This window comes from Nonomuraea sp. NPDC059023, assembly GCF_042740095.1.
GTDB lineage: Bacteria > Actinomycetota > Actinomycetes > Streptosporangiales > Streptosporangiaceae > Nonomuraea.
The window spans coordinates 1-55773 of record NZ_JBHYIO010000032.1; the positions used below are offsets into that span (position 1 = coordinate 1).

General features: G+C 71.4%; 51 protein-coding genes and 1 pseudogene (1 of these 52 only partly in view). 23 read left to right on the plus strand and 29 right to left on the minus strand.

Going from position 1 to position 55773, the window contains the following annotated elements; genetic code table 11:
• Window positions 1-377 precede the first annotated feature (377 nt).
• On the plus strand, window positions 378-1694 hold the full coding sequence (locus ACFWYW_RS40935; protein WP_379610820.1) for a hypothetical protein: 1317 nt from the start codon (window positions 378-380) through the stop codon (window positions 1692-1694).
• A 20-nt stretch (window positions 1695-1714) separates the two neighbouring features.
• Here the strand turns inward: ACFWYW_RS40935 and ACFWYW_RS40940 are convergent, their stop codons facing one another.
• From ACFWYW_RS40940 to ACFWYW_RS40960, 5 genes are all read right to left on the minus strand, one after another.
• A complete protein-coding gene (locus ACFWYW_RS40940) occupies window positions 1715-4309 on the minus strand; it encodes a family 78 glycoside hydrolase catalytic domain (protein ID WP_379610821.1) in 2595 nt (864 codons plus the stop codon).
• Window positions 4306-5295 (minus strand): serine hydrolase domain-containing protein, encoded by a 990-nt coding sequence (locus ACFWYW_RS40945; protein WP_379610822.1) that lies wholly within the window; start codon window positions 5293-5295, stop codon window positions 4306-4308. The genes ACFWYW_RS40940 and ACFWYW_RS40945 overlap by 4 nt, the downstream gene beginning before the upstream one ends.
• A gap of 250 nt (window positions 5296-5545) precedes the next feature.
• Window positions 5546-6364 (minus strand): carbohydrate ABC transporter permease, encoded by an 819-nt coding sequence (locus ACFWYW_RS40950; RefSeq protein ID WP_379610823.1) that lies wholly within the window; start codon window positions 6362-6364, stop codon window positions 5546-5548.
• Window positions 6361-7227, minus strand: coding sequence for a carbohydrate ABC transporter permease (locus ACFWYW_RS40955; RefSeq protein ID WP_379610824.1), 867 nt, complete (start codon window positions 7225-7227; stop codon window positions 6361-6363). Before ACFWYW_RS40955 ends, ACFWYW_RS40950 begins: the two co-directional genes overlap by 4 nt.
• Window positions 7221-8510 (minus strand): ABC transporter substrate-binding protein, encoded by a 1290-nt coding sequence (locus ACFWYW_RS40960; RefSeq protein WP_379610825.1) that lies wholly within the window; start codon window positions 8508-8510, stop codon window positions 7221-7223. The genes ACFWYW_RS40955 and ACFWYW_RS40960 overlap by 7 nt, the downstream gene beginning before the upstream one ends.
• Before the next feature lie 158 nt (window positions 8511-8668).
• Here ACFWYW_RS40960 and ACFWYW_RS40965 point away from each other — a divergent pair, with 158 nt between their 5' ends.
• The 3 genes from ACFWYW_RS40965 (at window position 8669) to ACFWYW_RS40975 (ending at window position 13416) form a co-directional block, all read left to right on the plus strand.
• Window positions 8669-9700 carry a LacI family DNA-binding transcriptional regulator gene (locus ACFWYW_RS40965; protein ID WP_379610826.1) on the plus strand — a complete coding sequence of 344 codons (1032 nt, stop codon included), beginning with the start codon at window positions 8669-8671 and terminating at the stop codon, window positions 9698-9700.
• 249 nt (window positions 9701-9949) lie between these two features.
• Window positions 9950-11530: a hypothetical protein gene (locus ACFWYW_RS40970; RefSeq protein WP_379610827.1), complete on the plus strand. Its 1581-nt coding sequence runs from the start codon at window positions 9950-9952 to the stop codon at window positions 11528-11530.
• Window positions 11531-11550: 20 nt separating this feature from the next.
• The gene (locus tag ACFWYW_RS40975) at window positions 11551-13416 is read left to right on the plus strand and encodes a hypothetical protein (RefSeq protein ID WP_379610828.1); all 1866 of its coding nucleotides are present in this window, start codon (window positions 11551-11553) and stop codon (window positions 13414-13416) included.
• Here the strand turns inward: ACFWYW_RS40975 and ACFWYW_RS40980 are convergent.
• Complete coding sequence (locus tag ACFWYW_RS40980) at window positions 13386-14072, minus strand: TetR/AcrR family transcriptional regulator (RefSeq protein WP_379610830.1); 687 nt, start codon at window positions 14070-14072, stop codon at window positions 13386-13388. The two genes, ACFWYW_RS40975 and ACFWYW_RS40980, sit on opposite strands and share 31 nt — an antisense overlap.
• A gap of 66 nt (window positions 14073-14138) precedes the next feature.
• Here ACFWYW_RS40980 and ACFWYW_RS40985 point away from each other — a divergent pair, with 66 nt between their 5' ends.
• The 8 genes from ACFWYW_RS40985 to ACFWYW_RS41020 all read left to right on the plus strand — a co-directional run bounded on the left by ACFWYW_RS40985 (window position 14139) and on the right by ACFWYW_RS41020 (window position 22428).
• On the plus strand, window positions 14139-14999 hold the full coding sequence (locus ACFWYW_RS40985) for an alpha/beta hydrolase (RefSeq protein WP_379611132.1): 861 nt from the start codon (window positions 14139-14141) through the stop codon (window positions 14997-14999).
• Between the two features lie 10 nt (window positions 15000-15009).
• Window positions 15010-16242 (plus strand): extracellular solute-binding protein, encoded by a 1233-nt coding sequence (locus tag ACFWYW_RS40990; RefSeq protein ID WP_379610831.1) that lies wholly within the window; start codon window positions 15010-15012, stop codon window positions 16240-16242.
• Complete coding sequence (locus tag ACFWYW_RS40995) at window positions 16239-17102, plus strand: carbohydrate ABC transporter permease (RefSeq protein ID WP_379610832.1); 864 nt, start codon at window positions 16239-16241, stop codon at window positions 17100-17102. Before ACFWYW_RS40990 ends, ACFWYW_RS40995 begins: the two co-directional genes overlap by 4 nt.
• Window positions 17099-17899 (plus strand): carbohydrate ABC transporter permease, encoded by an 801-nt coding sequence (locus ACFWYW_RS41000; protein ID WP_379610833.1) that lies wholly within the window; start codon window positions 17099-17101, stop codon window positions 17897-17899. The genes ACFWYW_RS40995 and ACFWYW_RS41000 overlap by 4 nt, the downstream gene beginning before the upstream one ends.
• Complete coding sequence (locus ACFWYW_RS41005; RefSeq protein ID WP_379610834.1) at window positions 17896-19185, plus strand: M28 family metallopeptidase; 1290 nt, start codon at window positions 17896-17898, stop codon at window positions 19183-19185. Before ACFWYW_RS41000 ends, ACFWYW_RS41005 begins: the two co-directional genes overlap by 4 nt.
• Complete coding sequence (locus ACFWYW_RS41010) at window positions 19182-20510, plus strand: carboxylesterase/lipase family protein (RefSeq protein WP_379610835.1); 1329 nt, start codon at window positions 19182-19184, stop codon at window positions 20508-20510. The genes ACFWYW_RS41005 and ACFWYW_RS41010 overlap by 4 nt, the downstream gene beginning before the upstream one ends.
• 1 nt (window position 20511) lies before the next feature.
• Window positions 20512-22104 (plus strand): AMP-binding protein, encoded by a 1593-nt coding sequence (locus ACFWYW_RS41015; protein WP_379610836.1) that lies wholly within the window; start codon window positions 20512-20514, stop codon window positions 22102-22104.
• A gap of 66 nt (window positions 22105-22170) precedes the next feature.
• Window positions 22171-22428 carry a hypothetical protein gene (locus tag ACFWYW_RS41020; RefSeq protein ID WP_379610837.1) on the plus strand — a complete coding sequence of 86 codons (258 nt, stop codon included), beginning with the start codon at window positions 22171-22173 and terminating at the stop codon, window positions 22426-22428.
• Between the two features lie 64 nt (window positions 22429-22492).
• Here the strand turns inward: ACFWYW_RS41020 and ACFWYW_RS41025 are convergent, their stop codons facing one another.
• Complete coding sequence (locus ACFWYW_RS41025; RefSeq protein WP_379610838.1) at window positions 22493-23881, minus strand: PLP-dependent aminotransferase family protein; 1389 nt, start codon at window positions 23879-23881, stop codon at window positions 22493-22495.
• A 73-nt stretch (window positions 23882-23954) separates the two neighbouring features.
• Here ACFWYW_RS41025 and ACFWYW_RS41030 point away from each other — a divergent pair, with 73 nt between their 5' ends.
• The gene (locus tag ACFWYW_RS41030; protein WP_379610840.1) at window positions 23955-24170 is read left to right on the plus strand and encodes a hypothetical protein; all 216 of its coding nucleotides are present in this window, start codon (window positions 23955-23957) and stop codon (window positions 24168-24170) included.
• Window positions 24171-24317: 147 nt separating this feature from the next.
• On the opposite strand, the gene ACFWYW_RS41035 is transcribed toward ACFWYW_RS41030, so the two are convergent.
• A complete protein-coding gene (locus tag ACFWYW_RS41035) occupies window positions 24318-25301 on the minus strand; it encodes a helix-turn-helix domain-containing protein (protein ID WP_379610842.1) in 984 nt (327 codons plus the stop codon).
• Between the two features lie 42 nt (window positions 25302-25343).
• On the opposite strand from ACFWYW_RS41035, the gene ACFWYW_RS41040 reads away from it, so the two are divergent.
• Window positions 25344-26120: a TetR/AcrR family transcriptional regulator gene (locus tag ACFWYW_RS41040; protein ID WP_379610843.1), complete on the plus strand. Its 777-nt coding sequence runs from the start codon at window positions 25344-25346 to the stop codon at window positions 26118-26120.
• A 125-nt stretch (window positions 26121-26245) separates the two neighbouring features.
• On the opposite strand, the gene ACFWYW_RS41045 is transcribed toward ACFWYW_RS41040, so the two are convergent.
• Window positions 26246-27394 (minus strand): FAD-dependent oxidoreductase, encoded by a 1149-nt coding sequence (locus ACFWYW_RS41045; RefSeq protein ID WP_379610844.1) that lies wholly within the window; start codon window positions 27392-27394, stop codon window positions 26246-26248.
• 43 nt (window positions 27395-27437) lie between these two features.
• Entirely contained in the window at window positions 27438-28073 is a 636-nt protein-coding gene (locus ACFWYW_RS41050) for a TetR/AcrR family transcriptional regulator (protein WP_379610845.1), read from the minus strand.
• 61 nt (window positions 28074-28134) lie between these two features.
• On the opposite strand from ACFWYW_RS41050, the gene ACFWYW_RS41055 reads away from it, so the two are divergent.
• Both ACFWYW_RS41055 and ACFWYW_RS41060 read left to right on the plus strand, forming a co-directional pair.
• Window positions 28135-29304: an amidohydrolase family protein gene (locus ACFWYW_RS41055; RefSeq protein WP_379610846.1), complete on the plus strand. Its 1170-nt coding sequence runs from the start codon at window positions 28135-28137 to the stop codon at window positions 29302-29304.
• Window positions 29305-29441: 137 nt separating this feature from the next.
• Complete coding sequence (locus ACFWYW_RS41060) at window positions 29442-30425, plus strand: saccharopine dehydrogenase family protein (RefSeq protein ID WP_379610847.1); 984 nt, start codon at window positions 29442-29444, stop codon at window positions 30423-30425.
• 45 nt (window positions 30426-30470) lie between these two features.
• On the opposite strand, the gene ACFWYW_RS41065 is transcribed toward ACFWYW_RS41060, so the two are convergent.
• The 5 genes from ACFWYW_RS41065 to ACFWYW_RS41085 all read right to left on the minus strand — a co-directional run bounded on the left by ACFWYW_RS41065 (window position 30471) and on the right by ACFWYW_RS41085 (window position 35766).
• Window positions 30471-31412 (minus strand): DMT family transporter, encoded by a 942-nt coding sequence (locus tag ACFWYW_RS41065; RefSeq protein WP_379610848.1) that lies wholly within the window; start codon window positions 31410-31412, stop codon window positions 30471-30473.
• Entirely contained in the window at window positions 31409-32479 is a 1071-nt protein-coding gene (locus tag ACFWYW_RS41070; RefSeq protein ID WP_379610849.1) for a glycosyltransferase family 4 protein, read from the minus strand. Before ACFWYW_RS41070 ends, ACFWYW_RS41065 begins: the two co-directional genes overlap by 4 nt.
• Before the next feature lie 31 nt (window positions 32480-32510).
• Entirely contained in the window at window positions 32511-33323 is an 813-nt protein-coding gene (locus tag ACFWYW_RS41075) for an SDR family NAD(P)-dependent oxidoreductase (RefSeq protein ID WP_379610850.1), read from the minus strand.
• A complete protein-coding gene (locus ACFWYW_RS41080) occupies window positions 33320-34501 on the minus strand; it encodes a Gfo/Idh/MocA family protein (RefSeq protein ID WP_379610851.1) in 1182 nt (393 codons plus the stop codon). Before ACFWYW_RS41080 ends, ACFWYW_RS41075 begins: the two co-directional genes overlap by 4 nt.
• Before the next feature lie 134 nt (window positions 34502-34635).
• Window positions 34636-35766, minus strand: a complete 1131-nt coding sequence (locus tag ACFWYW_RS41085) for an ROK family protein (protein ID WP_379610852.1) — start codon at window positions 35764-35766, stop codon at window positions 34636-34638.
• A gap of 120 nt (window positions 35767-35886) precedes the next feature.
• On the opposite strand from ACFWYW_RS41085, the gene ACFWYW_RS41090 reads away from it, so the two are divergent.
• Window positions 35887-38148: a phosphatidylserine/phosphatidylglycerophosphate/cardiolipin synthase family protein gene (locus ACFWYW_RS41090; protein WP_379641246.1), complete on the plus strand. Its 2262-nt coding sequence runs from the start codon at window positions 35887-35889 to the stop codon at window positions 38146-38148.
• On the opposite strand, the gene ACFWYW_RS41095 is transcribed toward ACFWYW_RS41090, so the two are convergent.
• Window positions 38129-39370, minus strand: coding sequence for an MFS transporter (locus ACFWYW_RS41095; RefSeq protein WP_379610855.1), 1242 nt, complete (start codon window positions 39368-39370; stop codon window positions 38129-38131). The genes ACFWYW_RS41090 and ACFWYW_RS41095 overlap by 20 nt on opposite strands.
• An 82-nt stretch (window positions 39371-39452) precedes the next feature.
• Here ACFWYW_RS41095 and ACFWYW_RS41100 point away from each other — a divergent pair, with 82 nt between their 5' ends.
• Window positions 39453-39998 carry a CGNR zinc finger domain-containing protein gene (locus tag ACFWYW_RS41100; protein ID WP_379610856.1) on the plus strand — a complete coding sequence of 182 codons (546 nt, stop codon included), beginning with the start codon at window positions 39453-39455 and terminating at the stop codon, window positions 39996-39998.
• Between the two features lie 20 nt (window positions 39999-40018).
• Here ACFWYW_RS41100 and ACFWYW_RS41105 read toward each other — a convergent pair whose 3' ends face one another.
• The 3 genes from ACFWYW_RS41105 to ACFWYW_RS41115 all read right to left on the minus strand — a co-directional run bounded on the left by ACFWYW_RS41105 (window position 40019) and on the right by ACFWYW_RS41115 (window position 41945).
• Window positions 40019-40444 (minus strand): DUF6640 family protein, encoded by a 426-nt coding sequence (locus ACFWYW_RS41105; RefSeq protein WP_379610857.1) that lies wholly within the window; start codon window positions 40442-40444, stop codon window positions 40019-40021.
• Between the two features lie 95 nt (window positions 40445-40539).
• The gene (locus ACFWYW_RS41110) at window positions 40540-41355 is read right to left on the minus strand and encodes an MBL fold metallo-hydrolase (RefSeq protein ID WP_379610859.1); all 816 of its coding nucleotides are present in this window, start codon (window positions 41353-41355) and stop codon (window positions 40540-40542) included.
• Complete coding sequence (locus ACFWYW_RS41115) at window positions 41349-41945, minus strand: dihydrofolate reductase family protein (RefSeq protein ID WP_379610860.1); 597 nt, start codon at window positions 41943-41945, stop codon at window positions 41349-41351. The genes ACFWYW_RS41110 and ACFWYW_RS41115 overlap by 7 nt, the downstream gene beginning before the upstream one ends.
• 75 nt (window positions 41946-42020) lie before the next feature.
• On the opposite strand from ACFWYW_RS41115, the gene ACFWYW_RS41120 reads away from it, so the two are divergent.
• The gene (locus ACFWYW_RS41120) at window positions 42021-42509 is read left to right on the plus strand and encodes a winged helix-turn-helix transcriptional regulator (RefSeq protein ID WP_379610861.1); all 489 of its coding nucleotides are present in this window, start codon (window positions 42021-42023) and stop codon (window positions 42507-42509) included.
• A 71-nt stretch (window positions 42510-42580) separates the two neighbouring features.
• Here the strand turns inward: ACFWYW_RS41120 and ACFWYW_RS41125 are convergent, their stop codons facing one another.
• From ACFWYW_RS41125 to ACFWYW_RS41135, 3 genes and pseudogenes are all read right to left on the minus strand, one after another.
• Complete coding sequence (locus ACFWYW_RS41125) at window positions 42581-42745, minus strand: family 1 glycosylhydrolase (protein ID WP_379611133.1); 165 nt, start codon at window positions 42743-42745, stop codon at window positions 42581-42583.
• Window positions 42703-43017: pseudogene (locus ACFWYW_RS41130) on the minus strand (family 1 glycosylhydrolase); the annotation flags it as partial. The pseudogene ACFWYW_RS41130 and the gene ACFWYW_RS41125, both read right to left, overlap by 43 nt.
• 56 nt (window positions 43018-43073) lie before the next feature.
• Window positions 43074-43763: a TetR/AcrR family transcriptional regulator gene (locus tag ACFWYW_RS41135; RefSeq protein ID WP_379610862.1), complete on the minus strand. Its 690-nt coding sequence runs from the start codon at window positions 43761-43763 to the stop codon at window positions 43074-43076.
• Between the two features lie 54 nt (window positions 43764-43817).
• Here ACFWYW_RS41135 and ACFWYW_RS41140 point away from each other — a divergent pair, with 54 nt between their 5' ends.
• Complete coding sequence (locus ACFWYW_RS41140) at window positions 43818-44945, plus strand: FAD-dependent oxidoreductase (protein ID WP_379610863.1); 1128 nt, start codon at window positions 43818-43820, stop codon at window positions 44943-44945.
• On the opposite strand, the gene ACFWYW_RS41145 is transcribed toward ACFWYW_RS41140, so the two are convergent.
• The 3 genes from ACFWYW_RS41145 to ACFWYW_RS41155 are packed head-to-tail and all read right to left on the minus strand — an operon-like array spanning window position 44926 to window position 47592.
• Window positions 44926-45408, minus strand: a complete 483-nt coding sequence (locus tag ACFWYW_RS41145; protein ID WP_379610864.1) for a hypothetical protein — start codon at window positions 45406-45408, stop codon at window positions 44926-44928. The two genes, ACFWYW_RS41140 and ACFWYW_RS41145, sit on opposite strands and share 20 nt — an antisense overlap.
• Complete coding sequence (locus ACFWYW_RS41150) at window positions 45405-46910, minus strand: ATP-binding protein (protein WP_379610865.1); 1506 nt, start codon at window positions 46908-46910, stop codon at window positions 45405-45407. The genes ACFWYW_RS41145 and ACFWYW_RS41150 overlap by 4 nt, the downstream gene beginning before the upstream one ends.
• Before the next feature lie 7 nt (window positions 46911-46917).
• Window positions 46918-47592 (minus strand): response regulator, encoded by a 675-nt coding sequence (locus ACFWYW_RS41155; protein WP_379610866.1) that lies wholly within the window; start codon window positions 47590-47592, stop codon window positions 46918-46920.
• 191 nt (window positions 47593-47783) lie between these two features.
• Between ACFWYW_RS41155 and vanY-N the strand changes: the two genes are divergently transcribed.
• Complete coding sequence (gene vanY-N / locus ACFWYW_RS41160) at window positions 47784-48368, plus strand: D,D-peptidase/D,D-carboxypeptidase VanY-N (protein WP_379610867.1); 585 nt, start codon at window positions 47784-47786, stop codon at window positions 48366-48368.
• Window positions 48352-50217 carry an AAA family ATPase gene (locus ACFWYW_RS41165; protein WP_379610868.1) on the plus strand — a complete coding sequence of 622 codons (1866 nt, stop codon included), beginning with the start codon at window positions 48352-48354 and terminating at the stop codon, window positions 50215-50217. Before vanY-N ends, ACFWYW_RS41165 begins: the two co-directional genes overlap by 17 nt.
• Window positions 50218-50225: 8 nt before the next feature.
• On the opposite strand, the gene ACFWYW_RS41170 is transcribed toward ACFWYW_RS41165, so the two are convergent.
• The 3 genes from ACFWYW_RS41170 to ACFWYW_RS41180 are packed head-to-tail and all read right to left on the minus strand — an operon-like array spanning window position 50226 to window position 53262.
• A complete protein-coding gene (locus ACFWYW_RS41170; protein ID WP_379610869.1) occupies window positions 50226-50918 on the minus strand; it encodes an aspartate/glutamate racemase family protein in 693 nt (230 codons plus the stop codon).
• 11 nt (window positions 50919-50929) lie between these two features.
• A complete protein-coding gene (gene murF, locus ACFWYW_RS41175) occupies window positions 50930-52309 on the minus strand; it encodes a UDP-N-acetylmuramoyl-tripeptide--D-alanyl-D-alanine ligase (RefSeq protein ID WP_379610870.1) in 1380 nt (459 codons plus the stop codon).
• On the minus strand, window positions 52306-53262 hold the full coding sequence (locus ACFWYW_RS41180; protein WP_379610871.1) for a D-alanine--D-alanine ligase family protein: 957 nt from the start codon (window positions 53260-53262) through the stop codon (window positions 52306-52308). The genes murF and ACFWYW_RS41180 overlap by 4 nt, the downstream gene beginning before the upstream one ends.
• 331 nt (window positions 53263-53593) lie before the next feature.
• On the opposite strand from ACFWYW_RS41180, the gene ACFWYW_RS41185 reads away from it, so the two are divergent.
• Complete coding sequence (locus tag ACFWYW_RS41185; RefSeq protein WP_379610872.1) at window positions 53594-55036, plus strand: MFS transporter; 1443 nt, start codon at window positions 53594-53596, stop codon at window positions 55034-55036.
• Here ACFWYW_RS41185 and ACFWYW_RS41190 read toward each other — a convergent pair.
• Window positions 54978-55773: the end of an AAA family ATPase gene (locus ACFWYW_RS41190; RefSeq protein ID WP_379610873.1), read on the minus strand. The gene runs 1919 nt beyond the window's last position; only the last 796 of its 2715 coding nucleotides appear in the window; the start codon falls outside the window, past its right edge — the gene reads right to left on this strand; it ends in the stop codon at window positions 54978-54980. The two genes, ACFWYW_RS41185 and ACFWYW_RS41190, sit on opposite strands and share 59 nt — an antisense overlap.

Genomic DNA, 55773 nt, shown 5'->3' on the forward strand with positions numbered 1-55773 from the left:
ACGTCTTCCGCGGCCTCATGCGCTGGGGATTCAGCATGATCGCCATCGCGCCCCTGCTCACCTGGCTGATCTTCCTCGCACCCAGCTGGTCCTGAGTCCGCCGCCAATTCTGTATCGACCTTAAGGCCGATATCAGGCAGCCTTTTCGAAACTGTGTTCCCTTGAGGGTTGTGACTCCAGGTTCGGTTGAGGTAGAACTGACCTGGAGTTACGCAAGTCGCACCCGGCTGAAGACGGTGGCGAGCCGTACCGGAGGAGGGCCGATCGCGGCCGCCCGTGAACGCTCGCTCCGTCGCAGCCGCCATGCCGCCCTGGAGTCCGCCGGAAGGCTTACTCCGGCACCCCCGAGGAGCCTTGTGCCGAGCTTGCTGCTGCCCATGTCCAGACATATCCCGTTTCTGGCGGCGCTGGTGCCCGCCATCGCCTTACGGGGACTGGCGATCCACGGCTACCCGCCCGCCCTGTTCTTCTGGGCGGACTCCTTCACCTATCTCAGGTCCGCGGCCGAACCCGTCCCTGGAACGTTCCGGCCGCTCGGATACTCCTTATTCCTGGCCGTGCTCGGCCCGGGGCAGAGCCTGGCGCTGGTGACGACCGTCCAGCACCTGCTCGGCCTGGGCCTGGCAGTGGCGGCGTACGCGCTGCTGCGCCGGCACGGCCTGCCCGGATGGGGCGCGACGCTCGCGGTCACGCCCGTGCTGTACGACGAGTTCCTGATCCTGCTGGAGCACATGATCATGGCGGACGCCCTGTTCACCGTGCTGGCCACGGGCGGGATCGTGATCCTGTTGCGCCGGGTCACGCCCGTGTCGGGGGCCTGCGCCGGGCTGCTGCTCGCGCTGGCCACGCTCACCAGGACGATCGGCGCGGTCGTCCTGCTCCTCACCGCCGCCTACCTGCTGTGGCGCGGCCGGCACGCCCTCATTCCCCACCTGCTCGCCGCCGCCGCGCCGCTCATCGCCTACGCCTGCTGGATGGCGGCCACGAGCGGCACCTTCGGGCTCACCAAGTCCGAGGGCATCTTCCTGTGGTCGCGCACGATGAGCTTCGCCGACTGCTCGGTGATCAAGCCGGAGCCCCGGCTGGCGGTCCTGTGCCCCGACCAGCCCGTCGGCGAGCGACCGGCGGCGCCGTTCTGGCTGTGGCAGCCCGCGTCCCCGCTGTACAAGGTGCCGGGCGCGGACAGGAACGCCCTGGCCGGGCAGTTCGCCCGCACGGCCGTCGCCGCGCAGCCCGGCGACTACCTCGCCGCGGTCGGCAGGGACATGCGCTGGCTGCTGCGCTGGGAACGCACCACCGACAGAAGCGTCGCCGTCAGGAAGACCAACCCGTACTGGTTCCCCTTCGAGCCGAGGCCGCTCAAGGACGGCGCTGCCGCCGCCTATGAGGGCGAACCGGTCCAGCCGCGCATCGCCGAGCCGTACGCCGGCGTGCTCCGCGCCTACCAGCGGTTCGGTTACCTGCCGATCCCGCTGCTGCTCGTGCTGCTGGCCGGCGCCCTGGCCACGGCGCTGGTACGGCGCCGCCACGACGCCCTGCTCCCCGCCCTCGCGGCCACCGCGCTCATCCTGGCCCCACTCTTCACCGCCGGCTTCGACGTGCGTTACGTCGTCCCGGCCATCCCGCTGGTCTGCGTGGCGGCCGGGCTCGCGGTGGTGCGGGGCGGACAACCCCGGGACGTCGTCCGCCCGTGAGCGGGTTCCAGTGGCAGTGCTCACCGGCCCAGGTCGTCCCATTCCTGGAGCAGGTGGGCCGTGGCCGCCGCCGGGGCCGTGAACGACCAGCGGCCCGGTGGCAGGTTCAGGGCGCAGCCGCCGTCGGCCAGCCTGGTGGTCGGCAGTTGCTCGCTGAGTCCCATGAGGAAGGTGCCGTTGACGGTCATCCCGTCCCAGGCGCCGCGTACGGGCAGCACCGCGCGGGCGCTCACGCCCTCCGGGACGGCGAAGGTGAACTGGACGCCGTCGGGCCCGGCCCGCCAGCCCGACTCGACCGTTCCCGACGCGCTCTGGTAGCGGGCCTGCGCCTCGCGCAGCAGCGGGACGGGGCCGGGACGCAGCAGCAGTTCGCCGAAGCCGCCACTCGTCCCGCGCGGGTCGTCGCCCAGGCCCGCCACGTGCCGGAACAGCCAGTCGCCCACGCAGCCGTAGGCGTAGTGGTTGAAGGAGTTCATGGCCGGCGTCTGCAGGCCGTGCCGGTGGTGCCAGGCGTCCCAGCGCTCCCACATGGACGTCGCCCCCGCGCGGAGCTGGTAGCGCCAGGACGGATAGCCCTCCTGGTTGAAGATCCGGCAGGCCAGGTCGTGGTGGCCGGTCTCCGACAGGACGGGCAGCAGCAGGGGAGTGCCGACGAAGCCCGTCATGAGCCGGTTCCCGTCGGCACGGACCAGCTCGGCCAGCGCCTGCGCCGACGCGGCCCGGTCCTCGGGCGGGACCAGGTCCCAGGCGAGGGCGACGGCGTAGCCGGTCTGCGTCTCGGTGTGCAGCCTCGGCCCGCTGAGGAAGGCCTGCTGGAAGGCGCCCGACACGCGGGTGAACGCCTCGCCGTACTCCGGAGCGTGGGGCTCGCCGAGCACGTCGGCCACGTGCGCGAGCAGGCGGAGGCTGCGGGCGAGGGCGGCGGTGGCGATGAGGCTCTTGGGCGTCTCGACCGTGCCGGGTGCCAGCCAGTCGCCCAAGGCCCTGCCCGGCCTGATGCCCCCTTCGGCCTGGGCCAGGCAGTAGTCGGCCCACCGCCGCATCGGCTCGTACGCGCGGCGCAGCGTACGGTCGTCGCCGTAACGCCGCCACAGCAGCCACGGCACCTCGACCAGCGCGTCGGACCATACGGGGGAGTCGTATCCGTACTCGGGCAGGACCGGCGCGACGTGCGGGACCGCGCCGTCGGCCCGCTGCCCGTCGATCAGCGTCGTCACCCAGCCGGACAGGAACGCCTGCGTGTGCCGCAGAAAGCTGAGCGTCGAGCCGAACACCGAGATGTCGGCGGTCCAGCCGGCCCGCTCGTCACGCTGCGGGCAGTCGGTCGGCACGCTCACCAGGTTGCCGTCCGCCGACGCGCCGATGTTGGCGACCAACTGCCGTACGGCGGGGTCGCTCACGGTCAGCGAGCCGGTGACGGCCAGCGCCGAGGACAGCAGCACCGCCTCCAGGTCGTCCGGCGCCAGCGTGCCCGGCCAGCCGGTGACCTCCGCGTAGCGGAACCCGTGCAGGGTGAACGCGGGCTCCGCGACGTGCGAGCCGGGGCCGAGGACGAACTCGTCACGCTGGTCCGCGGTGCGCAGGTTGTCGGTGTAGAGCCGGCCGGTCGCGGTCAGTTCCTCCCCGTGCCGCACGACGATCCGTACCGGGCCGGGGGCGTCGACGCGCAGCCGTACGCGCCCGACGACGTTACGCCCGAAGTCGGCCACCTGGACGCCCGGCACGGGCTCGGTCACCGACACGGCGGGCACCGTGCCGATCACCCGCACCGGGGGAGCGGGGTCGGCCTCCACCACGATCTCCGGGGCGGGGATCTCCAAGGCGGGTCCCGCCTTCGCTGAAGGGGCCTGGACGGTCTCGCCCATCACCAGGTCGGCCCGTGGACGGCCGAGATCACGCACGGTCCAGGTGCTGTCCGTGGCGGCCACGCGGCGAACTCCGCCGGAGTCCCGCACGAGCACCTTTGCGCTGGCGGCGGGCCGGTCGCCGTAGCGTCGCGGGCCGCCGCCGGCGACGTGACCCGCGTACCAGCCGGGCGCGAGCCACAGCTCCAGCTCGTTCTCGCCGGGTGCGAGCAGTTCGGTGAGCTCCAGCAGCCGATAGCGGGTCCGGTGGCCGTAGTCGGTCCAGCCGGGGGCCAGTTCCTCCTCGCTCAGCCGTACCCCGTTGAGCAGCGCCCGGTAGAGACCCAGCGCGGTGGCGGCCAGCCACGCGCGCCCGGACGGCCTGATGAAGGATCCGCGCAGGCTCACCGCCGCCCGCGGGTCTCCCGCCAGCCACGGGGCGGTCCATTCTCCCCGCAGGCCCGTCGTGAACGTGCCGGTCGCGTGTCCTTCCACCTTCCACGTGTACGGCGTCAGCGGCGCCAGCCGTTCACCCGGCACGTCCACGACGTTCGACCCGGCGGGCACGGACGATCGCCACACCTCCCGCCCGTCCGCGGACACGGTGACGGTGGCGGCCGCGGGCAGCCGGGCGTCCCAGGACAGCCTGGGCTCGTCCACGCCCACCGGATCCGCCAGACCACATGTCAGGCCCGCCCGCGCTCCGGGCGGAGCCGGACGGATGTAGGGCGTCTGCGCGCCCGAGACCTGGACCCCCGAATCCCGGTTCACGCATCGAGCCCGGTGGTGAAGGCGTTGTGCAGGCCGTCGACGTCGACGCCGGACAGGCTCGGCGCCATCACGTTGATCAGCAGGACGAAGCAGGCGTCCTGCTCCGGGTACATCCACCACTGGCAGCCCGAGGCGCCGCCGTGCCCGTACAGGCGCCGCTCCAGCAGGCCGGGAGCCGCGTTGCGCAGGTTCCAGGTGAGGCCCCAGTCCTGGCCGGCGTTGACCGGATCGGGCTGCAGCTTGACCAGGCCGGTCGTCTGCGGGGTCGTCATGGCGGCCAGAGTGGTCGGGTGGATCAGCTCGCGGTCGCCGCGCAGCAGCGCCCCGCCCAGCGCCAGGAGGTCCTCGGCGCGGGAGAACAGCGCCCCCGCGGGGTGGCGGAGCCGTACGAACGCGTCGAAGTCGAAGCCGGGCCCGAGCAACTCGATGCCGTGGACCTCGGCCGGGTCGCACGCCGGGTCGAACGTGATCCGCCCGCCGCCCGGAACCAGCGTGTTCAGGTCGGAGTCGATCACGTCGGCCACGTCGCGGCCCGTGACGTCCCGGACCATCTCCGCGATCCCGGCGAAGGCCAGGTTGGAGTACTGGCTGAGCGTGCCCGCCTCGAACATCGACGGCGCGGTGAGGAGGTGCTCCAGCAGGCTGTCGGGCGTGAGCGTCTGCTCGGCGATGCCGCTGGTGTGGGTGAGCAGGTGCCAGAGCGTCACGTCGGGCCGCGCGAAGCCCGGCAGCACGTCGCGCAGCGGGCGGCGCAGCGACAGCAGCCCGCGCTCGACCTGGCGCAGGGCGACCAGCCCCATCAGCGGCTTGGTCACCGAGAACAACGCGAAGTGGTCATCGGTCCTGGTCTGGCGGCCGTCGTGCTCGCCGAACGCCTCCAGGACCTGGATCCCGCCGGAGGTGGCGGCGCCGAACACCGCGCACGGCAGCCGCCCCGCCTTGATCTCGCGCCTGACCCAGTCGAGCGCGAAGTCGTGAGTGGTCATGGATGACTCCGACCTTTCGTGTTCCGCATCTCTGCGGTCCCTCCATTGGTATCGTTTAGGTGTTCGAACGGCCGGGTGATAGCCAAGCCTGGCTTGCCGGACTTACCGCCGGGCTGGCGGGATGTGAAGCCTGTGGAGGCTATGTGAGACCGGTCGTCCATCTTCGGGTGGGCGTGGGCAGTCGCCGGTGAAGCAGGAAGATCCAACCCATGAGGGCTGGAATCCCTCGGATTCATCCGTGGGGAGGATGTCAACCCTTGAGTGCACCTTCCGTAAGACCGGCCAGGACGCGCTTCTGCGCGACGACGTACACCGCCACGAGCGGCAGCGTGGTGAGCAGGACGTGGGCGAAGACGAGGTTCCAGTTCAGGCTCTGCAAGGTGCCGGAGGCGAACTGGAACAGGCTCAGCGGCAGCGTGGCGTTCGCGCTGCCCTGGAGCAGGAAGAGGGCGAAGAAGAAGTCGTTCCAGACGTTGATGATCAGGATCACGCCGCCGACGAACAGGACAGGGCGCAGCAACGGCAGCAGGACGCGGACGAAGACCTGCGGGCGCGAGGCGCCGTCGATGGCGGCGGCGTCCTCCAGGTCGCGGGGGAACGCCCGCACGAACCCGGTCGCCAGGAAGATCACGATGCCCAGGCGGCAGCCGGTCATCGTCAGCACGTAGCCGAGCGAACCGCCGTCCAGCGACAGGGCCCGCAGCAGGTAGACGGTCGGGATGATCGACGGCGGCAGCAGGATCGACAACCCCATCACGAAGTACGCCGCCTGCAGCCACCGCGACCGGCTGCGCCCGAACGCCCACGCCGCCGCCGCGCCGAGGAGCACCACGGCCACCACGATCGGCACGGTCACCTTGAGGCTGTTGAGCAGCCCCATCAGGTAGCCGCCCCGGTCGAGCACGATGCCGTAGTTCTCGGCGATCGCCCACGTCCTGGGCAGGCCGAGGCCCAGCTCGGCGGCCTCGCCCGCGGGTTTGAACGAGTTGACGACCACGAGCCAGATGGGCACGACCACCCACGGGATCGCGAAGAGCGTCAGCGCCGCGTACTTCACGAAAGCCTTCATCCCGTCACCTCCCTGCGTCGCAGCCACCACACCAGGGGCACGGCGGTGGCGATCACCAGCAGCGTCACGGTGAACCCCAGCGCGCTGGCCGAGCCGAAGAAGCCCTGCCCCCACTGCTGGCGCATCACCACGTTCAGCGCCCGCGTGTGGTCGCCCGGCCCGCCGCCGGTGGTGGCGGCGATGACGTCGTACGCGCTGAGCGCGCCCACCAGCGTGACCGCCACGTTGAAGGTCAGCGCCGGGGCGAGCATCGGGAACACCACCCGGCGGAACCGGGTCCACGGCCCGGCCCCGTCGACGGTCGCCGACTCCAGCAGCGACTTCGGGATGGAGTTGAGTCCCGCGATGTAGACGAGGGTGATCAGCCCGCTCCACTTCCACGCGTCGATGAACGCGACCACCACCAGCGCGGTGGCCGGTTCGCCCAGCCACGCCCACTCCAGGCCGAGGAAGGAGTTGACCGCCCCGTCGGGGGCGAGCAGCCCGCGCCAGATGTATCCGGCGGCCAGCGGCGAGATGAGCGTCGGCAGGAAGAACGCCGAGCGGAAGACGGTGTTGATCCGGCTGGTCCGCTGCAGGGCCAGGGCCAGCGAGAGGCTGACCGTGTTCTGGATCGCCATGCACAGGATCGCGTACAGCACGGTCACGGTGACCGCGTTGGCCAGCAGGTCCTGGTCGATCAGCGTGCGGACGTTGTCCAGCCCGTTCCAGGTGATCTCGGCGCGGAAGCTCGTCCAGGAGGAGAACGCGAACCGGACGTTGAGCAGGAACGGGGCGACGAAGAAGACCGTGACCAGCACGATCGCGGGCAGTGCCCACAAAAGGGCCCACGGCAGCCAGGCCGCCCGGTTCCGCATCACCATCCGGGCAGCCCTGCCGCCTTGGCCGCCTGCTCGACCTGGCCCTGGAGCTGGGCCGCCGCCTTCTGCGGATCCTTCTGCCCGGCGATCAGCTCGGACATGAGCTGGGCCAGCCCGCCCATGCCGGGGATGTCGGAGTTGAAGGCGATGACCGCGCCGGTGTCGTACGCCTTCTTGACGTCCCGCAGCACGGACGAGACGCCCTGCGGGTCGGGCACGTCCTTGAACACGGGGAAGGTCTTGGACGCGGTGATGTACTCGGCGTAGGCCGGGCCGGTCATGAAGCGCACGAAGTCGAGCGAGGCCTTCTCCCGTGCCGCGTCACCGGTCTTGGGCAGGTAGAACGTTCCTATCGGGCCGGGCGCGTAGGTCACGAGCGGCTTGTCGCTCGACAGGCCGACGAAGCCGACAGACTCGTCGACGGTCTTCTGGTCGCCGCCCGCGGCCGCGAGGAGGGCCGGGAGCATGTCGGAGTGCTGGGCGACCATGGCGGCCTTGCCGCTCACGAGGGCTTTCATGGAGTCCTCGAACTTGGCGGTGACGATGTCCTTGTTGAAGCAGCCGTCGCTCTTCAGCTTGGCGTAGGCGGTCAGGCCGGAGACGAAGGGCGAGCCCGGGTCGGCCAGCGTGCTGCTGTGGCCGGCGATGGCCTTGCCGTACGCGTTGGACTGGTTGGCGCCCGCCAGGTAGAGGATGGGCAGGATCTGCACCGGCCAGATCGACCCGCCCGACTCGAAGACCGGCGTGACCCCGGCGGCCTTGAGCTTGGGGCAGGCGGCGGCGAGTTCGGCGAAGTTCGTGGGCGGGGTCAGCCCGGCCGTGGTGAAGACCTTCTTGTTGTAGTAGAGGCCGAAGACCTGGGGGAAGCCGGTGATGGCGGCGTAGACCTTGCCGTTGACGGATCCGGCGGCCTGGTAGAGGTCGCCGGACCTGGCGATGTACGGCTCGCCGGTCAGCTCGCGCAGGTTCTGGGCCGGGTTGAGCGCGAGCAGGCCGCTCACCGTGGCGTGGTACTCCAGGATGTCCGGGCGCTCGCCGGTGGCCCACTTGGTCTGGGTGGTGTCCTCGAAACCGTCGGACGGGATCGACACCAGCTCGATCTTGTGGCCGGACTGCTTCTCGAACTTCTTGTACATCTCCAGCAGCGGCGCCGGGTCCGCGCTGTTGTGCCACAGGGTCAGCTTCACCTGACCGGTCCCCTCCGGGGCGGACGATCCGCAGCCGGAGAGAGACAGGGCGAGGACGGCGCCGAGTGCCGCGCCGAGCAGACGGGATGGTGCTCTCACGCCCGCCCTCCTGTTCATGTTGGGTCAACTTCGTGTAGAACGTTCTCCATTGGTAGGGCATGAGAGAATCGCCCGTCAAGAGGTAGACCTGAGTAGCGGTGGAGAGCTAGCCTCCATTTTTAGAAATCGTTCTACGAAGACTCGACGAAGGACGGCGTGTGACGAGCGGACGGGTGACGATCGCCGATGTGGCCAGGCGGGCCGGGGTTTCCACGGCCGCCGTGTCCAAGGTGGTGCGCGGGGCCTACGGCGTGAGCGCGGAGATGCAGACCAAGGTAACGCAGGCCATCGACGAGCTGGGCTACCGTCCGCACGCCGCGGCCCGCGCCCTGCGCGGACGCACCTACACCCTCGGCGTCATGCTCTCCGACACCCGCAACCCGTTCTTCCCCGACATCATCGAGGGCGTCACCGACCGGCTGGGCGACACCGAGTACCAGGTGCTGCTCGGACCCGGCGGGATCGAGCCCAAGACGCAGGCCAGGATGACCGACGCCATGATCGACCGGAGCATGGACGGGCTCATCCTGATCTCACCGGTCATGACGGACGCCGAACTCACCGCCATCGCGACGGCCACCCCGGTCGTCGTGGTGGGCAGGCACGGCGGCGTCGCGGCCTACGACGCGGTCGTCGACGACGACGTGATGGGTGCCAGGCTCGTGGTCGACCACCTGGTCGGGCTCGGGCACACCCGGATCGCGCACATCACCCACCTGGAACGGGCCCGCGCCCAGGGACTGCCGCACACGGTGCGCGCCGAAGGCTACCGCCAGGCGATGCGCGCCCACGGACTCGCCGACGACGTGCTGGCCACCTCCTTCACCGAGGTGGGCGGCTTCGAGGGCGCGCGGGAACTGCTCGCGCGCGACGACCGGCCCACGGCGATCTTCGCCGGGGCCGACATCGCGGCGCTCGGCGTGCTGCGCGCCGCCGACGAGGCGGGCCTGTCGGTGCCGGAGGACCTCTCCGTCGCCGGATACGACAACATCGGCATCGCCTCGCTCAAGCGCATCTCGCTCACCAGCGTCGACCAGGACGGGCACGTGATCGGGGCGACCGCCGCGCGCCTGCTCGTCGAACGCATCGAGGGACGTACCCGTTCGGTGACCTCGTCGGTGTCGCCCACGCTCATCGTCCGCGGAACCACCGGACCCCCTCGCCCTGAGACCCGGACCGCCTCGCCCTGAGACCCGGACCGCCTCGCCCCTGAGACCCGGACCGCCTCGCCCCTGAGACCCGGACCGCCTCGCCCTGAGACCCGGACCGCCTCGCCCTGAGACCCGGACCACCTCGCCTCTGAGACCCGGACCGCCTCGCCCCCAGAGACCCGGACCCCCGCGCCCCTGAGACCCGGACCGCATGTCGCGGGCCACGCGTAAAACGTTCCGGCCGTCACCTGCCGTGCGTTAAAACGATTCAAAGGAAGGACCCCCCACGTGAGACGACTCGCTCTCCTCGCCCTTCTCCTCCCGCTGGTCGCGCCCGCGCAACCGGCCAACGCCCAGGCGGCGGCCCTGGCCTGCCCGGTCAGGGTCGACCCCGCCGCGTTCGCCTCCGAAGCCCGCCTGAACACCCTGGCCGAGCAGCAGGAGGCGTTCGGCCCCAGACCGACCGGCTCCACCGCGCACGCCGGCTACGTCGACTGGCTGGAGGACGAGATGGCGGCCATTCCCGGCCTCCAGTTCTCCTCCCTGCCCTACGCCATCGACCGCTGGGACAGCCTCGGCACCGGCCTGACCGTCGGCGGTACGGCCGTGCAGGTCGCGGCCCCCGTGCCGTTCTCCTCCTCCACCGGCGCCGGCGGCGTCACGGCGCCGCTCGTCCACCTGGCCGCGGGCACGAACATCACCGCCGCCAACGCCGCCGGGAAGATCGTCGTCAGGGACCTGCCCTGGACCAACGTGCCCAACCTGCTCTTCTATCCGCTCGGCCTCGGCTACTCCATGTACGACCCGGGCATGACGATCAACCTGCTCGGCTCGGAGTCGATGGAGGCCCCGGCCGCGGCCGACGCCGACCTCAAGGCGGCCGCCGCCGCGGGCGCCGTGGGCGTGATCGAGGTCAGCCAGCTCCCGCACGCCCAGATCCAGGGCATGTACGCGCCCTACGAAGGCCTGCCGTACGGCGTGCCGGGCGCGTACGTGGGCGCCGACCAGGGCAAGCAGATCAAGGACGCGCTGGCCGCCGGGCAGCCGGTCCAGGCCGAGCTGACCGTGAACGCCGCCTGGACGCCGACGACGACCCGCACCCTGCTCGCGACACTGCCCGGCGGCAGCGCCCAGAAGATCGTCGTGGAGAGCCACACCGACGGCATGAGCCCGGTGTGGGACAACGGCCCGCTCACCATGATCGAGATGGCCCGCTACCTGTCGTCGCTGCCGGTGGAGTGCCGGCCGCGCACCGTGCAGTTCGCGTTCGTGACCGGCCACCTCTACCAGCACCTGACCGGTCCCGACGTGCGCGAGGGCGGCGCCGGTCAGCTCGCCGCCCAGCTCGACGCCGAGTACGACCAGGGCGGGGTCTCTTCCGTCGTCGTGCTCGAACACCTCGGCGCCAAGCGCTACGACGCGGTCGCCAGGCCGAACGGCCTGCCGGGCAAGCAGCTCGTCGCCAGCCCCACCCTCACCGAACTGCTGATGGTCCCGGTCAGCGAGAGCACGCCGCTGCGCGAACTGGTCAAGGGCCACGTCCAGTACTGGGACGTGAAGCGCACCGCGGTGCTCAAGGGCCTGTCGGCGGCCGACCTCGGCACGGTGCCGCACCACTGCGGCTTCGGCGGCGAGGGCACGCCGTACAACCAGCACCTGCTGCCCGTCATCGCTCCCATCGCCGCGCCCAAGACGCTGTTCTCGCCGCAGTTCGGCGCCGAGGCGATCGACGTGCCGGCGATGCGCAAGGCGTCGCTCGCCTTCACCGACGTCGTGCTCGACCTCGGCCCGATGGCCCAGTCGGCCGTCGCGGGCGACGTCACGGCCATGCGCCAGCAGCGCGCCTCGGGTACGCCGGGGTGTGCGTGAGCATAGACAGGAGGACGCTCGTGCGCCGGCACACCATCGCCGACGCCGGGTGTCCGCTCACCGTGGGAAACGGGGAGTTCGGCTTCACCGCCGACGCCACCGGGCTGCAGACCTTCGAGCCGCTGGGCACGCAGGCGCAGTGGGGCTGGCACACGATGCCCAACCCCAAGGGCCACGTGCTGGAGGACGCGCTCACCGACTACGACGGCGTCGGCTATCCGGACCTGTATCCGGCCACCGAGGCGGGCGGCTGGCTGCACGTGAACCCGCACCGCCTGCATCTGGGCCGGATCGGCCTCGATGCCGGCCTCGAAGTGCTCGGCCGGTCGAAGCAGACCCTCGACCTGTGGACCGGCCTGCTGTCCAGCTCCTTCGAGCTGGGCGGCGTGCCGTACGAGGTGGAGACGGTCTGTCACCCCGAGCGGGACCTGCTGGCCATCCGCGTCGCGGGTGGCGCGGTGATCAGGATCGCCTTCCCCTACGCCAGCGACGGCTGGCACACCACCGCCGACTGGGACAAACCCAACAGGCACACCACCACGCACAAGCAGGACGGTTCGCGCTGCGACTTCGTGAGGATCCTGGACAAGGACCGATACCACGTCGCCGCCGAGTGGGCGGGGCCGGCGCGGCTAACGTCGCCCGGCCCTCACGTGTACCTGATCCGGTGCGAGGAACTCGTCGTCGAGTTCTCCCCACGTCCCGTCAAAGGCGCTCTCCCGTCCTTCTCCCAGGTCAGGGCGGCCGCCGAGGAACACTGGGAGAGGTTCTGGACCAGCGGGGGAGCGGTGAGCTTCGAGGGCAGCACCGACCCGCGGGCGCCCGAGCTCGAACGCCGGGTCGTGCTCTCGCAGTACCTCACCGCGGTCAACTGCGCCGGCTCCACCCCGCCGCAGGAGACCGGGCTGGCCGTCAACTCCTGGAGCGGCAAGTTCCACTTGGAGATGCACTGGTGGCACGCCGCCCACTTCGCCCTGTGGGGCAGGCCGGAGCTGCTGGAGCGCAGCCTGCCCTGGTACCGCGAGATCCTGCCGATGGCCAGGGCCACGGCCGCGCGGCAGGGATTTCGCGGCGCCCGCTGGCCCAAGCAGGTGGGGCCGGAGGGCAGGGAGAGCCCGAGCGAGATCGGCGCGTTCATCATCTGGCAGCAGCCGCACCTGATCTACTTCGCCGAACTGCTCCGCCGGGTCCGCCCGGGGGCGCTGGAGGACTACCGGGACCTGGTGTTCGAGACGGCCGAGTTCATGGCCTCCTTCGCGGGCGGCGGGCATCTGGGTCCGCCGCTGGTCCCGGCGCAGGAGTCCTATTACGAGTCCAGGCGGGTGGTGCGCGATCCCACCTTCGAGCTGGCCTACTGGTGGTGGGGGCTGGAGACGGCGCAGCGGTGGCGGGGCCTGCTCGGCCTCGATCCCGACCCGGAGTGGGCGCGGGTCCTGCGCGGCCTGGCCCGGCCGCTGGTGCGCGACGGTGTTTACGCGGCCGTCGGCGTGGAGCCGTACACGATCAGGACCGATCACCCCTCGATGACCGGCGCGCTCGGGTTCGTGCCGCCCACGCCGCTGATCGACCCCGAGATCATGCGGGCCACCCTGCACGACGTGCTCGCCGGCTGGGACCTGGAGAGCACCTGGGGCTGGGACTATCCGATGCTCGCCCTGTGCGCGGCCAGGCTGGGCGAGCCCGGCACCGCCGTGGACGCGCTGCTCATGGACGCCCGGAAGACCACCTACCTGGCCAGCGGCCACAACCACCAGTGGCCCGATCTGCTGCCCCTCTACCTGCCGGGCAACGGCGGCCTGCTGGCCGCCGTCGCGCACATGGCGGCTTCCCGGTGTTTCCCGGAAGGCTGGCGGGTTCAGGCGGAAGGGGTGGTCGCGATGCCGTGATCGGGGCCGGCGAGCAGGGCGACCGTGTAGTGGTAGAGGTCGCCGGCCGACGACGTCAGGGTGGCGGCGCGGCCCGCGCGTACCTCCGAGGCGATGAACTCGGTGGTCCCGTAGACGATCAGGCGGGGCACCGCGGCGCGCAGCGGCGGCAGCGAGGGATCCTCCAGCCTGGCCCGCGCGGCCAGCGCCCCGAACATGTCGAGGAAGGGCCGGTAGGCGGCCTCACGCTGCTCGACGGCCCGCTCACCCGCCCTCGGCAACTCCACGAAGTACGCCTGCGCGTACTCCGGGCGCTCCTGCCACCACCGCAGGTAGGCGTTCATCCCGAGCCGGAGCGCCTCGCTCCAGCGATCGCCGGCCTCCGACGCGGCCGTGTAGATCGAGTCGATCATCTCGGGCAGGTCGCGTTCGCATCCGGCGAGGAAGCACGCCTCCTTGTCGGCGAACTGGGCGTAGAAGGCGTTGCGCGAGACCCGCGCGGCGGCGATCACGTCCGGCACGCTCGTCGCGGCGTATCCACGTCTCGCGACGAGCTTCAGCATGGCCGCCACGAGGCGTTCGCGCTGGGAGTTGCGCACCGTGTCGGGGGAGAGCCCGTGCCGCCCTCTGGGGAGTGGCCGGGCCGCCGGAACTTCCTTCTGTTCATGTCTTGACATCGCTCACCGATCGTACTTCCCTCTGTTGGGAGACGTTCACGTCTCCAAATAATCTACGAGGTGACCATGGAGAACTTCACCCGTCGGCAGGCGTTACGGGCAGGGGCGCTCGGCCTCATGTCGGCCGGATTCCTGTCGTTGACGACCACCGAGGCCGGCGCCGCCTCCACCATCGAAACGATTTACAAGGCAGCGGGTCCGTGGCCGGTCGCCACCGGCACCTCGGGCGGGCACCGGCTCTACTACCCGTCGGCCCTGGGATCGGGCGGCGCCACCCACCCGATCGTCACCTGGGGCAACGGCTCGTGGGCCACCCCCGACAACTATCCGGGGCTGCTCAACCACCTCGCCTCGTGGGGCTTCGCGGTGGTCGCCTCCACCGACACGACCACGGGCACCGGCGCCGAGATCCTCGCCGCCGCCCAGCACCTCGTCGGCCTCAACACCGACCCGGCCAGCGTCTTCCACGGCAAGCTCGACACCGCCCAGGTCGCCGCCGTCGGCCACTCCCAGGGCGCGGGCGGATCCATCAACGCGGCCAACGACTCCGCCGGGCTGATCAAGACCGTCGTGCCGATCGCCGTGCCCGCGCCATGGATGGCCGGCCCGGGAGACGAGTTCTCGGTCGCCGACCTGACCTGCCCGGTGCTCTTCCTCAGCGGCGCGAACGACTGGCTGATCTCCTCGGCCGCGACCGTGCAGGGCCACTACGACCAGGCCACCGCCGGAGCGGGCAAGGCGCTGCTCAAGGGCGCGGGACACAACGACATCCAGAACACCGGCGGGGCCTTCCTCGGCTACGTGACCGCCTGGCTGAGGTACCGCCTGCAGGCCGATGCCCAGGCCCGCGCGGCGTTCGCCGGCGCCACCCCCGAGCTCCCCACCAACACCGCCTGGCAGAACCAGGCACTCAAGAACCTCACCTAGGAGAACCACCATGGCGGATCTGACGCGGCGTGGGCTACTCGCCGCCGGCGCGCTCACCCTGCTCGCCGGTTGCGGCGACGACCAGCCTCGGCAGCAGGCCGCGGACGGCAAGCCGCAGGGCACGGTCAACGTCTGGCTGCACGGCTCGCAGGACACCGGCCGGCAGTTCCAGGAGCTCGTGCACCGCTACATGGCCGACTTCCAGATCGACGTGAGGCTGCTCTACCTGCCCGTGGGCCAGCTCGACGCGAAACTGCTGACCGCCTTCAGCGGCGGCGCCCCGCCCGACGTCTTCAAGATCGGCCACTGGAGCTTCCCCGCGCACGCCAAGAAGAAGCGGCTCGCGCCCGTCGACGCCAAGGCTCTCTCGCTGCAGAACTACGAGCCGGGCACGACCACCCCGCTCACCTACCAGAACGTGCCCTACGGCGTGCCCATCGACTTCAACCCCTGCATGCTCTACTACCGCAAGGACCGGTTCAAGGAAGCCGGACTCGACCCCGACAAACCCCCGGCGACCTGGGAGGAGGTCGCCGAGTACAGCGCCAGGCTGACTTCCGAGGACCGCAGGCGGGTCGGCCTGCAGTGGCTCTACGGCGACCCGCAGTGGGCCCTCATGATGCTCACCGCCCTCATCCAGGGCAAGGGCGGTACATTCCCGGCGCTCGCCACCGAACACGGCATCAACGCCCTGACGTACATGTCGGGGATCGGCAACCCCAAGCTCTCCAACCCGCTGGGCGCGCTCGGCCTGTTCTACTCCGGCGAGGCCGCCATGGTCGTCAGCGGCGCCTTCCTCGGTCCCGCGCTGGAGAAACTGGGCAAGGACAAACTCACCTTCGGCAAGCAGTACGGCGTCGCGCCCATCCCCACCTGGGCCGGCGGCAAGTCCGTCGTCCCCGCCTACACCTGGGGCTGGGGCGTGGCCAAGGACTCGCCCAACCAGTTCACCGCCTGGCACCTCGTCAACTACCTGCAGGGCGCCCCGTCGGTGACCGCCAACCTCGACAACGGCATCATCATCCCGGCCAAGGGCTGGCGCGAGGCCGGGCCGCGCGGCAAGTCCGAGATCATGAAGATCGTCGCCGACAGCCTCCCGCACGTCGACTTCGGGCCGATCATCCCCGGCACCCTCGAACTGGCGAAGGCCGCGGCGAGCGCCATCGACGCGGTCGCCCACGGCAAGTCGGCCCCCGCCCAGGCCGCGGCGACCTTCGACTCCGCCGTGCGACTGATCCAATGAGAACCCGGCCCCAGGCCACGGCGGGAGTGGCGCTGACCCTCCCGGTGGCCGTGTTCTTCGTCGTGTTCTGGCTCGTCCCGTTCCTGTCCGCCATCTATCTCAGCTTCACCGACTACGAGATGGCGGGGACGCCCAACTGGATCGGCCTCGCCAACTACGAGCGCATGTTCGCCGACCCCGGCTTCCTCAACTCGGCGTGGATCACCGTCGTCTACACGGTCTGCACGGTCGTCCCGACGATCGTGCTGGCCCTGCTGGTGGCCGTGCCGCTGAGCAAGCCGGGACGGCTCAACCGCTGGCTCAGGGCGCTCGTCATGATCCCGGCCGTGATGCCGCTGGCGGCGACGTCCATGGTCTGGGTGATCATCTACTCCGACCGCGGCCTGGCCAACACCCTCATCGGCCTGGCCGGGATCGAGCCGCAGTCCTGGCTGACCAGCTCCGACCTGGCCATCTGGGCCCTGGTCGTGATGGTCGTCTGGAAGAGCATGGGGCTGTTCGTGATCATCCTGACCGCCGGCCTGCAGGCGCTGCCCGGCGAGGTGTACGAGGCCGCCGCCATCGACGGCTCGGGAGCGGTGACCACGTTCACCCGGATCACGCTGCCGCTGCTGCGCAGGACCCTGCTGTTCGTCCTGGTCATCTCGGTGGCCGGATCGATGCAGGCGTTCGTCCCCGCCTTCCTGCTCACCGGCGGCGGGCCCGCCGACGCCACCCAGGTCCTGCCGTACTACATCTGGGCCAACGCCTTCCCCTACGAGCACATGGGCTACGCCGCCGCGATGGGCATGGTGCTGCTCGTCGCCATGGTGATCGTCTCGGCGCTGCAGTTCGGGTTCCTGAAGGGCGGCGACGAATGAGGATTCTGCGCGCCGCCTGGCTGATCGCCGCGGTCGGGGCGATGTTGCTGCCGGTCTACGTCATGATCGTCGTCGCCTCGGCGCCCGACGACACCGACCTGCGCGGGCTGGTCTTCAACGGCTTCCACCTGCCCGAGAACATCAGCGTGCTGTTCGGCGCGGGCAACCTGCCCACCTACCTGCGCAACAGCCTCATCCTGTGCGTCGGCACCGGGCTCCTGGACGTGATCTTCTCGGCCGCCGCCGGATACGCGATGGCCCAGCTGTCCTTCCCCGGCCGCCGCGTCCTGTTCGCGCTGGTGGTCGGCACGCTCGCGCTCACCCCGATGGTCCTGGTCATCCCCGTCTTCCTCATCGTGAAGGAGCTCGGCTGGGTCAACACCTTCCAGGGCATGATGGTGCCCGGCATGATCAGCGCGTTCGGCGTCTTCCTGGTGCGGCAGTTCGCCCTCGGCATCCCGAAGGAACTGCTGCTGGCCGCGCGGGTCGACGGCGCGGGGGAGTTCCGCATCTTCGCGCGCATCGCCGTGCCGCTGCTCAAGCCCGCGCTCATCACCCTGTTCCTCGTGCACTTCCTGGCGCAGTGGGACAACCTGCTGTGGCCCCTCATCGTGGCCAACGAGCAGGAGCTGTGGCCGTTGCCGGTGGGGCTGGCCAACTTCCAGAGCGAGGTCGGCATCACCTATCACCTGACCACCACCGCGGCGCTGGTCACCGCCGTGCCACCGTTCATCCTGATGGTGGCGCTGCAGCGCTACTACGTGGCGGGGCTCACCTTCGGAGGGCTGAAACGATGATGGACTGGATTGAAACGATCGTTTCGCAGGGCATCAGGCGTCCCGGCTACCCGGCCGACGACTGGACCGCCGCGTGGGCCGCCGAGCGCTTCACGGAGTTCGGGCTTCACGATGTACGGCTGGAGCCGGTCGAGCTGCCCGTCTGGCGGCCGGTCCACGCCTCGTTGGAGGTGCGCCTCGACGCCGACCCGTCGAAGGTCGTGCGGGTGGCGGCGTCGGCCCTGCCGTACACCAGACCGAAGGCGACCGTGAGCGCGCCGGTCAGCCGCGAGGTCGTGCCGGGCGCGATCGTCGTGCCCGAGTACGCCTTCACCGAGCTGCCGCAGTCCTTCGTCAGGGATCTGGCGACGGCCGTGCACGACCCGGAGGGCGTCTTCGACGAGCTGGTCCAGACGCTGCCGTTCCAGCTCGACTACCTCGACGTCATCCAGGGCGTCATGGACGGCGGCGCCGCCGCCTTCGCGGGGGCGCTGACCGGCGTGCCGTGGGAGACACGCGACTACTACGTGCCCTACGACGCCGTGCACCGCGACCTCCCGGCCGTCTGGCTGTCGGGCGGCGACGCGCGGCGGGTGCTCGACCTGGTCGACGACGGTCCCTGCACGGGCACGCTCACCGTGGAGTCGGAGACGGGCCCGGCCGTCTCGCACAACGTGATCGGCACGCTCCCCGGCGGCTCCGACCAGTGGGTGATCATCGGTTCGCACCACGACGCGCCCTGGGCCTCCGCCGTCGAGGACGCCACCGGGATCGCGCTGGTGCTGGCCGCCGCGCGGTACTGGGCGGGCGTGCCCGAGCGGGACCGGCCGCACAACCTGATCTTCCTGCTCACCGCGGGGCACATGGCGCACGCCGCGGGCACCCGGGCCTTCATCGAGACCCACCGCGACCTGCTGGGCGACGTCGTCCTGCAGCTCCACCTGGAGCACGCCGCCCGGCGGTGCGTGGTCGTGGACGGCGAGCTGGTGCCCACCGGCGATCCCGAGCCCGGCTGGTGGTTCACCACCAGGAAGCCGGAGCTGGAGAGCCTGGTGGCGAGCGCCCTCGTCGCGGAGGACTTGAAACGTTCGTTCGTGCTGCCGCCGGACGTGTTCTCCCCGATGCCGCCGACCGACGGGGCCTTCTTCCACCCGGAAGGGGTGCCGCTCGTGCACTTCCTGTCGGCTCCCATGTACTTGTTCGACTCGGCCGACACCCTCGACAAGGTGCACGAGGCCAGCCTTGAGCCGCTCACCCGGGCGGCGATCAGAATCGTCGAAGGGACGGCCGGATGGCGCCGGGCATGATCGTGCGAACGACCGCCGGGCTGGTCGAGGGCAAGGCCGAGGAGGGCGTGCTCGCCTTCCTCGGCGTGCCGTACGCCGCCCCGCCCTTCGGCGAGCACCGCTTCGGCGCGCCCGCGCCCGCACCTGCCTGGCAGGGCGTACGGCCGGCCGGCACCCACGGCCCGGCCGCGCCGCAGGCGGCGGGGGAGGACATCGGCCTGTACGCGCCCGACGTCTTCGCGACCGGCGAGGACTGTCTCAACCTCGACATCCGCACCCCCTCGCTTGAGGGGACGGGGCTGCCCGTCCTGGTCTGGATCCACGGCGGCGCGTTCTCCATCGGCGGCAACGGGGCGGCCTGGCACCAGGGCCACCGCTTCGCCCGCGACGGCGTGGTCTGCGTGGCCATCAACTACCGGCTCGGCTTCGAGGGCTTCCTGGCCCTGGAGGACGCCCCGCTCAACCGGGGTGTGCTCGACTGGCTGGCCGCGCTGGAATGGGTACGCGACAACATCGCGGCCTTCGGCGGCGACCCCGGCAACGTGACGATCGCCGGCCAGTCGGCGGGCGCCGCCGCCGTCGCGACCCTGCTGACGATGCCCCGCGCGGAAGGGCTGTTCCGGCGCGCGATCGTGATGAGCGGCTCAGCCGGCCTGGTCGCCACCGAGCAGGAGGCGCGCGACTACGCCAAGACGGTCGCCACCCGGCTAGGGATTGCCCCGACGAGGTCCGCCTTCGCCCGGCTGTCCCCTGCGGAGCTCGTCGCCGAGCAGCCGCCGCCGCTGGCGGGCGGCTCCGGCGGGCTGAACGAGTCGGTGCCGATCAAGCCGGTCGTCGACGGCGACCTGATCCCGGCCGTCCCGCTGGCCGCGCTGCCCGCGAGCGCGCACCTGCCGCTGCTGGTCGGCTGCACCTCCCAGGAGGCCGACGTGTTCGTCCGCCGCATGGCCGCCGACGTCGACGAGGCCGCCGCGCGGGCCCTGCTCGACCACCTCGGCGTCCAGGTCGGCGAAGCCGGCCTCACACCCGCCGAGCGGGTCGGACGCGCCCTCACCGCGCACCTGTTCACCCGCGAGACACGCTGGATCCGCGAGGCCAGGCCCGCCTACGCCTACGAGTTCCGGTGGGAGTCGCCCGTCGAGAGCCCGGTCGGCGGCGGACGCGTGGGCGCGGTGCACAACCTCGACCTGCCCTTCGTCTTCGACGTGCTCGACGCGCCCGGCGTCGAACGCACCGCGGGGCCGGACGCGCCGCAGGAGCTGGCCGACGCGATGCACGCCGCGTGGGTCCGCTTCGCCCGTACCGGCGATCCGGGCTGGCCACTTGATCATCTACGGAGGTTCTGACATGCGGTCCTACTCGAGCGCGCTCGCGCCGGCCCCGCTGCTGGGCGAGACCATCGGCGACAACTTCGAGCGTACGGTGGCCCGCTTCGGCGACCGTGAGGCCCTGGTGGACGTGCCCTCCGGCCGCCGCTGGACCTACGCCGAGCTGGACGCCGAGGTGAACCGGCTGGCGCTCGCGCTCCTGGCCTCCGGCATCGCCAAGGGCGACCGGATCGGCATCTGGGCGCCCAACCGCGCCGAGTGGGTGCTCGTGCAGTACGCCACCGCGAAGATCGGCGCGATCCTGGTCAACGTCAACCCCGCCTACCGCGCCCACGAGCTCGACTACGTCGTCAGGCAGTCCGGCCTGCGCCTGCTCATCAGCGCGCTCACGCACAAGGGCAGCGACTACCGCGCGATGGCCGAGGAGATCGGGTTCGCCGACGTCGTCTACCTCGGCGAGCCCGGCTGGGACCGGCTGCTGGCGATGACCGCCCCCGACGAGCGGCTGCGCGAGCGCATGGCGTCGCTGAGCGCCGACGACGCGATCAACATCCAGTACACCTCCGGCACGACCGGCTTCCCCAAGGGCGCCACGCTCTCGCACCACAACATCCTCAACAACGGCTTCTTCGTCGGCGAACTGCTCGGCTACACCCCGGATGACCGGATCTGCCTGCCCGTGCCCTTCTACCACTGCTTCGGCATGGTGATGGGCAACCTCGGCGCCACCTCCCACGGCGCGTGCGTGGTCATCCCCGCGCCCGGCTTCGACCCCGATGCGACGCTGCGGGCCGTACAGGAAGAAAGATGCACTTCCCTGTACGGCGTGCCGACCATGTTCATCGCCGAGCTGGAGCTGGCCGCCCGCTTCGACCTGTCCAGCCTGCGCACCGGCATCATGGCGGGCTCGCCCTGCCCCGTCGAGGTGATGAAGCGCGTCGTCACCGAGATGAACATGGCCGAGGTCGCCATCTGCTACGGCATGACCGAGACCTCGCCCGTCTCCACCATGACCAGGCCGGACGACAGCCTGGAGCGCCGCACCGAGACCGTCGGCCAGGTGATGCCGCACGTCGAAGTCAAGATCACGCACCCGGAGACCGGGCTGACCGTGCCGCGCGGCGAACCCGGCGAGCTGTGCACCCGCGGCTACTCGGTGATGCTTGGCTACTGGAACGAGCCCGCCAAGACGGCCGAGGCCATCGACGCCGCCCGCTGGATGCACACCGGCGACCTGGCCACCATGGACGCCGACGGCTACGTCAACGTGGTCGGCCGGATCAAGGACATGGTCATCAGGGGCGGCGAGAACGTCTACCCGCGCGAGGTCGAGGAGTTCCTCCACCGCCACCCCGACATCGCCGACGTGCAGGTGGTCGGGGTGCCCGACGAGAAGTACGGCGAGGAGCTCATGGCCTGGATCGTCATCCGCCAGGGCGGCACCCCGCTGAGCGCCGAGGCCGTGAGGAAGTACTGCGCCGGCAAGCTCGCCCACTACAAGATCCCGCGCTACGTCCACGTCGTCGACGGGTTCCCGATGACGGTCACCGGCAAGATCCGCAAGGTCGAGATGCGTGAGGAGGGCATGCGCCTGCTCGGGCTCGACCGGTGAGCCTCGCCTCACATTCCGGAGCGGTGCGTTGTCGGACCGGGTGAGACGGAGGAGCGCATCACCGCCGTGGCGACCTGGCAGAGCGCCCCCTACTTCACCGGCGCCGAACGCGTCGCGCTGGAGCTCGCGGAGGCCGTCTTCACCCCGAGCCCGTTCGAGGACCGCGTCTCCGACGACCTGTTCGCCAGGGCGTCCGCCCACTACGACGACCAGGCGCTGTGGACGCTCACGATGGCGCTCGGCCACCTCAGCCTGTCCGTCCCCGTCGCGCTCATCGGCAAGCCGATCCCCGGCCGCCCATTCGGCAAGAACTACAGCAGGTAGGCCCCCTTCCTGACCTGCCATCCGGTACGGCTCGCGCCGCGGAAGGCGGGAGCCGTACCGCCGCTCATGAGGGAGGGGCGGTACGGAGGGCGTCGACGAGGGTGCCGAGGGCGTGGCGGTAGGTGTGTTCGGCGGGGGTGGCGTAGCCGATGACGATGGCGGGTGGCGCGTTCTGCCGCCGGTGGTAGAACGGCGACAGGCCCTCGACGTGTATGCCGTGTCGCTCGAGGTGGCCGAGCAGGGAGGACTCGGAGCCGGTGTGCGCGGGGAACTGCAGCACGGCGTGCAGTCCGGCGGCGATGCCCGACAGCCGTGCGTACGGCAGTTGCTCGGTGACCGCCTGGCCGAGGAGGTCGCGGCGGTGGCGGTAGCGGGTCCGGCAGTGGCGGATGTGCCGGTCGAGTTCGCCGGTCTGGATGAGCCGGGTGAGGACGAGCTGGTCGATCACGTTGACGGACGACTCGTCCCAGCGGGTCGCCTCCTGTAGCGGGTCGACGAGGCTGCCGGGCAGGACGAGCCAGGCGAGGCGCAGGCCGGGGGCGATGGTCTTGCTGGTGGTTCCCACGTAGATGACCCGGTCCGGGGCCATTCCCTGGAGCGCGCCGACGGGGCGGCGGTCGTAGCGGAACTCGCCGTCGTAGTCGTCCTCCACGATGAATCCGCCGGACCGCCTGGCCCAGGAGACGAGTTCGACCCGCCGGGCCGGGCTCAGCGTGACCCCCAGCGGGTACTGGTGGGCGGGGGTGACGACGGCGGCCGATTCGCCGGTGAGCCTGTCGACGATCAGCCCGTCCCGGTCGACGGGGATGTGGCGCGCGCGGTGTCCCAGCTGCTCGATGAGGGCGGGGTAGTCGGGCTCGGTGGGATCTTCGAAGGCGATCGTGCTCCCGGCGCCGGCGTGGTGGCTCAGGACCTGGCACACCAGCCGGAGCGCCTGCGCGTATCCGGCGCACACCACGATGTGGGCGGGGGTGGTGGCGACTCCGCGAGCCCGGCCGAGGTATTCGGCCAGCGCCTGCCGCAGCTCGACGGCGCCGGCCCGATCCCGGTAGCCGAACGCGGTGTTGGGCGCGGTCCGCAGGACGTGCCGCGTGGCGGCGAGCCACTGGCGTCGCGGGAACACGGCCAGGTCGGGAAAACCCGATCGAAGATCGATTCCCGGTACGGCCGGCAGCGTCGCGTGCGACGGGCGCGGGGACTCGGCGGGCGGCGCGGGCTGGGGCGCCACGCGCAGGCCCGAGCGCGGCTTCGACTCCAGGTACCCCTCGGCGACCAACTGGTCCAGGGCCTGGGTGACGGTGCCGCGCGAGACCCCGAGGTCGCTCGCGAGCGTCCGCGACGAAGGCAGCCGCGTTCCCGGCGGAAGCCGCCCGCTGCGTACGGCCTCGCGCAGAGCGAGCTCGAGCCCGGCTCTCAGCCCCTCACCCGTGCCGGTCTGAAGATGAAGATCCAAGCCTGATCTGGACCACTGATCTCGCATAAATCTGGACTATATCTCTGAGCCAGATGCCACCTACGTTGAAGGCATGAGGCACCTAGCCATGGCCATCGGGCTCACGGAGTACTTCCTCGGCCAGACCGCCCCCGCGGCGGCGGAGGCGCAGGCGCGGGCGGATCGATCGGACGGTGACCGGCTGTGGGGCATCGCCCGCTGGGCCCGGCGCGTGGCCCGTCCAGCAGAAGGCGGTGAAGGCGGAACCGGCGCACGACCTCGCGGAGTTGCCCAGGGCAAGGTCCGTTGAGGCGCGGGGAGAGGCAGGGGCGTGGAGCTGGTCATTGCCCGCGTACCGACAACGCTGGTGATCTATCTGTCCTTCCTGGGCGCCATCGGTCTCTACCACGTCGTGAAGTCGTGGAAGGGCGAGGCCGCGGACTTCTTCTAGCGTTCATCAGGACTTCTGGTGGGACCGGCGGTAGGCGCTGGGGGTGATGCCGTAGGCCCGCCGGAAGGCGCGGGAGAAGGAGGAGGTGTTCGGGAAACCCCACTGGGCGCCGATCGTGTGGATGGGGTGCCGGTCTCTGGCCGGGTCGGCGAGTTCCTCGCGGCATCGTTCGAGGCGGCGTCGCCGGATCAGCGCGGACACCGTGTCGCCGCGGTCTTCGAACAGGGTGTAGAGGGTGCGGAGCGAGACGTTGTGGCGGGCGGCGACGGTCTGAGGTGTGAGCCGGTCGTCGGCCAGATGGTGGTCGATGAAGGCGTCGATGCGGTGCAGCAGGACCTGCCGGCGGGTTTCCGCCGGCAGGTGCCGCCATCTGGCGAGTTGCTGGGCGAGCAGGCCGGAGGCGAGGTCGAGCGCGGTGCGCTCCAGGACGCGCAGGCCCAAGGGTGTGCAGTCGGCGGCATGGGCGTCGATGGAGGTCAGGAACCGGCGAAGGATGGCGCCCAGGCCTTGGCGGGTGCCGAACCGGTGGCCGAGGGCGGCGTCGAGCCGGTCCTGGGGGAGGGGGATCGTGCCACGGGGGATGCGGAGGAGGGTGACCGCTGTGTCGCGGGGGCCGGGCGACCCGGCCGCGTAGGGGTGTGAGGTGTCGAACAGGACCATGTCTCCGGAGTCCATGACGCTGACGGTCCGCCGCTGGGAGATCGCTTTCCGCCCGTGGGTGATCAGCCCGAGCAGGTAGTCTTCCGGATCGCTACGGCGGATCAGGTGCGGCGTACGCCACGCGTGATGGTCGGACTGCACGTGCTGAGACAGTTCGATCCGGCCCAGGCGCAGCACGCGTGCCGATGCCTGGAAGCCCGCGGGGTCGGTGATCCGCAACCGGTGGGGCGCGATGGTCTGCGCCACCACGTCCTGATACCAGTCCGTCCTCTCGCGCGCGGGAACGTCGTCCGTGGCCACCCGTACCCACACAGCCGCTTCCTTTCCCATCGATTAGTGTCCTCCATATACTATCTGTGGGAGACTATAGGTATGCAGGACAAGAGGGCGGAGCCCGACGTTTCCCCGCACATCAAACGGCTGTGGCGCCTTTCCCCGGGACACCAGCGCGGGCGTCCGGCCGAGCTCGACGTGGAACAGGTGGTGCGCACGGCGATGGAGCTCGCCGATCGCGACGGCCTGAGCGGCGCCACGCTGCCCAAAGTCGCCGAGGCGCTGGGATTCACGAAGATGTCGTTGTACCGCTACGTGGGCTCCAAGGATGAGCTGTGCGAGCTGATGGGCGACCTGGCCATCGGCCCGGCGCCCGAGGTCGACGAGGCCGCCGGCTGGCGGGAGGCGCTGCGGCGGTGGACGCTGACCAGCCGTCGGGTCTACGGCCGTCACCCCTGGCTGGCGCAGTTGCCCATCACAGGCCCGCCCGTCGGCCCGAACGCGATCGGCTGGATGGACGCGCTGCTGCGCGCCCTCCGCGAGACCGGCCTCGGCTGGCCGGCGAAACTCGGCATCCTCAACCTCCTGGGCGGATACGTCCGCACCGTCAGCGCCTTGGAGCAGCAACTCACGCAAGGCCGCCTCGGCAGCGGACTCGACCAGGCGCAGAGCGAGCGGGACTACGGGGCGGCCCTCTCCCGCCTGGTGGAGCCGGACCGTTTCCCGGAAGCGGCCAAGCTGTTCGCCTCCAGCGTGTTCCGGGCGCCCGCGGAAGAAGGGGCCGAGGACGAGTTCGGGTTCGGCCTGGGGCTGATCCTCGACGGGATCGAGGCGCTGATCGCCACCGAGGCGGGTATCCGGCATGGATCTCCGTAGGGGATGGCAGCGCGTGGTCATCGCCGTCCTCACCGCCTTGGCCGTGCTCGTCCTTCTGGCCATCGCCGGGATGATGGTCGTTCTACTGGTCGCGGGTCCCGACTGAAGCGGTCGGTCAACGGCTTCTAGGCGTGCCAGAGGGCGGCGAGCCGGCGGGTGGCCAGGCGCTTCGGGACCAGGCGCAGCAGGGTGTCGCGTAGCCACGCCGGCGGACCGGTCAGGGAGGTCAGCCGCGACTGCCGGGCCGCCGCCAGCAGGATGCGGTTGGCGCGGGGACGGCGCTCGGCGTCGTAGCGGCGTAGCCGCTGGACGACCTCTCCCGGTTCGGCGCCGGTCAGATGCCGGGTCACCGCGGCCGCGTCCTCGAAGGCCTGGCTGGCCCCCTGCCCGAGGTCGGGTGACATGGCATGCGCGGCGTCGCCGAGAAGCGCGATCCGGCCGGACACGTACGAGGTGAGCGGCTCGGCCAGCTTGACGATCGGGTCGACGTGGATGGCCTCGGCCGGGGTGTCCGCGATCACTTTGAGCACTCCGGGGTGCCATCCGGCCATCATGGCCAGCACCTCCCGGCGCCCCTCCTCGGGGCTGGGGGGCGGGCCGTCCTGCGGGGTGTCGGTGTACCAGTACAACGAGTCGTCGCCGAGAGGGAACAGGCCGAAGTTCACCCCGGTGCGCCGGTCGACCATGATGGCCGCCAGCAGGCCGTTCTCCTCCGCCTCCGGGCTCCGGGGGAGTGTGCCGCGAAGGTCCATCCGGCCGGTCCGTCCCGGCCCGGGATGGCCGGGGAACAGGTGTGTACGCAGCTTGCTGCGGACTCCGTCGGCCGCGATCGCGGCGTCCACCGTCTCGACGGTACGGCCCTCGCTGATCACCGTGACCCCGTTGGGGCCGGGCTCCAGGCGTTCGATGGGCATGCCGGTGCGTACCAGGCCGTCGGGCAGCGGGGCGCGCAGCGACCGGTGCAGCTCCGCCCGGTCGACGACGGCGGCGGCGCCGACCTCTCGCTGCGCCTGGGCCGAGTCGGTGACCAGCAGCGGCCGTCCGCGCCAGTCGCGCAGGCCCGCGTCGGTGGAGGGCAGGGACAGCGTACGGACGTAGCCGTCCAGGCCGAGCTGCCGCAACGCCCGGGTGCCGTTCGGCATGATCACCACCCCGGTGCCCGCCTCCCTGAGTTCGGCGCCCCGCTCGTACAGGCTCACCTGGTGACCCTGGCGGTGCAGCCCGACCGCCGCCGCGACTCCCCCCAGCCCCGCGCCCACCACCGCGATCCGCATGCGCCCTCCATTCACTACGATCGTACTAGTACGACAGTAGCAGTCACAGGAGAGTGAGCATTCTGGTGAGGGCGGTTTCCGCCCACGCCTGCCAGGCGGCGTGGCTCCAGCGGCGCTCCGTGACCAGCAGCGTGTAGGTCTCGGGAGACAAGATCGTCAGCGCGATGTCGGCGGCGGTCTCCGGGTCCATGTCGTCGCGCAGCGGCGTCTTGCCCGCCAGGGCCCGGGCGAAGACCCGCTGCACCGTCAGGCGCTGCCGCAGGTTGGTGGCCCAGAGTTCGCTCAGGTCGGGATCGGTGGGCGCCGCGCTGCGTACGACGTCGAGCAGGGGCGCGGCGCGCAGGTAGATGTCGCCCGCCCCCGCGGCCTGGCGGCGGAGCTGCCCGCGCGGGTCGGGGTCGGCGACCGCCTCCCGCGCCCACGGGCGGTCCAGCGTGGGGATCGGCTGGTCGTCGCCGGCGACGGCCCGGTCGAGCGCGGCGGCGAGGATCGCCTTCTTGGTGCCGAAGGAGTAGTAGATGGTCTGCTCGCTCACTCCGGCCGCCGCGGCGATGGCGCCGATGCTCGTCGGGGTGTAGCCGGCGCCGGTGAACAGGTCGGCCGCCGCCGCGACGACGCGTGCCCTGGTGGCCTGTGCCCGTGCGGTGCGGCCGTCCACCTGCTGTGATCTTTCTCCCATCTACTTGACTGTAGCAGCACTACAAAAACATTCTTGTAGCCGGACTACAAAATGAGGTCAGATGAACAGACGCGAAAGCATCAAGCTGGGCGCCCTGGTCGCCGTGTCGGGCGCGGCCTTCGCCGAGAACCAGGTGGTCGCCGCGGGCAAGGAGGTGCTCGTCACCGCCGACCTCATGTTCGACGGCCGGCGCTTCGTCGAGGACGCCGCGGTGCTCGTCAGGGACGGCAAGGTGGTGCGGTCCGGCCCGGCACGGGCGGTGGGCGGGTCCTCGGCCCGCAGGTTCGCCCTGGGTGCGGCGACCATCGCGCCCGGGATGATCGACCTGCACGTGCACGCCACGCACAACCACGTGCCCTTCGACCGGATCCTGCGCCACGGGGTGACCACCGTCCGCGACCTCGGCGGCCACGTGCGGGGCGGCCCGCAAGGACCCGGGCGGCTGCGCTACCTGGGCTCCGGGCCGCTGGTCACCGCGCCGGGCGGCTATCCGATCCCCACCTGGGGGACGGGGCTGGCCGCCGTGGTCACCGGGGCGGACTCGGCTCGCCGTACCGTCTCCAAGCTCGTCGACCAGGGAGCGGCCGTCATCAAGATCGCGCTGGAGCCCGGCGGGGAGTCCGGGGCGCCGTGGGGCGGGGAGCACGCCTCGACGCCTCCGCCGTGGCCGATGCTCTCGCCTGAGACGGCGCTCGCCGTGGTGCGAGAGGCGCACCGGCGCGGACGCAAGGTGAGCGCGCACATCGGCGAGGAGCGCGGGGCCCGTCTCGCGCTGGCGGCGGGCGCGGACGAATGGGCGCACAGCCCCGCCGACCCGCTGCCGGCCGACGTGCTCAAGAAGGCCGTCCGGCAGGGTGTACGCATGATCGGCACCCTCGACACCCAGTCCAGGACCAAGGGGGCGATGAAGAACGCCAAGGAGTTCGTCGCCCTGGGCGGCAGGCTGCTCTACGGCACCGACATGGCCCACCCCGAGATCCCGCACGGGTTCGACTCACAGGAGCTCAGCCTGATGATGTACGCCGGGCTCTCCCTGGAGCAGGCGCTCGCCGCGGCCACCTCGCTGGCCGGCGAGCACCTGGGGCTGGCGCCGCTCGGCACCCTGCGGCCCGGCGCGCCCGCCGACCTCATCGCCGCCGCCGGGGACATCCGCAAGGGGCACGGCGGCGTGAAGAACCTCGAGTTCCCCCTGCTTGTGATGGCGGGCGGACGTACGGTCGTCACCCCCTAGCCTGCACGCTCTTCATGAACGCGGGCGCTGACGAATCGCACGTTCCTCATAAGGACAGGGCTCGACATGGATATGGGTGTTACCGAACGGACGGAAGAGGCGTGCGGGTCGCGCGATCGGCGGGGAGGAAGCCAGGGATGAACACCGTCCTCATTCTCGGCGGCTACGGGGCGGTCGGCCGCGAAGCCGCCGCCGCGCTCACCGGAGTTCCCGGTACCCGGGTGATCGTGGCCGGCCGTAACCCCGGCCGGGCGGCGCCCGTTCCGGGCACCACCGCCATGCGCGTGGACGCCGCCGACCCGGCCGATCTGGACAGGGCGCTGGAGGGGGTCACGACGGTCCTGATGTGCGCCGAGATCGACAACGCCCGCGTCGCCCGCGCCTGCCTGAAAAGGGGCATCGGCTACGTGGACGTGTCGGCCTCCCACGACCTGCTGGCCGAGATCGGCGGCCTCGACGACGTGGCCCGCGCGTCCGGCGCGACCGCCGCGCTCAGCGTCGGCCTGGTCCCCGGGGTCACCAACCTGCTGGCCCGCGTCTGCGCCGAGCGTTCACCGGCCACGGAACTGCGCGTCGGCGTCCTGCTCGGCTCTGGTGAACACCACGGCCCGGCCGCGATCGCCTGGACCCTGGACGGGCTGGGCGCCCTTGACGGCTCCTGGACGATGAACTTTCCCGTGCCGTACGGCTCCCGCGTGGTCCACCGCTTCCCGTTCTCCGATCAGTACACGTTGCCAGGGACGCTCGGCGTGCCTGCCGTACGCACCGGGTTGTGCCTGGACTCCCGGCTGTTCACCAGACTGCTGGCCGTGGCCGGCCGGCCCGCGGTCGCCCGCCTGCTGCGCCGGAAGGGGGTCCGCTCCCTGCTCCTCGGCGCGCTGGCGAGGTTCCACTTCGGCGGCGACGGGTTCGCCGTGACCGTCACCTCGGGCAGGGGCGGGGCGTCCTTCAGCGGGCGGCGGCAGAGCCGCGTCACCGGCCGCGCCGCCGCGCTGCTCATCCGCGACCTGCCCGCGCTACCGCCCGGCGTCCGGCACATCGAGCAGCTGGTGGACCCGATCGCCTTCCTGACCGAGCTCGCCAGCGACGGCTTCGACCTCCGGATCGACGACGGCCCGTGACACCCGGTCGGGCGTCGGATCGGAACCGTACCGTGGCCACCGCCATTACGATGACGTGGCGTGAGCGGGTTCGTCCTTTTTCTCCCGCGCCAGCTTGCTCCGGATGACGAGGGCCATCCCGGCCAGCGTGAGCCCCATGCCGGCGACCTGCAGTGACGTCGGCGCCCCGGCCAGGTGCAACAGCGCCGAACTCACTCCCACCAGCGGCGGTACGGCGAGGCCCAGCAGCGCCGAGTAGGACGGTCCGCCGGTCAGCAGGATGCGGTGCTGGAGGAGGTAGACGGGCACGTAGATGACGATGCCCAGGAGCACGAGCATGCCCAGCACCGTCCAGCTGACCCGCTCTCCTGCCGCGACGTCCGTCGCCGCCCAAGCGGCGAGCGGTATCGTCCCGACCGCGAAGATCGGCAGGATGCGTGGCGCCATCGCCCCCTGGTAGCCGCGGTTCGTCCTGCTGAAGTAGAGGCCGTAGAAGGCCATGGAGAACATCGCCGCGAGCGCGACCAGCGCCCCGAGCGCCACGTCGTCGCCGAGCGACCCCGCCAGCCTGGGCACCGTGTACAGCGCGGCACCGGCGACCGCGATCACGGTTCCGGCGATGGTGCGTGGTGAGGGCCGGGTGCGCAGCATCACGCTCTCGGCGATCAGCACCACGGCCGGGGTCAGGGAGAGGGTCAGCGCGGGCAGGGCCGGTCCGGCGAGGCTGATCGCGACGGTCGAGAGCACCGTGTACGCGGTCACCCCGGTCAGTGCCAGCAGCCCGATCTGCCACCACCGATAGCCCGTGGCCCGGGAGGCGGGCGGCGCGGAGGCGGGCGACCACCAGGTGAGCGCCACCAGGCCCAGGACGGTGAACGCGGTACGGCCCGCCGACACGATCCCGGTGCTCGCGTCGCGCAGGGAGGCCTCCACGACCAGCCAGGTCGAGGCCAGCAGGAGGACCAGCGCGGCGGACTGCCAGATCAGCCGCCCTCTGCCACCGCTCACCGCGTGACGGTTTCGTAGACGGCGCAGGTGCGTTCCACCATGAGGGCGGCCGTGTACAGCTCGCGGTGCCGGTCGCGGGCGCGGGCGGTCATGGCGGCGCCGCGGTCCTCGCGGGCCAGGACGTTCAGCGCGGCGCGGGCCAGCGCGTGCGGGTTGTCGGGGGCGACCAGCAGGCCGTCGACCTCGTGCCGGACCAGTTCGGGGATGCCGCCCACCGCCGTCGACACGATCGGGATGCCCGAGGCCATCGCCTCCAGGATGACGAGGCTGGCCGCGTCGCCGCGGGAGGAGGCGAGCAGCACGTCCGCGCCGATCCCGGCGGTCAGGGCGCCCGGCACGCTGCCGTGGAAACGTACGTGCCCGGCGATCCCGAGAGCGGAGACCAGCCTGTGGAGCAGGGTCTCGTCGGGGCCCGTCCCGACGAGGTGCAGCGTCGCGCCGGGCAGCTGGCCGAGCATGAGCTCGAACGCGAGGACGGCGACATCGGCGCCCTTCTCCGGCGACAGCCGCCCGCAGTACAGCACCCGCGGACCCGCGCCCGCCTCCAGCCGGAAGCCCGACGGCGAGGGGACGTCGACGCCGTTCGGCACATAGTGGACGCGGCCCGCGTCGCCGAGGAACTTGCCGATGGCCCGCTGGGCGAACTCTGCCACCGCGATGACCGGGAAGTCCGCGCCCGTGGCCAGGGCGGCCTCGAGGAACGGGTCCACCGGCTTGTACATGTGCTGCGTGTACAGCAGCGGCGCCCCGATCGCCGTGGAGAGCTCCTGGCCACGGAACCCGGCGTGCATCAGGTGGGCGTGGATCAGCTCCGGCCGCCAGCCGGCGCCGGCGGCGAGGAGGGCGGCCGGGTCGCCGGGCTGTCCGGGAACCGGGACCGGGAGCAGAGTCGGGTCGACGAAGACGTCGGCGCCCGCCTCCCGGCAGTGCCCGGTCAGCACCCCGTCGCTCCCGGCCACCACGGCGACCTTCAGCCCGCGGGCGATCTGGTGGGTCACCTGGGTGGCGACGTGGCTGACGGTTCCACCGGTCGTGGGGCCGCACTGCACCAGATGCATGACACGCATGCGTTGCGTCCTTTCCTGTCGGGTCGAGGGGTCAGTTGCCTTCGACGGAGCGGGCCATGAGGGCGTTGCCCGCGGTGAGCCCGCCGTCGACGGTCAGGACCGACCCGGTGATCCAGGCGGCGCTGTCGGAGGCCAGGAAGCAGATCGACGTCGCCACGTCCTCCGGCTCCCCGACCCGGCCCAGCGGGTACCACTTCTTGAGCGCGTCGAAGGTGGCGGGGTTCTTGGCGATCTGCTCGTCCCAGGCCGGGGTGCGGATGGTTCCGGGGCTGATCGCGTTCACCCGGATGCCGTGCCCGCCGTACTCCACGGCCAGCGAGCGGGTCAGCGAGACGATCGCCGCCTTGGCCGCGCTGTAGGAGGGGTGGCCGAAGAAGGCGAAGGCGTTCACCGACACGACGTTCACGATCACGCCGTCGCCACGCGCCATCATCGCGGGCAGCGACGTCTGTACGCAGCGCACCGCACCCTTGACGATCACGTCGAAGTCGGTGTCCCAGAGCCGCTCCGGCGCCTCATGGAAGCGGGGCGGTACCGGGCAGGCCACGATGGCGTTGTTGACCAGCACGTCCACCGGGCCGCCCAGTTCTCGCGCGGCCGCGGCGAATCCCGCGGACACGCTCTCGGCGGATGTGACGTCCAGCCGGAGACCGAGCGCCCGGCCACCGCCGGCGGCGATCTCCCGGGCGAGGTCGGCGGCGCCGGACTCGTCGATGTCGGTGACGGCCACCGCCGCGCCCGACGCCGCCAGCCGCCGTGCCGTCACCCGGCCGACGCCTCCGGCCGCGCCGGTCACCAGCGCCACCCGCCCGCTCAGGTCGAATCGGTCCTGACGCCCGCTCATGCCGCCTCCACCTGTCCGTTGTCGAAGTAGGCCCGCAGCGACTCCTCCAGCTCGGGAATCCGCAGTACGGCGCCGCCGTTCCGTAACGAGCGGGTGGCCAGGTCACCGGCGGCCACGGCCGTGCGCGCGTCCACCGGCGAGGTGTCGGTACGCCCGCCCTCACGCACGAACCGCACGAACTCCTCGATCACCTTCGCGTCCGCCCCGCCATGCCCGCCGACCGGCCCCGGGATACGGAACTCCGCGTCCCCGGCCGGGTCGTAGCCGCGACGGCTCGAGTTCCACACCCGGATCGTGCCGCCCGGCTCGTCACCGAAGTTCTCCAGCCGCCCGGCGTCGCCGATCACCGTGAAGGAGCGCCAGTAGTCGGGGGTGTAGTGACATTGCTGGTACGCGGCCAGCACCCCGTTGCCCAGGCGCAGGTTCAGCAGCGCCAGGTCCTCGACGTCGATCACCGGGTTGAGGTCACGCTGCCTGGACGGCGGCCAGTGCTCCAGGCTCAGCCAGTTCTCCGCCTTGGGCACTCCGGCGGCGCGCCGCGGCAGGTCGCCGTAGACGGTCAGCCCGCCGAGCGCCTGCACCTCCTCGGTGTGGCCGCCGACGATCCAGTGCATGGCGTCGAGGTCGTGGCAGGCCTTCTGCAGCAGCAGGCTGTTCACCTTGGACCGTTCGGCGTGCCAGTCCTTGAAGAAGTAGTCGCCGCCGTGGCCCACGAAGTGGCGGATCCACACCGCCTTCGGGGTGCCGATCCGGCCTTCGAGCACAAGACGGCGCATCAGGCGTACCACCTCCATGTGCCGCATGTTGTGCCCGACGTACAGCCGGGAGCCCGACTCCCTGGCGGCACGCAGGACGGCGTCGGCGTCCGCCACCGTCGTCGCCATCGGTTTTTCCAGGTAGACGGCCTTGCCGGCGCGCAGCGCGTCGATCGCCACCTGGGCGTGGGTGTGGTCGGGGGTCGCCACCAGTACAGCGTCGACGTCGTCGCGGTCCAGCAGGCGGCGGTAGTCGGTCTCGGCGGCGTTCGCGCCGAAGAAGCCGGCCTCCGTGCGGAGGGTGGTCTCATCCAGGTCGCAGACTGCGGTGATGCGCGATCCGCGGCCTGACTCGCGGTGGGCGGCGACGGCGAGGCTACGCCTCTGTCCCAGCCCGATGGCGGCAATGCGGAGATCGTCCATGCTCTGTCGGCCTCTCCATCACGTTGAGTCGTCAAGGCGTGGTGCCGTTGCGATCAAGATGCCTAATGGTGATTGAAAAGACAAGACTTGAAGCGATTTCGCGCACGGATCGTCATATATGGAGGAGACCATAATTAATGGAGCGGAGCCACCGGCCCGTGCTCCGGGTTGAAGAACCGCTGGTTGAGATGCTCGACCCCGAGGCAGACGGCCCCGATGGCCACGCATTCGTCCCCGAGCGTCGAGGCGCGCAGCTCGGGGGTGCGCAGGCACATCGTCTCCAGCTCGGCGCGCAGCGGTGGCATCAGGACGTCGGCCGAGCGGGAGAACCCGCCGCCGATGACGATCACCTGGGGGTCGACGGTCAGCGTCATGGCGGCGGTGGCCAGGGCGAGCACCTTGACGTAGCGCAGGACCGCGTTGAGCGCGGCGGCGTCACCGAGCCGGGCCGCGTCGAAGACGGCCTGTCCCGAGTTTCCCGCGGTCAGCAGGTCGCTGGAGTCGGCCAGGTGGAACAGCGGGTGGAGGCCGATCTCGCCGGCCGCGCCGGTGGAGCCGCGCAGCGGGACGCCGTCCAGGATGATGGCCGCGCCGGCCCGGCGCCCGATGTGCAGGTAGACGATGTTGCGCGCGTCGCGGGCGGACCCGCGGCGGCATTCGGCGAGCGCGGCGAGCCGGCTGTCGTTGTCCACCAGGACCTCACCGGCCAGCCGGCCGGTGAGGTGGCCGGCCAGGGGTACGCCGGACCAGTCGTGGATGGCGCGGGAGACGACGATGTTGCCCTCGTTGTCGACGTAGCCCGTGCTCCCGGCGGTGGTGATCCAGACGTCGGCCGGTGAGGTGCCGGTGGCGGCCAGGCACGCGTCGACGGCCCGGTCGACGGCGGCCAGGCGCTCCTGCCTGGTGTGCCCGGGGGTGATCGGCTCGCGGGAGACGTGCCGGACCTCGCCGTCGAGGTCGCTGATGGCGGCCAGGATTTTGTGCGCCCCTATGTCGAGGCCGAGCACCCGGCCGTTCTCTGCGCGGAAGCGGTAGCGCCGGGCGGGGCGGCCCTTGCCGCCGCCGGTGCTCGGATCCATCTCGGCGACCCAGCCCATGGCGATGAGGTCGCGGACCACTTCCTTGATCGTCGCCCTGGCCAGCTCGGTGTGCTCGGCGAGGCGGGTGAGCGGGAGCGGTCCGGCTCCGCGCAGGGCGGAGACGACGGCGAGGGCGTTGAGCCGCCGCAGCCGCTGGAGGTCGCCGCCGCTGACAGCGAGGGTCACTGCGTTGATCCCCTCTTGACGGTTATTAATTGTGGAGTCCACTATAAGTGCGATTTCGGGGATCAGCACTAAGAGACGATCTTGTCACCCCTCGCTGTGTCATCCCATGAGAGAGGTCACATGCTCAAGATTCTTGCCAGCTTAGTCATGCTGCTCGGCCTGGCCGTACCGGCTCAGGCGGCAGCCACCCCGCAGCTCGAGGCGTACTTCACCGCCCCGGGCGTCACCGGCCCCACCGACGACTCGCTGGAGACCAAGCTCACCGGGCTGATCGACCAGGCGGCGCCGGGCTCCACCCTCCGGCTGGCCACGTTCGTGCTCGAACGGGCGGTCATCAAGAACAAGCTCGTCCAGGCCGCGGGGCGCGGCGTGGACGTCCGGGTCGTGGCGGAGAAGACCGGGCACAACGCCCTTCTCGACCAGCTGGCCGCCGATCTCGGTCCTGGCCACGTGGTGCTCTGCGCGGACGCGTGCAACAGCACCGCCAAGGACGTCATGCACCACAAGTTCGCCGTCTTCAGCCGGTTGCTGGACGGCCGGACCGACGTGGTGGCACAGAGCTCGCAGAACCTCGACGCCAAGTTCGGCGCACACCAGAACATGCTGGTCAGCTCGGGCGACGCCGGGCTGGCGGCCGGCTATCGCGGCGTCTTCGACAAGCTGTGGTCGCAGCAGATCCACACCTGGTCGGGCTCCTTCACCTCCGACAGCGGCAAGGTCACCGTCTGGATGACGCCACGCGCCGACGACCCGATGGCGGCGGCGATCGGCGCGGTCCGGTGCCCGGGTTCGATCCGGCTGGCGCACTCCCAGTTCGCGCTCGACCGCGTCGCGGTCCGGACCGCGCTGGTGAACCGCAAGAAGCAGGGCTGCTCGATCCAGATCTTCGTACCGGAGGGCAACCAGACGACGGACGTGGCCAAGGAGCTCGCCAAGGACGGCCTCGTCGTTCACACCTTCCGCCCCGGCGGCTGCCACGAGCCCGTCACCACCTGCGACGTGGGCACGCTCCACTCCAAGATCATGCTGACCGAGGACGCGCTGGGCAGGCAGTACGTCTACACCGGCTCGCACAACATCAACATGGGCTCGCTGACCACGGCAGACGACTCCTTCGTCAAGATCGACGATGCCGCAATCCACGCCGCCTACGCCGCCAACATGGATCTGCTGTACGAGCAGGCGATCAAGGTCGTGCCCGCCGCGTACCCGGACGCCGCCCTGCAGATGGCGGCCAACGACGCGGCCGACGAGCGCACTCCCAGAGCCTCGACGGAACGCAACGGCTACACCGCCCTCACCTGGGAGAGCGGCGCGCGGGTCTTCGCCAGAATCTACCGGTACGGCAGGCCCGTCACCGCCCCGATCCGCGTCGACATGGGCGGAGCGGGCTGCGCCACCGGCTGGAACCACGTCCAGCCCGCGGCCGGAGTCGACGACGGCGGTAACGCCTCCATCGCCTGGGCCGAGGACGGCGACTGCCGCGGCGAGCACAACATCGCCGTGCGCAGGCTCTCCGTCACCGGCCAGCTCGGCGCCACGATCTGGGTCAACCAGCCGGAATGGCGCGGTGACCAGACGCGGCCCCGGATCGCGGTCACCGGTACCGGGGCGTTCACCGTGGTGTGGGAGGACGCTCACACCTCGTCCGTCCGCGCCGCCGGATACTCCTCGGCCGCGACCCGGCTCTGGGGCCCGGACGAGGCCGGCGCCGGCAACCGGCCCGACGTCGCGGTGGACGCCTCCGGCGTCGCCACCGTGGTCTGGCAACAGGCCCCTCACGTGTACGGCAAGCGGCTCGGCACGAACGGGGCCGTGGTGGCCGGCCGTACCCAGATCAACGCCAACAACGCGGGCCAGCACCTCGCACCGGCGGTCGCGACCACCTCGTCGGGAAACAGCGTGGTGGCCTGGAGCGACAACCTCGGCGGCATCTGGCGGGTGCGGACCCGTGGATTCACCCCGGCGCTGGCCGGCCGGTTCGCCGAGAAGCCGGTGAAGAACGGCCGCTACACCCTCGGCGACCAGGCCGACGGCAACCTGGAGTACCCGCCCCTCTGCCACCTGAACGCCTGCGCCGTGCAGGGGACGCCGTCGATCGCCGCGGAGCCGTCGGGAAGCTTCGTCGTCGGCTGGACCGAGACCGACCTCTGGAACCAGGACCGCACGCACGAGGTGTACGCCAAGGGCTTCAACGCCGACGGCTCCGCGACCGGACGCTTTCCCGCCGAGCGCATGAACCCGAACACGGTCGGCAACCAGTTCGCCACCGCGGTCAGCGCCGGGCCGGGCGGATTCACCTACTTCTACACCGAGGACTTCAACGTCAACGGCTACGCGGACATCGTGGCCAGAACCGGATTCACGAACACTTCCCCCTGAGGTCCTCCGACACCACGTGATCGGCTTCCGGGCCCGGGTCGGCGGGCTTGGCTGAGCGCGTGGCGAACCACCCGGCGACGGCCGCCAGGACAGCGCCGGCCGCGGCGGCGACGAAGGCGGCGGGGTCGCCGCCCGCCGCCCCGTTGCCGCCCGGTCCGGTGAGCTGGCCGGCGACGGCGGTGCCCAGCCCGTAACCGGCCCACATGAACGTGTTGAGCCAGGCGAAGACCTCCGTGCGGTAGCGGGCGGGCGCGCGGTCGGCGAGCAGCGCCGGTACGACGGCGTCGCGCGGCCCCGTCGCCAGCCCGACCAGCGTGATCAGCACGGCGAGCGTGATGAACTCGGGCGCCCAGCCCGCCCCGAGCAGGAGGAGGGACTCGGCGAGCGAGAACAGGACGAGAAAGCGGCCGGAGGCGATCGGCCAGGACCGCGCGCCGTACCCGAGGGTGCCGACGAGGGCCCCGGCAGACAGCAGGCCCATCAGGACGCCGGCGGAGGCGGCTGAGCCGAAGGCGTCGGCCGAGGCGACCGCGGCGACGCGCAGGCAGCCGAAGGTGAACGTGCCGGACGCGGCGACGGCCAGCAGCAGGAGAGTGGGCCGGTGGGTGAGCGGCCCGGCCAGGCGGAACCTGCCCGGTGCCGCGGGTTCCGCCAGCCGTACCGCCGGCGAGGTCAGGAGCAGCGCGGTGCCGAGCAGGACCGCGGCGCCGGCGGCCGCCACCACGTTGTGGGCGGAGACCGCGAGGGTCAGCAGCGGCACGAGCATGGGGCCGGCGATGAACATCATCTCGTTGACCGCGTTGTCGGCCGCGTACGCCGCGGGCAGGCGGGCCTCGGGGACCAGGCGGGGCCAGGCGCCCCGGATGACCGAACCCGCGGGCGGAGTGGTGGCGCCGAGCAGGACCGCGGCGCCGATCATCAGGGCGGGCGGGGTGAGGAGGAGCAGGGCGTAGGCCAGGGCGTGGGCGGCCAGGTAACCCTTCAGCGCCCGGCGCGGGCCGTACCGGTCGGCGACCCGGCCGCCGAGCGGCGCGCACAGCGCCAGTGCCAGCGCGTGGCCGGTGAGGACGAGCCCGGCGACGGCGTAGGAACCCAGTCTGTCGACCGCGGCCAGCAGCAGGGCAAGGCTGAGAACGGGCGTGCCCAGCTTGACGATGAGCCCGGCGGCGAGCAGGCGCGGGACACCCGGACAGGCGAGCAGGTGTCGGTAGGGTGCGAGCATGGCGACTCCGTTACCATCTAACTGGACTACACCCATAACATCGGGAAGGGGTGTTACTAGTCAAGTGGAAATAGCCTGTAACGTGACGCGGCAGGCTCCGCTGCTCGCCGAACTGGTCAACCTGGCGACGGCGCGCCTGCGGGGCGGCGCCTCGGTGGTGCCGCCGGTCGGCGCGGACCTGGCGGCGGCGTTCGCCGCGGGACTCGGTGACCGGACGGCCGCGGCGGTGCTCGCCGTACCGGATGCCGGGCCGCGCCTGGCCGAGCTGGCCACCGAGCTGCGGCAGGCCCTCCTTTCCGCGAGCCCGGCCGATCAGGCCGCTCGCGTCAATGCCATGATCGCCAGGTACGGCGCGCAGCCGTACCTGGTCGACGATGTTGGCCAGCCCTTTCACCTGCACTTTCACGGTTCCGGTGGAACCCCGGTGGAGGCTCTGGGCGGTGAGTTCGCCATGGTGCTCGCCCTTGTGGTGGACGGCTACGGGCCGGATCGTTTCGGCGAGTGCGCCGCGCACCAGTGCGAGGCGGTCTACATCGACCTGACCCGCAATGGGTCGCGTCGTTACTGCAGCGCGGCGTGTACCGCTCGTGCCAAGACCGCGGCCTATCGCGGCCGCCGCCAGGCTTGAGCCACGTCTCTGGTGACCTCTCAGGTGGAGGCGTGGTGACGCAGGGTCGCCGCCGCGGCGGCCAGCAGGACCAGGAGCAGGACGATCGCCATGAAGACCTGCCCGTGCAGGCCGAGAACGAAGACGGTCCGGCCGGCGAACTCCGGGTCGTAGGTGGCGGTGCCGGGGAACAGGAGCGCGCCGATCATGCCGAGCCAGGGGACGGCCAGGATGGCGGCGGCGTGCAGCAGGGAGTTCCGGCCTCGCCGGAGGGCGAGGGCCAGCCCGATGATCCCGAGGAGCACGGTCATCACCATGTACTGGGCGTCGTGGAACTTGGCGTGCGGCGGCCAGGCCGGGTTGAAGGCGTGTTGTGCCGCGAGGTCGGGGATCACCAGGTCGGCCAGCACGGCGCCGACCGTGGTGATCACGGCGACCAGGACGATCAGGATTCGGGGGAGGGGCATCACGTGCATTCCTCTTAGAGCATCTAGTTTACTTAGAGGCATTAAGTAAACATAGATGCCCTAGGATGTCAATCGCACGGCGCCCGATGCCGGGTCTAGCCGGGGGGCGTGAGGCGTTGTAGCTGGCCCGTGTGGATGCTGCTCACCCATTCCCAGCCGGGCTTGGCCGACGGGCCCACCCGCGGGTCGCCGGGGTCCTGGCCGTCGCGCAGGGCGAGCACGTACGCCCGGTCCAGCTCGATCCGTGCCCGCGCCTGATCGGCTCCGCCGACCGACCCGTGGCCGGGGACGAGGGCGTCGACGTCGCCCGCCACGCCCTCCAGCAGCCGCAACGCCGCGAGGTAGTCCTCGATCGGGTCGGCGGTGCCGTCCAGGTCGAGCATCGGAACCAGGACGTCGGAGAGCATGTCGCCGGCGACGAGAACCCCGCGGTCTTCGACGAACAGCGCCGCATGGCCCGGGGCGTGCGCCCGATGCTCGATGATCCGGACTCGGGGGCCGTCCCAGGGGATCTGCGCCGTTTCGGCGGGGAGGGCGGTGATGAGCCCGTACAGGTCGAGCGGGACCTGGTCGGCGATGCCGGTCGGCTCCAGGTGGGCGGTGATCTCGGCCTTCGCGCCCGGGTCGGACAACTGGTCGCGGACGGCGGCCGCGCATCGGGCCGTACCGTAGCGAGGGGCCGCGCCGAACAGCGGGTGCCAGAGCAGGTGATCCCAATCCGGATGCGTCGAGAAGCCCGCCACGACGGGCTGCCCCAGGTCGGACAGGTCGCTCGCGAGGCAGGTCATCTCGCCGCCCGTGATCCCGGGGTCGATGAGCAACACGCCTGCGCGGCCTTGCACGACAATGGCGTTGCTCTGGACGAACTCGCTCTCGTGGACCAGCACACCCTCGGCGATCCGCGTCAGCACGGGCTCGCCTCCTTCACATCCTGGAGGGCGTAGCGGTGCATCGTGACGCCGTGCTCGAACGTTCGCTGCTCGATCAGGTCGAGATCGATCGGCATGTCGTAGTCGTCGAAGAGCGGCCTGCCGAAGCCGAGGATCGCGGGGTGGGTCCAGAGGAGCAGTTCGTCGAGCAGCCCGGCCCTGAGCAGTTGTGTCGCGAGCGTCGCGCCGCCCACGCTGATGGTGCCGTCGGTCCCGGCCCGCAGGGCGGCGAGCCGCTCGATCGCGTCGTCTCCGCCGATGATCCGGGTGTTGTGGCCGGCGCCGCGCCGGGTGCGTGAGACGAGCACCTTGGGCTTGGCGGTCCAGAGCTCGCCGTACTCACGCATGTAGTCCGGCAGCGACGCGTCCTCGGAGGTGCCGGGCCAGGACTCCTCCATGAGCTCGTAGTAGACCCGGCCGTGGACCATGAGCGCGAGCGCCCGCGTCCGCGCGTTGGCCTCGCGGTGCATGTCCTCGTGGAGGCGCAGCCACTCGCCGGCGCCGTTGTCCCCGGGGACTTGCTCGATCCGCAGGTCGAGGGACACGTTCATCGAATAGACGAAGCGGCCCATCGTCCCCCCTTTCCCAAGAGTGCTTGCATTTTGCAATCACTATAATCAGGGCGAAGTGCCTGTCAAGGAGGAGTCGTGGAACCTCGGTCCGGGTGTCCGGTCAACGCCGCCGTCGAAGTGCTCGGAGATCGCTGGTCGTTGCTCGTGCTTCGCGACATCATCTTCGGCGACCGCCGCTACTTCCGGGCGCTGCTCACCGGGTCGATCGAGGGCATCGCCTCGAACATCCTCGCCGACCGCCTCGTGCGGCTCATCGACGCGGGGATCCTCACCCGCGGCACCGCGGTCCGGGGGCAGCGCGCTCGCTACAGCCTCACGGAAGCCGGCATCCAGACCCTCCCGATCATCTACGCCCTCGGCAACTGGGGCCTCGACTGGCGCCCCGGCAGCGACGGGCTCCGGAGCCGGCAGCAGCTCATGCGCGACGAAGGTCCGGCGTTCATCGAGGAGCTCATGGACGAACTCCGCACCCGCCACCTCGGCGCCCCGCCGAAGCCGCACGACGGTCCCAGCCCGCTCGAACGTCTCGACGCCGCCTGCGCCGCGCGAGAACACGCCGATTGACAACTGCGGGAGCGCCTACGTCGGCAATGGCCACGCGGTCCCGTCGCCGCGGGGGCCGGTGGGGGAGCGGGTCAGGTGGACGGCGGGCCGTTGGCGGTGGCGACGGTCTGGTACCAGTGGCCGGAGGCCTTGACGGTTCTGCGCTTGGTCTGATGGTCCACGTGGACAAGGCCGTAGCGCAGTCCAGCCCGGCGTGGTTGACGGTGCCCGTGCCCTCGGGTAGCACCCGGGCCCAGCTGATCCCGAAGTTGTGGGAACCGAGCCTGAGCCGGCGCATGAGCCGCAGGTCGTCGCGGTAGTGCCGGTAGAAGTCGGGTCCGTCCTCGACGGTCTCGCCCGTCGTCACGTTGCCGGGCGAACGTGACCAGGGGTGCCAGATGGAAGGGCCGCCGCCGTCGGCGAGCGGCGCTCCCTCGTTCTGAACGCCGTTGGTGCCCGCGCCCCACAGGAAACCTCGCGGGAAGGCGTAGCCGAGGGATGGGTCCACGTGCTGCATTTCGGTCATCATCTCCTTCTGGGAAGGAATCACGACCCAGACGTTAACCCTGGAAGGCACTCCTTCGCCTATGGCAGGTTGGCGATGCCGCCGAGGATGAGGGCGATGCCGGCGAGGAACTGCTCGCGGTCATCGTGCTCGCGCATCTGGCCGCTGATGGCGTGCATGAACGGGTAGCCGGCGGGGTCGAGTTCCTGCCACGCCGTCGACGTCGCCTCGAAGAACTTCTCGCGGTCGGTCTCGGCGTCTGGGGGGTCCCCTCCCATGCCGGTCTGGCTGACGGCGCCCAGGATGTAGTGCACGAGCGTCGAAGCCGCGACGAACCAGATGGCGTGCGGCACGCCCAAGGCGCGCACCTGCCGGCCGATCTTCTCGAAGATCCCCACGGTCACCGGGCCCCACGGGTTGCGGGTGAGCTGTACGGCCAGCCGAGTCGCCAGCCACGGGTGTACGGCGACCGCGTCGAACAGGCCCAGCGCCACGACCCGGATCTCGTCCTCGGGCGTGGCCGGAGTCCGGGAAGGTTCGGTGGCCAGGGCGGCGGCGACGACGGTTTCGGTCGCGGTGTCCAGCAGCTCGTCCCGGGTGCCCACGTGGTAGTAGATCGCCCCGGATCCGGTGGCAAGGCGCTCGGTCAGTGCCCGGACGGTCAGCCCGCCCTCGCCGCCCGCGTCCAGCAGTTCGATGGCGGTATCGATGATCTGCTCGCGGGAGAGCACCTGTCTGCGCCGCTCGGTCCGGCGCGCTCGCGTTGCCATGTCCCGCATTCTGCCACCTTGGAGCGCTGAACCAAGTTGGTATAGTGTTCCAACATGGAACAGCGCACCAAAGATGCAGTCACGATCATCGGCGCCGGGCTCGGCGGACTCACGCTGGCCCGCGTCCTGCACGTCCACGGCATCCCGGCCGAGGTCTACGAGGCGGAGGCCTCGCTGGAGGCACGGTCGCAGGGCGGGATGCTCGACATCCACCACTACAACGGGCAACTCGCCCTTGAGGCGGCCGGTCTGATGGAGGAGTTCCGCGCCATCGTGGTGGAAGGCCGCCAGGCGATACGCGGTCTGGCGCCGGACGGCGCCGTACTGTTCGAGAAGGCCGACGACGGCACGGGCGGCCGTCCGGAGGCGCAGCGCGCGGACCTGCGGCGGATGCTGCTGGACGCGCTCCCGGAGGGCACCGTCCGGTGGGGCCGTAAGGTCACCGGCGCCAGGAGCCTCGGCGGCGGCCGCCACGAGGTGATCTTCGCCGACGGCGGCAGTGTCACCACGAGTCTGCTGGTCGGCGCGGACGGCGCCTGGTCGCGGGTCCGCCCGCTGCTGTCGGAGGCGGTGCCCGAGTACGCCGGCACGTCCTTCGTCGAGACCTACCTGTTCGACGCCGACACGCGGCACCCGGCCGCCGCGAAGGCGGTCGGCGGCGGCATGATGCTCGTCCCCGCGGAGGGGGAGACGATCACCGCTCACCGCGAACGCGGCGACACCCTGCACGCCTATGTGGAGCTCACCAGGCCGCTGGCGTGGTTCGACGACATCGACTTCGCCGATCCTGCCGCGGCCGTCACGCGGGTGGTGGCGGAGTTCGACGGCTGGGCGCCCGAGCTCACCGCGCTGATCACCGACACCGACACCCGGCCGGTCCTGCGCCCGCACCACGCCTTGCCCCACCCGCACCGGTGGGACCGGACACCCGGGGTGACCCTCGTCGGCGACGCCGCCCATCTGCTGGCGCCCAACGGCGAAGGAGCCAATCAGGCCATGTACGACGGCGCCGAGCTCGGCAAGGCTCTCGCCGCCCATCTCGACGACGTCGAGGCCGGTCTCGCCGCGTACGAGCAGGCCATGTTCACCCGCATGAGCCAGGCCGAGGAGGAGACGGCCAAGCACCTGGAGGAGACGTTCGGCGACCTGATCCGCGCCACCGCTACCCCGGGCAGTCTCTAGGGTCGACGCTCTGCCCCGCACCGACGACGGAGATCCGGGCAAGGCCCTCCTGCAGCGCGGCGGTGGTGCACACGATCTGCCGGACGGCCAGCGGGGACAGTTCGTCGCCCGGGGTGGACGGGTTCAGCACCAGGTGGCCGCCCGGCTTGACGGTCGCCGCGATCGGGCCGATGCCGGGCGGGACGTCGGTGGTGAGCCCGCGCGCTCGTTCCTCCGCGGTGGGGCCCTCCGCCAGCAGCGCGAGGGTGTCCGTCAGGAACATCGGACGGATACGCGGCCGCGTCACCACACTGAGCCGGCCGTCCTTGACCAGGTAGAGCGTCATCGTCTTGGTCTGTGCCACGCCTCCGCTCGGCGGCTCGCCGGCGGAGATGGGGTCGCTGGGCCGTACGCCGCAGCCGGCCACGGCGACGAGCGACACGAGGCCGGCGGCCAGCACGCGGCGGGAGAGCCCGGCCCTCATGCGGAGTCTCCTTCCGGATCGGGTGCCCGGCGCGGCAGGCGCAGGGTGAACAGGGCGCCGCCGTCCGGGGCGTTGGTGACGGTGAGGTCGCCTCGGTGCAGGCGCGCGTTCTCCATCGCGATGGCCAGGCCGAGGCCGCTGCCCTCGGACCTGGCCCTGGCCGCGCTGGCCTTGTAGAAGCGGTCGAACGCGTGCGGCAGCACCGCTTCGTCCAGCCCCGGCCCGTGGTCGCGTACCTGCAGAGTGATCCAGTGCGGGTCGGCGGAGAGCCGTACCGACACCGGTGGCGCGCCGTGCCGCAGGGCGTTGCCGACCAGGTTCGCGAGGATGACGTCCACCCGGCGCGGGTCCAGCCGGGCCGTCACCGCGGGTGGAAGCTCGGTGTCCACCTGCTCCGTCCAGCCTCGGGCACGCAGGGTCGCGGGCACCAGCTCGGCCACGTCGACCTCGTTCAGCGTGAGGGCCGCGACGCCGGAGTCGAACCTGCTGATCTCGATGAGGTCGTTCACCAGCTCGGTGAGGTTGAGCGTCTCCTGGCTGACCAGCCGTGCGGCCTTGCCGGCGGTCTCGGGCAGCCGGGCCGCCTCCTCGTCGAGGATCTCGGCGACCGCGGCGAGCGCGGCCAGAGGGGTGCGCAGCTCGTGGGAGACGTCGGCCACGAACCGGCGCGCGTCGGCCTCCATCTCACGCAACTGCGTGACGTGCTGTTCCAGCTCCGCGGCGGTGTTGTTGAACGTACGCGCCACGTCGGCCAGCTCGTCGGAGCCGCTGACCGCGATCCTGGTCCGCAGCTCGCCCTCGCCCAGCAGGCGTGCCGCCCGGCCGAGTTCGCGCACCGGGCGCAGCACGCTCCGGGTGGCCAGCAGCGCGAGCAGGACCGCGAACGCCATGGCCGCGCCGCCGATGAGCCAGGAGTTCATGGCGAGCCGGTCGATGCTGCGTTGTTCGGGAAGCAGGCTGCGCGTGGTGTAGATCTCGATGCCGGAGTTCCGCGTCCCCTCCTGCTCGACGATCAGCAACGGCGCGCCGATGATCAGGAAGGGCTTGCCGTCCCGCACGACGCGTTGCCACGCGATGGCGCCGCCGGCCACTTCCTGCCGGAGCCCCCGTGAGATGTCCCCGGGACCCAGGGCGGGCGGCATGTTCCCGCCCGGCCCCGTGCCCCACGGCGGGCCGGGCGGGGCGCCGGGTGGTGGGCCCTCCGGCGGGCCGGCCTGCGCGTACGCCTTCTGGTAGAGGACGAGCGTGGAGCTGTTTCTTTCTGTCATGGTTTCGGCGATCCTGCCGAGCTCGGTCTGGTCCGGCGTCGACGTCCGCAGCGGGAAGAGCGCCTCCAGGCGGCCCTTCATCGCCTGCAGCGCGGCGTCCTGGGCCCGCTGCAGGATGTCGTTGCGGGCCTGGACGTAGATCCCGCCGGCCACCGCCGCCGTGGTGACCACGCACAGCAGCGCGAACGCGGACAACAGCCGGGCACGCAGCCCCAGACTCGGCCGAGGCGTCATCGGCGGCTCACACCGGCCCGAACCGGTACCCGAACCCCCGCACCGTCTGCACGTAGACGGGCGCCGCCGAGTCGTCCTCGATCTTCGCGCGCAACCGCTGCACGCACGCGTCCACCAGCCGCGAGTCACCGAAGTACCCGTGCTCCCACACCGAGTCCAGCAGTTGCTGGCGGCTGTGCACCCGGCCCGGAGTACCGGAGAGTTCGAGCAGCAGGCGCAGCTCGGCCGGGGTGAGCCTGACCGGCACGCCGCGGTTGGCGACCACCAGCCCGGCCCGATCGATGGTCAGGTCCCCGTGCCGCTCCAGCTCCGCCTGGTCCCGGCCGATCCGCCGGAGAATCGCGCGGATGCGCGCCTCGAGCACCCTGGGCTGCACCGGCTTGACCACGTAGTCGTCGGCGCCCGCCTCCAGCCCCGCCACCACGTCCATGTCGTCGCCGCGAGCGGTCAGCATGATGATCGGTATCTCCCCGATGGCCCGGATGCGGCGGCAGACCTCGAACCCGTCCATGCCCGGCAACATCAGGTCGAGCACGACGACGTCGGGAGGGTCCGTACGCAGCCGGTCCAGCCCTTGCTCGCCGGACTCCACCGCGCCCACCCGATGCCCGTGCCGGGTCAGGGCCAGCTCAAGGCCCTCCCGCACGGCCGGGTCATCCTCGATCAACAACACTCGCGACACGCCGCCGAGTACCACAGCACGCTCCGTAACTCGTCCGCCGGTCAACTCCATCCACTGTCGGCCGGTCATGTCCCCGGCTCGTCCGCGCCATGTCATGGTTGTGTCACGGTCCCGCCGGCGGTGGCCGCCGTCGTCAAACGGTGACAAACGACAGACGACGCACACACATTCGGCGCCAATCGTAGTTCGTCATGAACGAACCACGCACCATCCCATCCCGGCCCCGAGATCGGCTGTTCGCCGTGGTCACGCACGTGCTCGCCGTACTCCTGCTGCCCGTGGCGCTCGCCCGCGACCCCGGCCGGGCCCGCGAACTGGCCTGCGGCTGGGCGTTGCGGATGCGCTTTCCCGCCGAGGACCTCACCGGGCTCACCGAGGGCGCCCTGGCGGCGTTCACCGCGGCGCGCACCGAGGCGTTCTGGCGTCACGGCCAGCTCATCGGCCTCACCTCGGGACACCGCGATCCCGTTGTCCAGCAGCGGATGTTCGACGACGAGGTACGCCGCACCGGCTCCCCGGCCCTGGCCCGCATGCTCGTGCTGCCACCGGCGGAATCCTGCCACGTCAAGGGCATCGCGCTGGACGTACGCCCCCACGAGGGCGCGCACTGGCTGGAGGAGCACGGCGCCCGCTACGACCTCTACCGCATGTACGACAACGAGTGGTGGCACTTCGAGCACCACCCGGAGCGCCGCGGCATACCACCACGACGACGGCCCCACCCCGGCGTGGCCCACATGAGCGGGAACGGGAACCGGTATGTCAGCGGGGAGTAACGAACTGCTGGGACGCCGCCTGCGAGCGGCACGCGAGACGGCGTTCGTGGGGCGCGAGGAAGAGCTCGCGGTCTTCACCACGGCGTTGTACGGCGGCGGCACCAGCGTCCTGTACGTGCACGGTCCCGGCGGCATCGGCAAGACGGCCCTGCTACGGCGATTCGCCCGCGAGGCCGCGGCGGCGGGCCGGCCGGTGTCCATGGTGGACGGGCGCGTGCCGGATCTCCGCGAGACGGACGCGGTGCTGCTCGTCGACGACTTCGAGCGCCTGCAAGGCTTGGAGGAATGGCTGCGCGAGCGGTACCTGCCGCGGCTGCCCGTGGGAGCGCTGGTGGTGATCGCGGGTCGCAACCCGCCGGACCTGCGGTGGCAGGTGGATCCCGGATGGACGGGGGCGCTGGAGGTGCTGCCGCTGCGCGACCTGCGGCCCGGAGACGCGCGGGCCCTGCTGGACTCCAGCGGGGTGCCCGCCGAGTCGCGCGAGCCGCTGCTGGCCTTCGCCGGTGGCCATCCGCTGGCGCTGCTGCTCGGGGCGGCCGTGGCGGTGAAGGACGGCGGGCGGTGGACGCCGGATCAGGCCATGGTGGCCACGTTGCTGGATCACCTGGTGGGCGAGGTGCCTTCGGCGGCGCACCGGCACGCTCTGGAGATCTGCGCGCACGCGCACACCACCACGGAAGACCTGCTGCGCGCGGTCGTGCCGCAGGACGCCGGGACGTTGTTCCGGTGGTTGCGGCGGTCGCCGTTCATGCGGTCGGGCCGGCTCGGCCTGTTCCCGCATGACGTGGTGCGGGAGGCCCTGGAGGCGGACCTGCGATGGCGCGATCCCCAGGGGTACGCGGCGATGCACGACCGCGTCCATGCGCACCTGTCGGACAGGGTGCGCACGGTGAGCGACGCGGACGTGCCCGGCGCGGTGGCGGCACTGCTCTACCTGCACCGCGACACCAGGGCGCCGGACGAGGGCCGGTTCCGGGAGGAGCCCTTGCGGGAGGAGGACGTCGGCACGCTGCTCCGGGTGGCGGCCGGAGCGGAGAGCGCCGTCTTCTGGGCCGAACGTCAGCCGGAGGCGTTCCGGCTGTATCGACGGACCGGAACCGGCGAGCCCGTGGCTTTCTCCGCGTGGCTGCGGCTGGCGGAACTCGACGAGGAGGAGCTGGCGGCCGACCCCGTCGTGGCCATGGCGTGGGCGCACGCGCGTGCCACCACGCCGTTGCGCGCCGGTGAGCATCTGGCGATCAGCCGGACGTGGGCGCTGCCGCCGTATCGCGGGAACTCGCCGGTGATGGACCTGATCCAGTGCCGGGCGATCGGCAACTGCCTGCGGTCCGAGCGGATGGCATGGTCCTTCCTGGAGCACGCGGAGCGCCTCGGGATGCGGGAGATCTCCGATGACGCGCACACCCTGTTCGCTCACGACTGGCGCGCGGTTCCGGCGCGGGCGTGGCTGGAAGGAAGGAACCAGCGGCCCACCGTCGCGACACTGGAGGTGCTGTCCCAGGCGGAGTTCGCCGAGGCCGTCCGCCAGGCGTTGCGCCGGCTGCCGCGCAAGGACGCGCTGGCCGACTCCCCGCTGACGCGCACCAGGCTGATCGCCGGGCGGGCCGGGGAGAACCCGGCCACCGCCCTGGGCGACGTGCTCCGCCAGGCGATCGACGACCTGGCTGAGGACCCGCGCTCGGCCAAGCTCCACCGGGCGCTGTCCGTCACGTTCCTGCGCGGCACGCCCACCCAGGAACTGGCCGCGGAACGGCTCGGCCTCCCGCTCACCACCTACCGCCGCCATCTGAGCGCCGGCATCGAACGCGTCCGCGCCGGCCTGTGGCACCGGGAGCTGTATGGCACCTGAATCGCCGTTCAGTCGGCGAGCGCGAAGCCGGCCGCCGCCTCCGCGTGCAGCCGGGCGCTGGGCAACACCGCAATGGGGCTGTCCTTCTCGCCGATCAGCAGCTCGATCTCCGTACAGCCCAGGATGACGCCTTCGGCGCCGTCATCCGCGAGGTCATCGATGATCTTCCTGTACGCCTCCCTGGACGAGTCACGGAGCACCCCGCGCACCAGTTCGTCGAAGATCACGCGATGGACCAGTTCCCGCTGCTCACGCCGGGGGACGACCACGTCGAGACCGTGGGCGGCCAGCCGGTCGCGGTAGAAGGGCTCCTCCATGGTGAACCGGGTGCCCAGCAGGCCGACCCTGCGCATGCCCCTGGCACGGATCTCGGCGCCCAGGGTGTCGGCGATGTGCAGCACCGGGACGCTCACCGCCCGCTCCACGTCGTCGCTGACCCGGCTGAAGGTGTTGCTGCAGACGAGCAGGAGGTCGGCGCCGAGCTCCTCCAGGCCGCGGCCCGCACCGGTCAGCAACGTGCTCACCTCCTCCCAGCGGTCGGCGAAGATGAGATCCTCGACGGTCGTGTAGTCGACCGACCAGATGAGGCTGTTGGCGGAATGGCTGCCGCCGAGCCGCTCGCGTACCCGCTGGTTGATGATCTGGTAGTAGACCACCGTCGACTCCCAGCTCAGCCCGCCGATGAGACCGATCGTGCGCATGGAACTCCGTTTCACTGAATCGCCAGGGCCCGGGCGCAGACACCGAGGCCGATCTCGCTGGAGGCCTTGACGAACACCACGTCCCCCGGTTCGAGAAGCGCGGTGGCCAGCCTGATCGCATCGGCCACGTCATCGGCGGTGTGGACGGCCACGCCCTGGTCCGAGGACTCCGCCGCCTCCGCCAGCGCGAGCGGATCCCCCGCTCCGACCGCGATCAGCACGTCGAAGCGGAGGCCGGCGACCAGCCGGCCGATCTCCGCGTGCCGGGCGCGCGAGGCCTCCGCCTGCTGTCCCATCGCGCCGAGCACGGCGACGGTACGGCGGGCGCCGGCCAGCGCCTTCACCGCCCGCAGCCCGGCCCGCATGGATTCGGGGCTGGCGTTGTAGGCGTCGTTGACGACGGTGACGCCGTCCGGTCGTTCGACGATCTCCAGCCGGCCCGCCGAGCGCCGCCGGGCGGCGTTCAGCCCATCGGCGATCTCGGCGGCGCCCAGGCCGAGCGCGGTGGCGACGGCGGCGGCGGCCAGGGCGTTGCCCACCTGGTGCTCGCCGATGAGACCGAGCTCGACCGCGGCGCGGCCGGACGGCGTCACCAGCTCGAACGCGGCTCGCGCGCCATCGGTCATCCGCACGTCTTCGGCTCGCACCTGTGCCTCCGGCGCCCTGCCGTACAGCAGAATCGTGGCCTTGGTGCGACCGGCCATGCCCATGACGTACGGGTCGTCGGTGTTGAGCAGGGCGAACCCGTCCGCCGGAAGCGCCTCGACCAGCTCGCCCTTGGCCTCGGCCACGTCGGCGGGCCCGGTTCCCAGACGTTCCACGTGCGCGCTGCCGACATTGAGCACCAGCCCGACCTGGGGCGGCGCCAGCCCGGTCAGGTACGTCAGGTCGCCCTTGCGGCCCGCGCCCATTTCCAGCACCAGGTATCGGGTGGTGGCATCGGCGCGCAGCACGGTGAGCGGCAACCCCAGCTCGTTGTTGAACGACCGGTCGGTGGCGACCGTCGCGGCGTGCCGTTCGAGCACCTGGGCCAGCAGGTCCTTGGTCGTGGTCTTGCCCACGGAGCCGGTCAGGCCGATCACGGCCGGGCTGATCTGTTCGAGCAGGTGCTTGGCCAGCAGGCCGATCGCGAGCTGGACGTCCTCGACCACGAGGGCGGGCACGCCGACGGGCCTTGAGGCCAGCACGGCGACGGCGCCCGCCGCGACGGCGCCGGCCGCGTAGTCGTGACCGTCGACGTGGGCGCCCACCGTAGCGACGAACAGGCCGCCGGGCACCACCTCACGGGAGTCGACCGCCGAGGGCGCCGTCACCGTCGCCCGCGGGTCGGGCACGTCACACAGGCGGGCGCCGACGACCCGCGCGATCGTGTCCAGGGTCATGGGGATCATGAGCCGCTCCTGGCGAACGCGAGGTCGATGAGCTGGCGCAGCAGGTCGGGGTAGGGGACGCCGCTCGCGGCCCACGTCCTGGCGTAGACAGAACGGGCGGTGAAGCCGGGCATCGTGTTGATCTCCAGCACGTACAGGCGTCCCGTGCCCTGCTCGTAGAGGAAGTCGACACGGGACAGGCCGTAGCCGCCGATCGCCCGGAAGGCGCGCAGGGACAGCTCACGCACGTTCTCGGCCACCCGTTCCGGCAACTCGACGGGGATGGTGGCGATCTCGGCCTGGCTGAGGTACTTGGCCTCGTAGTCGAGCCACTCGCCGGGCACGATGAGCTCGCCGGGCACCGAAGCGTCCGGAGTGTCGTAGCCGCCGAGCACGCTGCAGATGAGCTCGCGCGCGCTCACCTCCTGCTCGACGATGACCACCCGGTCGTAGGCCAGCGCCAGATCCACGCCCGCGCGCAGTTCCTCCATGGAGGTGACGCGGGAGATGCCGATGGAGGAGCCCATGGCGGCCGGTTTGACGTACATCGGCCAGTCGAGCGACTTCACCAGATCCCAGGAGTCGGTGGTGGTACGCCATTCGTGCTCGGTGAACCACACGTGCGGAGTGACCGGAATGCCCTCCGCCAGGAAGGCGCGCCGCATCGCGACCTTGTCCATGGCCACGGCGGAGGCCAGGACGCCGCAGCCCACGTACGGGATGCCCAGCGTCTCCAGGTGGCCCTGGATGACGCCGTCCTCGCCGAACGGCCCGTGCAGCGCGGGAAAGACCACGTCCACCCGATCGCGTCGCAGCTCCACCGGCCACCTGCCCTGCCGGTCGATGATGACGGCGACGGGGTCGTACAGATCCTTCGGCAGGGCGTCGAGGACCGCGTGCGCCGACTGCAGCGACACCTCACGCTCCGCGGACGGCCCTCCCGCCAGTACGGCCACGCGTACGCGTTCAGTCACGATCTGATCAGCCTTCCTCAGGGACACGGAGACAGCGCCGGCGCCTCGGTGTTCGGCGTCGCCGGCTCAGCCTGCCGAGTGTCGAGCTTTCGGCCGGCCAGTTCCCAGGCCATTCGCCGTCCAGTTCCTGACCAAAACGCTCAGGGCTCGACCCGCTTCCGGCCAGGCGGAGCCATGTCCGCCGCGGCCCCTCGGCCCGTGAGCGGCTGGGCGCACGACCTTTGACCGGGGGGAACATGCCCGACGCTGATTGACCGGGTTCTGCCCCGTCCACGGAACCCGGTCACCCGACAGAGGCGCCCGCCGGCCGCCCCCACCTAACGTCGCCCGCATGGAACGGACTGAGACGGTACGGGCGACCCGCCGGGAGTGGATCGGGCTGGCCGTGCTGGCCCTGCCCACCCTCCTGCTGTCCCTGGATGTGAGCGTGTTGTTCCTGGCGCTGCCGCACCTGAGCGCGGACCTGTCGCCGAACGGCGCCCAGCTGTTGTGGATCATGGACGTCTACGTGTTCATGAGCGCCGGGTTCCTGGTCACGATGGGTGCGCTCGGCGACCGGATCGGGCGCAGGCGCCTGCTGGTCGCCGGCGCCGCCGCGTTCGGCGTGGCCTCGATCCTCGCCGCGTACTCCACCAGCGCGGAGCTGCTCATCGCCGCCCGCGCCCTGCTCGGGATCGCCGGCGCGACGCTGATGCCGTCCACGCTGTCGCTGATCGGCACGATGTTCGGCGACGCCAGGCAGCGCGGGATCGCGATCGGTGTCTGGATGGCGTGCTTCTCGGCAGGGACCGCGCTCGGTCCCGTGGTGGGCGGGGTGCTGCTGGAGTACTTCTGGTGGGGTTCGGTGTTCCTGCCGGGCGTGCCGGTCATGGCGTTGCTGCTGGTGGTGGCGCCGGTGCTCCTGCCCGAGCAGCGGCCCGGCGCGGCCGGGCGGCTGGACCTGCCCAGCGTGGCGCTGTCGCTCGCGGCGACCCTGCCGGTCGTCTACGGGGTCAAGAAGGTGGCCGAGCGAGGTCTGGGGGCGGAGCCGCTGCTGGTGGCCGCGGCCGGGCTCGCCGTGGGCGTGATCTTCGTCCGCAGGCAGCGCAGGCTGGCGGATCCGCTGCTGGACCTGCGGTTGTTCGGGCATCGCGCGTTCGGTGCCGCCCTGGCGCTCCTGCTGCTGAGCATGATCGCGCTGAACGGCACGGAGTACTTCCTCGCGCAGTATCTCCAGCTCGTCGAGGGGCTGTCGCCGCTGCGCGCCGCGCTGTGGATCGTGGTGCCCGCGCTGGGCATCATCGCCGGTTCGCTGCTGGCCCCGGTGCTCGCGCGCCGGGCGGGCCCGGTGGTCGTGGTGGCGGCGGGGATGGCGCTCGCGACGGCCGGGTTCCTGGCCATCGCACAGGTGGACGACACGTCGGGCGCGGCCTTCACGGTGGCCGGGTTCACCGTGGCCTTCTTCGGCGTCAGCCCGGCCATGGTCCTGGGCACGGACCTGATCGTCGGCGCGGCGCCGCCGGAGAAGGCGGGCTCGGCCGCGGCCATGGCGGAGACCGGCGCCGAGCTCGGGGCCGCTCTGGGGATCGCGCTGATGGGCAGTGCCGGCGCTGCGGTCTACCGCGCGGGCATCGCGGGTACGGCGGCGCCTGCCGTACCGGATGGGCTGCTGGAGGGTGTGGCGCGGGAGGCTTTCACGCGAGGGCTGAACACGGTCGCCGGCCTCAGCGCGGGGATCATGGTGTGTCTGGCGGTCGCGGCGGTTCTGCTGCGCCGGGTCCGGGCCGAGGGGTGAGGTCGAGTCCGGCGAGTTCGGTACGGGAGGAGATGCCGAGTTTGGGATAGGCGTTGGACAGGTGGTAGCCGACGGTTCTCGGGCTGAGGAACAGGCGGGCGCCGATGGCGCGGTTGCTCAGCCCGCCGGCGGCCAGCCCGGCCACCTGGAGTTCCTGCGGCGTGAGGCGTCCGACCAGGTCGGCGGCGTCCTGCCGGGCCGGGCGGCTCTCTCCGGCCGCGCGCAGTTCGGCGCGGGCCCGCTCGGCGAACAGCGCGGCCCCGAGGTGCTCGAAGATCGCGAGCGCGGTACGCAGGTGGGGGCGGGCGTCGGTGCGGCGCCGCTCACGCCGTAGCCACTCGCCGTACAGCAGCCGGCTCCGTGCCTCTTCCAGCGGCCGTCCGGCGCCGTGTTCGTGGAGTTCGACGGCACGGACGTAGTGACTCTCCGGGTGGTCGCCGGCCAGCGCCCGGCAGCGCGCCGCGACGGCGGCGGCCCAGGTGTTGCCGGAGTGCGCGGCCCAGCCGGCGTACCAGTCGCGGGCGGCGGCGGCCTGCTCGGGCCGTCCCGCACGGGCCGCCGCCTCGATCACGTCGGGCAGCGCGAAGAGGGTGAACGGCAGGTGCGCGGCGTCCTCGATCGTCCCCTGCTCGGCGAGGACGTCGTCGTGGCGGCCGAGCCCGAGCGCGAGCAGGCTCGACGCGCCGGAGGTCAGGACCGTTCCGAGGCCGGGCCGCTGCGCGCGGCAGCCGGCGATC

Bases quoted from the DNA above. Each gene is read 5' to 3' on its own strand.
- ACFWYW_RS41080 (WP_379610851.1), bottom strand. From the start codon at position 34,501: ATGGACGATCTCCGCATTGCCGCCATCGGGCTGGGACAGAGGCGTAGC.
- ACFWYW_RS41135 (WP_379610862.1), bottom strand. From the start codon at position 43,763: ATGGCAACGCGAGCGCGCCGGACCGAGCGGCGCAGACAGGTGCTCTCC.
- ACFWYW_RS41030 (WP_379610840.1), top strand. From the start codon at position 23,955: ATGAGGCACCTAGCCATGGCCATCGGGCTCACGGAGTACTTCCTCGGC.
- ACFWYW_RS40935 (WP_379610820.1), top strand. From the start codon at position 378: ATGTCCAGACATATCCCGTTTCTGGCGGCGCTGGTGCCCGCCATCGCC.
- ACFWYW_RS41045 (WP_379610844.1), bottom strand. From the start codon at position 27,394: ATGCGGATCGCGGTGGTGGGCGCGGGGCTGGGGGGAGTCGCGGCGGCG.
- ACFWYW_RS41060 (WP_379610847.1), top strand. From the start codon at position 29,442: ATGAACACCGTCCTCATTCTCGGCGGCTACGGGGCGGTCGGCCGCGAA.
- ACFWYW_RS41090 (WP_379641246.1), top strand. From the start codon at position 35,887: ATGCTCAAGATTCTTGCCAGCTTAGTCATGCTGCTCGGCCTGGCCGTA.
- ACFWYW_RS41105 (WP_379610857.1), bottom strand. From the start codon at position 40,444: ATGCCCCTCCCCCGAATCCTGATCGTCCTGGTCGCCGTGATCACCACG.
- ACFWYW_RS40995 (WP_379610832.1), top strand. From the start codon at position 16,239: ATGAGAACCCGGCCCCAGGCCACGGCGGGAGTGGCGCTGACCCTCCCG.
- ACFWYW_RS40980 (WP_379610830.1), bottom strand. From the start codon at position 14,072: ATGTCAAGACATGAACAGAAGGAAGTTCCGGCGGCCCGGCCACTCCCC.
- ACFWYW_RS41055 (WP_379610846.1), top strand. From the start codon at position 28,135: ATGAACAGACGCGAAAGCATCAAGCTGGGCGCCCTGGTCGCCGTGTCG.
- ACFWYW_RS41000 (WP_379610833.1), top strand. From the start codon at position 17,099: ATGAGGATTCTGCGCGCCGCCTGGCTGATCGCCGCGGTCGGGGCGATG.
- ACFWYW_RS41185 (WP_379610872.1), top strand. From the start codon at position 53,594: ATGGAACGGACTGAGACGGTACGGGCGACCCGCCGGGAGTGGATCGGG.
- vanY-N (WP_379610867.1), top strand. From the start codon at position 47,784: ATGAACGAACCACGCACCATCCCATCCCGGCCCCGAGATCGGCTGTTC.
- ACFWYW_RS41170 (WP_379610869.1), bottom strand. From the start codon at position 50,918: ATGCGCACGATCGGTCTCATCGGCGGGCTGAGCTGGGAGTCGACGGTG.
- ACFWYW_RS41075 (WP_379610850.1), bottom strand. From the start codon at position 33,323: ATGAGCGGGCGTCAGGACCGATTCGACCTGAGCGGGCGGGTGGCGCTG.
- ACFWYW_RS40945 (WP_379610822.1), bottom strand. From the start codon at position 5,295: ATGACCACTCACGACTTCGCGCTCGACTGGGTCAGGCGCGAGATCAAG.
- ACFWYW_RS41010 (WP_379610835.1), top strand. From the start codon at position 19,182: ATGATCGTGCGAACGACCGCCGGGCTGGTCGAGGGCAAGGCCGAGGAG.
- ACFWYW_RS40955 (WP_379610824.1), bottom strand. From the start codon at position 7,227: ATGGTGATGCGGAACCGGGCGGCCTGGCTGCCGTGGGCCCTTTTGTGG.
- ACFWYW_RS40950 (WP_379610823.1), bottom strand. From the start codon at position 6,364: ATGAAGGCTTTCGTGAAGTACGCGGCGCTGACGCTCTTCGCGATCCCG.
- ACFWYW_RS41145 (WP_379610864.1), bottom strand. From the start codon at position 45,408: ATGAGGGCCGGGCTCTCCCGCCGCGTGCTGGCCGCCGGCCTCGTGTCG.
- murF (WP_379610870.1), bottom strand. From the start codon at position 52,309: ATGATCCCCATGACCCTGGACACGATCGCGCGGGTCGTCGGCGCCCGC.
- ACFWYW_RS40985 (WP_379611132.1), top strand. From the start codon at position 14,139: ATGGAGAACTTCACCCGTCGGCAGGCGTTACGGGCAGGGGCGCTCGGC.
- ACFWYW_RS41050 (WP_379610845.1), bottom strand. From the start codon at position 28,073: ATGGGAGAAAGATCACAGCAGGTGGACGGCCGCACCGCACGGGCACAG.
- ACFWYW_RS41070 (WP_379610849.1), bottom strand. From the start codon at position 32,479: ATGCGTGTCATGCATCTGGTGCAGTGCGGCCCCACGACCGGTGGAACC.
- ACFWYW_RS41165 (WP_379610868.1), top strand. From the start codon at position 48,352: ATGTCAGCGGGGAGTAACGAACTGCTGGGACGCCGCCTGCGAGCGGCA.
- ACFWYW_RS41095 (WP_379610855.1), bottom strand. From the start codon at position 39,370: ATGCTCGCACCCTACCGACACCTGCTCGCCTGTCCGGGTGTCCCGCGC.
- ACFWYW_RS41040 (WP_379610843.1), top strand. From the start codon at position 25,344: ATGCAGGACAAGAGGGCGGAGCCCGACGTTTCCCCGCACATCAAACGG.
- ACFWYW_RS41115 (WP_379610860.1), bottom strand. From the start codon at position 41,945: ATGGGCCGCTTCGTCTATTCGATGAACGTGTCCCTCGACCTGCGGATC.
- ACFWYW_RS40990 (WP_379610831.1), top strand. From the start codon at position 15,010: ATGGCGGATCTGACGCGGCGTGGGCTACTCGCCGCCGGCGCGCTCACC.
- ACFWYW_RS41150 (WP_379610865.1), bottom strand. From the start codon at position 46,910: ATGACGCCTCGGCCGAGTCTGGGGCTGCGTGCCCGGCTGTTGTCCGCG.
- ACFWYW_RS41005 (WP_379610834.1), top strand. From the start codon at position 17,896: ATGATGGACTGGATTGAAACGATCGTTTCGCAGGGCATCAGGCGTCCC.
- ACFWYW_RS41015 (WP_379610836.1), top strand. From the start codon at position 20,512: ATGCGGTCCTACTCGAGCGCGCTCGCGCCGGCCCCGCTGCTGGGCGAG.
- ACFWYW_RS41140 (WP_379610863.1), top strand. From the start codon at position 43,818: ATGGAACAGCGCACCAAAGATGCAGTCACGATCATCGGCGCCGGGCTC.
- ACFWYW_RS41035 (WP_379610842.1), bottom strand. From the start codon at position 25,301: ATGGGAAAGGAAGCGGCTGTGTGGGTACGGGTGGCCACGGACGACGTT.